Source organism: Enterovibrio qingdaonensis (genome assembly GCF_028683135.1).
Taxonomy (GTDB): domain Bacteria; phylum Pseudomonadota; class Gammaproteobacteria; order Enterobacterales; family Vibrionaceae; genus Enterovibrio; species Enterovibrio qingdaonensis.
In genome coordinates this window covers 57,672-115,342 of record NZ_JAJUBB010000010.1, presented here as the reverse complement: position 1 = coordinate 115,342, position 57,671 = coordinate 57,672, and the positions used below count along the sequence as shown (strand labels likewise).

Annotated in this window: 52 protein-coding genes and 1 tRNA gene (2 of these 53 cut by a window edge); 37 read left to right on the top strand and 16 right to left on the bottom strand. The window is 46.8% G+C overall.

The window, feature by feature from the left end:
- The 13 genes from LRP49_RS14850 to LRP49_RS14790 all read left to right on the top strand — a co-directional run.
- Window positions 1-927, top strand: partial view of an O-antigen ligase family protein gene (locus LRP49_RS14850; RefSeq protein WP_274143085.1) — the 3' portion only. The gene continues 342 nt to the left of window position 1, outside the view; 927 of the gene's 1,269 nt are visible here — the last part of the coding sequence; its start codon lies off the left edge, out of view; its stop codon occupies window positions 925-927.
- Window positions 906-2,093 (top strand): glycosyltransferase family 4 protein, encoded by a 1,188-nt coding sequence (locus tag LRP49_RS14845; protein ID WP_274143084.1) that lies wholly within the window; start codon window positions 906-908, stop codon window positions 2,091-2,093. Before LRP49_RS14850 ends, LRP49_RS14845 begins: the two co-directional genes overlap by 22 nt.
- 4 nt (window positions 2,094-2,097) lie before the next feature.
- On the top strand, window positions 2,098-3,525 hold the full coding sequence (locus tag LRP49_RS14840) for a mannose-1-phosphate guanylyltransferase/mannose-6-phosphate isomerase (RefSeq protein ID WP_274143083.1): 1,428 nt from the start codon (window positions 2,098-2,100) through the stop codon (window positions 3,523-3,525).
- 10 nt (window positions 3,526-3,535) lie between these two features.
- Window positions 3,536-4,966 carry a phosphomannomutase gene (locus LRP49_RS14835; RefSeq protein WP_420791587.1) on the top strand — a complete coding sequence of 477 codons (1,431 nt, stop codon included), beginning with the start codon at window positions 3,536-3,538 and terminating at the stop codon, window positions 4,964-4,966.
- A gap of 14 nt (window positions 4,967-4,980) precedes the next feature.
- The gene (locus LRP49_RS14830) at window positions 4,981-6,147 is read left to right on the top strand and encodes a nucleotide sugar dehydrogenase (RefSeq protein ID WP_274143082.1); all 1,167 of its coding nucleotides are present in this window, start codon (window positions 4,981-4,983) and stop codon (window positions 6,145-6,147) included.
- Window positions 6,148-6,174: 27 nt separating this feature from the next.
- Window positions 6,175-6,999, top strand: coding sequence for a UTP--glucose-1-phosphate uridylyltransferase GalU (gene galU / locus LRP49_RS14825; RefSeq protein WP_274143081.1), 825 nt, complete (start codon window positions 6,175-6,177; stop codon window positions 6,997-6,999).
- Window positions 7,000-7,080: 81 nt separating this feature from the next.
- Window positions 7,081-8,163, top strand: a complete 1,083-nt coding sequence (wecA, locus tag LRP49_RS14820) for a UDP-N-acetylglucosamine--undecaprenyl-phosphate N-acetylglucosaminephosphotransferase (protein WP_274143080.1) — start codon at window positions 7,081-7,083, stop codon at window positions 8,161-8,163.
- A 121-nt stretch (window positions 8,164-8,284) separates the two neighbouring features.
- Window positions 8,285-8,671 (top strand): hypothetical protein, encoded by a 387-nt coding sequence (locus LRP49_RS14815; protein ID WP_274143079.1) that lies wholly within the window; start codon window positions 8,285-8,287, stop codon window positions 8,669-8,671.
- A gap of 442 nt (window positions 8,672-9,113) precedes the next feature.
- Window positions 9,114-10,208 (top strand): hypothetical protein, encoded by a 1,095-nt coding sequence (locus LRP49_RS14810; protein ID WP_274143078.1) that lies wholly within the window; start codon window positions 9,114-9,116, stop codon window positions 10,206-10,208.
- A gap of 32 nt (window positions 10,209-10,240) precedes the next feature.
- Window positions 10,241-11,320 (top strand): hypothetical protein, encoded by a 1,080-nt coding sequence (locus LRP49_RS14805; RefSeq protein ID WP_274143077.1) that lies wholly within the window; start codon window positions 10,241-10,243, stop codon window positions 11,318-11,320.
- 42 nt (window positions 11,321-11,362) lie between these two features.
- On the top strand, window positions 11,363-11,875 hold the full coding sequence (locus LRP49_RS14800) for a DUF1353 domain-containing protein (protein ID WP_274143076.1): 513 nt from the start codon (window positions 11,363-11,365) through the stop codon (window positions 11,873-11,875).
- A 283-nt stretch (window positions 11,876-12,158) separates the two neighbouring features.
- Window positions 12,159-13,241, top strand: a complete 1,083-nt coding sequence (gene wecA, locus LRP49_RS14795) for a UDP-N-acetylglucosamine--undecaprenyl-phosphate N-acetylglucosaminephosphotransferase (RefSeq protein ID WP_274143075.1) — start codon at window positions 12,159-12,161, stop codon at window positions 13,239-13,241.
- A 703-nt stretch (window positions 13,242-13,944) separates the two neighbouring features.
- The gene (locus LRP49_RS14790; protein ID WP_274143074.1) at window positions 13,945-15,111 is read left to right on the top strand and encodes a nucleotide sugar dehydrogenase; all 1,167 of its coding nucleotides are present in this window, start codon (window positions 13,945-13,947) and stop codon (window positions 15,109-15,111) included.
- A gap of 76 nt (window positions 15,112-15,187) precedes the next feature.
- Here LRP49_RS14790 and folD read toward each other — a convergent pair whose 3' ends face one another.
- From folD to LRP49_RS14770, 4 genes are all read right to left on the bottom strand, one after another.
- Entirely contained in the window at window positions 15,188-16,042 is an 855-nt protein-coding gene (folD, locus tag LRP49_RS14785; protein WP_274143073.1) for a bifunctional methylenetetrahydrofolate dehydrogenase/methenyltetrahydrofolate cyclohydrolase FolD, read from the bottom strand.
- Window positions 16,043-16,208: 166 nt separating this feature from the next.
- On the bottom strand, window positions 16,209-16,946 hold the full coding sequence (locus LRP49_RS14780) for a S1 family peptidase (RefSeq protein ID WP_274143072.1): 738 nt from the start codon (window positions 16,944-16,946) through the stop codon (window positions 16,209-16,211).
- Between the two features lie 556 nt (window positions 16,947-17,502).
- Window positions 17,503-18,690 carry an MFS transporter gene (locus tag LRP49_RS14775; RefSeq protein ID WP_274143071.1) on the bottom strand — a complete coding sequence of 396 codons (1,188 nt, stop codon included), beginning with the start codon at window positions 18,688-18,690 and terminating at the stop codon, window positions 17,503-17,505.
- Window positions 18,691-18,873: 183 nt separating this feature from the next.
- Window positions 18,874-19,371 (bottom strand): MgtC/SapB family protein, encoded by a 498-nt coding sequence (locus LRP49_RS14770; protein WP_274143070.1) that lies wholly within the window; start codon window positions 19,369-19,371, stop codon window positions 18,874-18,876.
- A gap of 373 nt (window positions 19,372-19,744) precedes the next feature.
- On the opposite strand from LRP49_RS14770, the gene LRP49_RS14765 reads away from it, so the two are divergent.
- The 10 genes from LRP49_RS14765 to LRP49_RS14720 all read left to right on the top strand — a co-directional run bounded on the left by LRP49_RS14765 (window position 19,745) and on the right by LRP49_RS14720 (window position 31,372).
- A tRNA-Arg gene (locus LRP49_RS14765) sits at window positions 19,745-19,821 on the top strand.
- Between the two features lie 407 nt (window positions 19,822-20,228).
- Window positions 20,229-21,530, top strand: a complete 1,302-nt coding sequence (gene tig, locus LRP49_RS14760; protein WP_274143069.1) for a trigger factor — start codon at window positions 20,229-20,231, stop codon at window positions 21,528-21,530.
- Between the two features lie 107 nt (window positions 21,531-21,637).
- Complete coding sequence (clpP, locus tag LRP49_RS14755; protein ID WP_274143068.1) at window positions 21,638-22,261, top strand: ATP-dependent Clp endopeptidase proteolytic subunit ClpP; 624 nt, start codon at window positions 21,638-21,640, stop codon at window positions 22,259-22,261.
- A gap of 137 nt (window positions 22,262-22,398) precedes the next feature.
- Entirely contained in the window at window positions 22,399-23,679 is a 1,281-nt protein-coding gene (gene clpX, locus LRP49_RS14750) for an ATP-dependent protease ATP-binding subunit ClpX (RefSeq protein ID WP_274143067.1), read from the top strand.
- A gap of 169 nt (window positions 23,680-23,848) precedes the next feature.
- Window positions 23,849-26,221, top strand: coding sequence for an endopeptidase La (gene lon / locus LRP49_RS14745; RefSeq protein WP_274143066.1), 2,373 nt, complete (start codon window positions 23,849-23,851; stop codon window positions 26,219-26,221).
- Window positions 26,222-26,417: 196 nt separating this feature from the next.
- Entirely contained in the window at window positions 26,418-26,690 is a 273-nt protein-coding gene (hupB, locus tag LRP49_RS14740) for a nucleoid-associated protein HU-beta (protein ID WP_067416220.1), read from the top strand.
- A 169-nt stretch (window positions 26,691-26,859) separates the two neighbouring features.
- Complete coding sequence (gene ppiD, locus LRP49_RS14735; RefSeq protein ID WP_274143065.1) at window positions 26,860-28,749, top strand: peptidylprolyl isomerase; 1,890 nt, start codon at window positions 26,860-26,862, stop codon at window positions 28,747-28,749.
- A gap of 188 nt (window positions 28,750-28,937) precedes the next feature.
- Window positions 28,938-29,216: a ComEA family DNA-binding protein gene (locus LRP49_RS14730; RefSeq protein WP_274143064.1), complete on the top strand. Its 279-nt coding sequence runs from the start codon at window positions 28,938-28,940 to the stop codon at window positions 29,214-29,216.
- Window positions 29,217-29,427: 211 nt separating this feature from the next.
- On the top strand, window positions 29,428-30,024 hold the full coding sequence (yfbR, locus tag LRP49_RS14725; protein ID WP_274143063.1) for a 5'-deoxynucleotidase: 597 nt from the start codon (window positions 29,428-29,430) through the stop codon (window positions 30,022-30,024).
- Window positions 30,005-31,372 (top strand): anti-phage deoxyguanosine triphosphatase, encoded by a 1,368-nt coding sequence (locus tag LRP49_RS14720; RefSeq protein WP_274143062.1) that lies wholly within the window; start codon window positions 30,005-30,007, stop codon window positions 31,370-31,372. Before yfbR ends, LRP49_RS14720 begins: the two co-directional genes overlap by 20 nt.
- Window positions 31,373-31,381: 9 nt before the next feature.
- Here the strand turns inward: LRP49_RS14720 and LRP49_RS14715 are convergent, their stop codons facing one another.
- A complete protein-coding gene (locus tag LRP49_RS14715; RefSeq protein WP_274143061.1) occupies window positions 31,382-32,005 on the bottom strand; it encodes a tRNA-uridine aminocarboxypropyltransferase in 624 nt (207 codons plus the stop codon).
- Window positions 32,006-32,054: 49 nt separating this feature from the next.
- Between LRP49_RS14715 and rrtA the strand changes: the two genes are divergently transcribed.
- On the top strand, window positions 32,055-32,630 hold the full coding sequence (rrtA, locus tag LRP49_RS14710; RefSeq protein ID WP_274143060.1) for a rhombosortase: 576 nt from the start codon (window positions 32,055-32,057) through the stop codon (window positions 32,628-32,630).
- A gap of 34 nt (window positions 32,631-32,664) precedes the next feature.
- On the opposite strand, the gene LRP49_RS14705 is transcribed toward rrtA, so the two are convergent.
- Entirely contained in the window at window positions 32,665-33,879 is a 1,215-nt protein-coding gene (locus tag LRP49_RS14705) for a pyridoxal phosphate-dependent aminotransferase (RefSeq protein ID WP_274143146.1), read from the bottom strand.
- A gap of 388 nt (window positions 33,880-34,267) precedes the next feature.
- Between LRP49_RS14705 and LRP49_RS14700 the strand changes: the two genes are divergently transcribed.
- Genes LRP49_RS14700 through menE form a run of 6 tightly spaced genes read left to right on the top strand, consistent with a single transcriptional unit; the run spans window position 34,268 to window position 41,316 of the window.
- The gene (locus LRP49_RS14700; RefSeq protein ID WP_274143059.1) at window positions 34,268-35,584 is read left to right on the top strand and encodes an isochorismate synthase; all 1,317 of its coding nucleotides are present in this window, start codon (window positions 34,268-34,270) and stop codon (window positions 35,582-35,584) included.
- Window positions 35,581-37,311: a 2-succinyl-5-enolpyruvyl-6-hydroxy-3-cyclohexene-1-carboxylic-acid synthase gene (gene menD, locus LRP49_RS14695; RefSeq protein ID WP_274143145.1), complete on the top strand. Its 1,731-nt coding sequence runs from the start codon at window positions 35,581-35,583 to the stop codon at window positions 37,309-37,311. Before LRP49_RS14700 ends, menD begins: the two co-directional genes overlap by 4 nt.
- On the top strand, window positions 37,295-38,095 hold the full coding sequence (gene menH / locus LRP49_RS14690) for a 2-succinyl-6-hydroxy-2,4-cyclohexadiene-1-carboxylate synthase (RefSeq protein WP_274143058.1): 801 nt from the start codon (window positions 37,295-37,297) through the stop codon (window positions 38,093-38,095). Before menD ends, menH begins: the two co-directional genes overlap by 17 nt.
- A 22-nt stretch (window positions 38,096-38,117) precedes the next feature.
- A complete protein-coding gene (gene menB / locus LRP49_RS14685) occupies window positions 38,118-38,984 on the top strand; it encodes a 1,4-dihydroxy-2-naphthoyl-CoA synthase (RefSeq protein ID WP_274143057.1) in 867 nt (288 codons plus the stop codon).
- Window positions 38,985-38,995: 11 nt separating this feature from the next.
- Window positions 38,996-39,976 carry an o-succinylbenzoate synthase gene (gene menC, locus LRP49_RS14680; protein ID WP_274143056.1) on the top strand — a complete coding sequence of 327 codons (981 nt, stop codon included), beginning with the start codon at window positions 38,996-38,998 and terminating at the stop codon, window positions 39,974-39,976.
- Entirely contained in the window at window positions 39,970-41,316 is a 1,347-nt protein-coding gene (menE, locus tag LRP49_RS14675) for an o-succinylbenzoate--CoA ligase (protein ID WP_274143055.1), read from the top strand. Before menC ends, menE begins: the two co-directional genes overlap by 7 nt.
- Here menE and LRP49_RS14670 read toward each other — a convergent pair.
- The 3 genes from LRP49_RS14670 to LRP49_RS14660 form a co-directional block, all read right to left on the bottom strand.
- Window positions 41,296-43,161, bottom strand: a complete 1,866-nt coding sequence (locus LRP49_RS14670; protein ID WP_274143054.1) for an MFS transporter — start codon at window positions 43,159-43,161, stop codon at window positions 41,296-41,298. The two genes, menE and LRP49_RS14670, sit on opposite strands and share 21 nt — an antisense overlap.
- A 343-nt stretch (window positions 43,162-43,504) precedes the next feature.
- Window positions 43,505-44,122, bottom strand: coding sequence for a TetR/AcrR family transcriptional regulator (locus LRP49_RS14665; RefSeq protein ID WP_274143053.1), 618 nt, complete (start codon window positions 44,120-44,122; stop codon window positions 43,505-43,507).
- A gap of 144 nt (window positions 44,123-44,266) precedes the next feature.
- On the bottom strand, window positions 44,267-44,662 hold the full coding sequence (locus LRP49_RS14660) for an NINE protein (RefSeq protein WP_274143052.1): 396 nt from the start codon (window positions 44,660-44,662) through the stop codon (window positions 44,267-44,269).
- 264 nt (window positions 44,663-44,926) lie between these two features.
- On the opposite strand from LRP49_RS14660, the gene LRP49_RS14655 reads away from it, so the two are divergent.
- From LRP49_RS14655 to LRP49_RS14645, 3 genes are all read left to right on the top strand, one after another.
- Window positions 44,927-45,823 carry a Tim44 domain-containing protein gene (locus LRP49_RS14655; protein ID WP_274143051.1) on the top strand — a complete coding sequence of 299 codons (897 nt, stop codon included), beginning with the start codon at window positions 44,927-44,929 and terminating at the stop codon, window positions 45,821-45,823.
- 204 nt (window positions 45,824-46,027) lie between these two features.
- The gene (locus tag LRP49_RS14650; protein WP_337992952.1) at window positions 46,028-47,176 is read left to right on the top strand and encodes an MFS transporter; all 1,149 of its coding nucleotides are present in this window, start codon (window positions 46,028-46,030) and stop codon (window positions 47,174-47,176) included.
- 126 nt (window positions 47,177-47,302) lie between these two features.
- Complete coding sequence (locus LRP49_RS14645; protein ID WP_274143050.1) at window positions 47,303-47,542, top strand: TIGR02647 family protein; 240 nt, start codon at window positions 47,303-47,305, stop codon at window positions 47,540-47,542.
- Window positions 47,543-47,606: 64 nt separating this feature from the next.
- Here LRP49_RS14645 and LRP49_RS14640 read toward each other — a convergent pair whose 3' ends face one another.
- The 6 genes from LRP49_RS14640 to dinG form a co-directional block, all read right to left on the bottom strand.
- The gene (locus LRP49_RS14640; protein WP_274143049.1) at window positions 47,607-49,025 is read right to left on the bottom strand and encodes an alanine/glycine:cation symporter family protein; all 1,419 of its coding nucleotides are present in this window, start codon (window positions 49,023-49,025) and stop codon (window positions 47,607-47,609) included.
- 411 nt (window positions 49,026-49,436) lie between these two features.
- A complete protein-coding gene (rsmS, locus tag LRP49_RS14635) occupies window positions 49,437-49,619 on the bottom strand; it encodes a pleiotropic regulatory protein RsmS (protein WP_274143048.1) in 183 nt (60 codons plus the stop codon).
- Window positions 49,612-50,538, bottom strand: a complete 927-nt coding sequence (locus LRP49_RS14630) for a histone deacetylase family protein (RefSeq protein WP_274143047.1) — start codon at window positions 50,536-50,538, stop codon at window positions 49,612-49,614. Before LRP49_RS14630 ends, rsmS begins: the two co-directional genes overlap by 8 nt.
- On the bottom strand, window positions 50,538-51,086 hold the full coding sequence (priC, locus tag LRP49_RS14625; RefSeq protein WP_274143046.1) for a primosomal replication protein: 549 nt from the start codon (window positions 51,084-51,086) through the stop codon (window positions 50,538-50,540). Before priC ends, LRP49_RS14630 begins: the two co-directional genes overlap by 1 nt.
- Window positions 51,087-51,104: 18 nt before the next feature.
- On the bottom strand, window positions 51,105-51,878 hold the full coding sequence (locus LRP49_RS14620) for a TSUP family transporter (protein WP_274143045.1): 774 nt from the start codon (window positions 51,876-51,878) through the stop codon (window positions 51,105-51,107).
- Between the two features lie 10 nt (window positions 51,879-51,888).
- Window positions 51,889-53,967 (bottom strand): ATP-dependent DNA helicase DinG, encoded by a 2,079-nt coding sequence (dinG, locus tag LRP49_RS14615; RefSeq protein ID WP_274143044.1) that lies wholly within the window; start codon window positions 53,965-53,967, stop codon window positions 51,889-51,891.
- Between the two features lie 517 nt (window positions 53,968-54,484).
- On the opposite strand from dinG, the gene LRP49_RS14610 reads away from it, so the two are divergent.
- The 3 genes from LRP49_RS14610 (at window position 54,485) to LRP49_RS14600 (ending at window position 56,629) form a co-directional block, all read left to right on the top strand.
- On the top strand, window positions 54,485-55,489 hold the full coding sequence (locus tag LRP49_RS14610; RefSeq protein WP_274143043.1) for a porin: 1,005 nt from the start codon (window positions 54,485-54,487) through the stop codon (window positions 55,487-55,489).
- Between the two features lie 67 nt (window positions 55,490-55,556).
- Window positions 55,557-56,192 carry a YccT family protein gene (locus LRP49_RS14605; protein ID WP_274143042.1) on the top strand — a complete coding sequence of 212 codons (636 nt, stop codon included), beginning with the start codon at window positions 55,557-55,559 and terminating at the stop codon, window positions 56,190-56,192.
- 32 nt (window positions 56,193-56,224) lie between these two features.
- Complete coding sequence (locus LRP49_RS14600; protein WP_274143041.1) at window positions 56,225-56,629, top strand: hypothetical protein; 405 nt, start codon at window positions 56,225-56,227, stop codon at window positions 56,627-56,629.
- 3 nt (window positions 56,630-56,632) lie between these two features.
- On the opposite strand, the gene LRP49_RS14595 is transcribed toward LRP49_RS14600, so the two are convergent.
- Complete coding sequence (locus tag LRP49_RS14595) at window positions 56,633-56,980, bottom strand: TraR/DksA family transcriptional regulator (RefSeq protein ID WP_274143040.1); 348 nt, start codon at window positions 56,978-56,980, stop codon at window positions 56,633-56,635.
- Between the two features lie 311 nt (window positions 56,981-57,291).
- Here LRP49_RS14595 and LRP49_RS14590 point away from each other — a divergent pair, with 311 nt between their 5' ends.
- Window positions 57,292-57,671, top strand: the 5' portion of a protein-coding gene (locus tag LRP49_RS14590; RefSeq protein ID WP_274143039.1) for a YbaN family protein. 19 nt of this gene lie beyond the right edge of the window; only the first 380 of its 399 coding nucleotides appear in the window; the start codon lies at window positions 57,292-57,294; its stop codon lies off the right edge, out of view.

Below are 57,671 nucleotides of genomic sequence, written 5' to 3'. Positions count from 1 at the left end.
CTATTTTCAATAGTGGCTATAGTTGAGTTCTTTTTATCAAAGACTTCTATGCTTCACCCTTTGAAAATTGCTATTACTAGCTTTATTACAGGTTCAGATAAAGCAGGCTTTGTATTAACAACTAACGAACCTTCTTGGGCCGTTCAATTACTATTATTTATTAGTGTTTTTATTTTTTTAAACTATTTGGAAAACAAAAATAGATTTGATGTTTTTTTGCTATTCACTAACGCAACTATATTCATGCTTGTTTTTTCAATGACTGGATTTATTGTTTTGGTGGTATCGCTAAGTTTTTATTTTATAGTTTTTAGTAAAGTTTCACTTGGAAGTTTATTTAAGTATTCAATATGTATTTTAATGTCTTTTTTTGCAGTTTCTATTGTTTATTCTTTTTTTAATCAAGGAGGGTACACATTCTCAAGAATTAGCAACTTAGCAATGATTAACACAGATAACATATACGATATGTACTATATGATAATAGCAATTGATAATTCTCTTCTCATTAGGATAGGTTATCCAGTTGTTGGTTTGAACATGATTGTTGACTATCCTTATGGTTATGGAATATCTGGTTTTTCATATAACTTGCACAATTATACAGACCTTGTCCACTCTCCTATAATGTACGAATCTGAATTAACTAGGCATTTAAGGGATTTAAACGCGGATCCAAGGAACTTTATTATCAGAATCGGTGTGGATTTCGGTATTGCTGGTCTGTTTCTTTTTTTGTTCGTTTTTTCTCACCAAATAAGGCTAGCTAAAAGTTTATTTGAAACATCACTACTTCCCGCCTTACTGCTATCTTTATCTTTTGGCGTCATGATGCAGTTTTCTACCTTCTATTTTTTCTTATATCCATTTACTTATGCTTTTTTGCTCTTTTTGCGAGATTTAAAATGTCAAGAAAGAAAATACTAGTTATTACTCCTAGATTCCCTTATCCAGTTATTGGTGGTGACAGGCTAAGGATATTTGAAATATGCAGAGAGCTATCTAAAACATATGAATTAACTCTAGCTTCACTTTGTGAAAGTCAATCCGAAATAGATTATCTCGTTCCTGACGATAGCGTTTTTAGTTCTGTTCATAGAGTTTATCTACCTAAGTGGAAGTCTTATTTAAACTGTTTAAGAGCATTGCCTACTCAAACTCCGTTGCAAGTGGCATATTACTCTTCATCAAAATTCGCTAAGCTAGTAAAAAACCTGTCTAAAGATAATAATTTAGTATTGCCGCACTTAATCCGAACCGCAGATTACGCAAAAGATCTCGAAACACGAAAAGTTCTCGAAATGACAGATGCAATTTCTATGAATTATTTTAGGGTCTCTGAAACAAAGAACCACACTGGTATAAAAGGTTTAATTTATAATGTTGAAAAAAATCGATTAAACCATTATGAAAAGCTTATTGCAAAATCTTTCGATTGTAATGTCCTCGTTTCCAAATTCGACCGAGAGTTCTTATTCAAGTGTGACAAAGTACTATTTGATAAATCATTGGTTTGCTCAAATGGCGTAGACGTTGAAAAGTTGACTTTCGATTTTTCACCCAGCGGAAACTTTGTTGTGTTTATTGGCAATATGTATTCTGCCCAAAACATGGATGCAGCACTATGGTTCGCCAGTGAGGCAATGCCATTGCTAAGAGAGAATGGTGATTTTACCTTCAAAGTAATTGGGCGAATAAAGCCAGAAAATGAAAGAAAACTCAAAAGCTACGAAGGTGTTATCGTTACTGGAGCTGTTGATGATATTGTAGAGCATGCCAGAGGCGCAATTGCGGGTGTTTGCCCCGTCAGACTTGCTGCAGGTGTGCAGAATAAAATCCTCGAATATATGGCTTTGGGTCTTCCTACAATAACAACAACTACTGGTTTAGAAGGATTAGAAGCTAAGCCAGACTTAGATATATTGGTCGCTGACACGCCGCCCGAAATTGTCGGGGGTATACTCCGCTTAAAAAGTGATAATCAACTAGCAGAAAGAATCGCAAATAGTGCTAACCAGTACGTCAAGGAACACCATTCTTGGGCAGGTAAATTGCGCCCATTGAACGAAAGAATTAGTGAGTTATTAAGTTAGAATTATGTCCTCAATACTCCCTGTTATTATGGCCGGCGGATCTGGTTCGCGTTTGTGGCCAATGTCTCGAAACCATTATCCAAAGCCGTTCCTATCATTGAATAGCAAAAATTCAATGCTTCTAGAGACGCTTTACCGACTTAACGATATTGAACACCTTCCTGCGTCTATTATTTGTAATGAAGAGCATAGGTTTCTGGTAGCAGAACAACTTAGAAGCGGAAATCTTCCATTTAGCAATATCATTTTAGAACCTTTCGGACGAAATACGGCCCCAGCCATTGCATTGTCCGCATTAAGTGCATTAAAGGAAAATTCCGACCCAATACTTTTAGTATTGGCTGCAGATCATCTGATAAAGGATGTTGATACTTTTTCTGCTTCTGTTCAGTCCGCGAAGTCACTTGCTGAACTGGGCCAACTTGTGACGTTCGGCATTGTTCCAACTGCTCCAGAAACTGGCTACGGATACATACATAGAGGTAGCCCCGTAGAAGGCTTTCGCGATGAACTTGAAGCTTACGTAGTAGACTCTTTTGTTGAAAAGCCTAATCTCGAAACTGCTCAAAGCTATTTAGCAACGGGTAACTACTACTGGAATAGTGGGATGTTCATGTTCAAAGCATCTCGTTATTTGGAAGAGCTCAAGAAATACCGTCCTGACATTCTTTCGTCCGTCGAAAAGGCGTTATCAACTGCGTCTAATGACTTGTACTTTACACGAATCGGCGAAAAGGCTTTCCATGATTGCCCCGATGATTCGGTTGACTATGCGGTTATGGAGAAGACAGATTCTGCGGTAGTTGTCCCAATGAGTGCTGGTTGGAGCGATATTGGTGCTTGGTCATCGCTCTGGGAAGTTTCAGACAAAGACGCTGATCAGAATGTTGTTCGTGGCGATGTTATTGCAGAAAAGAGCAAACGTTGTTACATCAATGCGCCAGAACGACTTGTGGCGGCGGTTGGGCTAGAAGACTTAATCATTGTTGATACTAAAGACTCTATTCTCGTTGCTCATAGAGATTCTGTCCAAGATGTTAAAAGCGTCGTTAATAAACTTAAAGCAGATGACCGCTCAGAGTTTTTACACCATCGCGTCGTTTATCGCCCTTGGGGTAATCACGATCATATTGCAGAGGGTTCTCGGTACCATGTAAAGAAAGTGACTGTTCGCCCCGGAGAAAAAACAGCGACTCAAGTTCATTACCATCGTGCAGAGCATTGGATAGTTGTTTCTGGTACCGCAAAAGTTACCAACGGCAAAGATGTTTATTTAATTTCAGAGAACGAATCAACATATATCCCGATAGGTAATCCTCATTCATTTGAAAATCCAGGTGTCGTTGATTTGGAAATTATCGAGGTCCGCACGGGGACTTATCTCGGGGAGGATGACATCGAGCGAATTGGTTGTGAAGGTGAAGGTTACTAAGGGGTAGAAAATGTTGTTGGCTAGTTCAAATATTATAAAAAAATCTGGCATACAATTTGGTACAAGTGGTGCCAGAGGTTTGGTAGAGCAATTCACTCAGGAAGCGTGTGCCGCTTTTGCTCATGCATTTATTTCTTCCATCCGAAGTGAGTTTGAGTTTGATTCGGTTGCCATCGCGATAGATAATCGACCTAGTAGCCCTCAAATGGCCAAAGCCATTATCAGTGCCGTAAAAGAAATGGGCCTAACCCCAATTTACTATGGCGTTGTCCCAACACCTGCTTTGGCATATGTCGCGATGCAAGATGGAATGCCTTCTATTATGGTAACGGGCAGCCATATCCCGTTTGACCGTAACGGCCTAAAGTTCTATCGCCCAGACGGCGAAATTACGAAAAGCGATGAGCAAGCCATTCTGAATGCGAGTATTGAGTTTACCCTCTCAGCCGAAGAACCCGAATTAGTCGTATCTCCCAAAGCGGCTGTTGCTTACGTTGAACGTAACGTTTCTCTCTTCAATAGCAATTTTCTCTGCGGTCGCCGCATTGGTATTTATGAACACTCAAGTGCAGGACGCGATCTGTATTCAAAGATGTTTGAGAGCTTGGGAGCAGACGTTGTTTCGTTAGAACGAAGTGACCAGTTTGTCCCAATCGATACCGAAGCTGTATCAGATTCAGACAAAGAAAAAGCCCGCAAATGGTCACAAGAGCACGAACTGGATTTTATCTTTTCGACGGATGGCGACGGAGACAGGCCATTGGTATCAGACGAAAATGGTAACTGGCTAAGAGGTGATATTCTCGGATTGTTGTGTGCAAAAGAGTTGGGTATTGAAGCGTTGGCGTTACCTGTCAGCTGCAATACAGGAGTAGAGCTCTCCGGCGAATTTCCACATGCTTCTCGCACTAAGATTGGCTCACCGTATGTGATTGCTGAGTTTGATAATCTAGCGAAGAGCTATCGGAATATTGCTGGCTTTGAAGCGAATGGGGGCTTTTTGCTCGGTTCAGATGTGGTGTATAACGGAACGACGATTAAAGCCCTGCCAACACGAGATGCGGTACTCCCAGCCCTAATGTTGCTCTCAGCTTCAAAGCGTATCTCCATTTCGAAGCTGGTAGAGCAACTACCTCAACGCTTCACGCACAGTGATCGCATTCAAAACTTTGCGACTGAAAAAAGCGTTACGATTTTGGAAGTAGCCAAAGCACAACCGGAATATTTTCTCGCGACTTTGGGCTTTGACAGTGTGCGAGTTGAAAATACGGACCTAACTGATGGGTTGCGTATTATTCTCGTCAATGGCGATGTGATTCACTTTAGGCCATCAGGTAATGCGCCTGAGCTTCGTTGTTACGCCGAGTCGAATACTGAAGAGCAAGCGCAAAGATTGGTCTGTCAGGCACTTACCAATATTCAAACCTCCAACTTATTTTAACTGCTGAGATAAAAATGAAAATTGCTATTGCTGGGACAGGCTATGTTGGCTTGTCTAATGCTATGCTTTTGGCGCAAAACCACGAGGTTGTTGCCGTCGATATCATTGAAGAAAAAGTCCAATTATTAAATGATCGTATATCTCCTATTGTTGATGCGGAAATTACAGATTTTCTAATAAATAAAAATCTAAATTTTATTGCTACTCTAGATAAAGAAGAAGCATATAAAGACGCATCTTTTGTTATTATCGCAACCCCTACTGACTATGATGCAAAAACCAACTACTTTAATACATCTTCTGTAGAAGCAGTGATTAAAGATGTAATGGCGATTAACCCTCTCGCGGTCATGGTTATCAAGTCAACGGTGCCGGTTGGTTATACCAAACGCATTAAAGAAGAGTTCGGCTGTGAGAATATTATTTTCTCACCTGAATTTCTTCGAGAAGGCAAAGCTTTGTATGACAATCTTAATCCTTCTCGTATCATTGTTGGTGAGCGAAGTGAACGCGCAGAAACATTCGCTAACTTGTTAGTCGAAGGTGCAGAGAAAAAAGATATCGAAGTGCTGTTCACGAATTCAACGGAAGCGGAAGCGGTAAAACTATTTTCAAACACCTATCTTGCTATGCGCGTAGCGTACTTTAATGAACTTGATTCATACGCAGAAGCGCATGGTTTAGATGCGCGTCAGATTATCGAAGGTGTCGGTTTAGATCCACGCATTGGCAATCATTACAACAATCCATCTTTTGGCTACGGTGGCTACTGTTTGCCTAAAGATACAAAGCAACTACGCGCTAATTATGCGGATGTACCGAATAACATCATCCAAGCGATTGTGGATGCGAATACCACCCGTAAGGACTTTGTTGCGGAATCGATTCTGCGCAAGAATCCGAAAGTAGTGGGTATCTATCGTTTGATTATGAAGTCGGGCTCTGACAATTTCCGTGCTTCTTCAATTCAAGGCATTATGAAACGTATTAAGGCCAAAGGCATCGAAGTGGTGGTTTACGAGCCGGTTCTTAACGAAAAAGAGTTCTTCCATTCAGAAGTGATGACAGATTTTGAAGCGTTTATAACGAAGTCAGATGTCATTGTCTCTAACCGAATGGCGGAAGAGCTCGCTGATGTTGCAGACAAGGTATACACACGCGATCTGTTTGGTAGCGACTAATAATCCGTAAAATTTAGAAAAAATATTATGATTAAAAAATGCCTTTTCCCTGCAGCTGGCTACGGGACCCGCTTTTTACCTGCTACCAAATCTATGCCTAAAGAAATGATGCCTATCGTGAATAAACCGCTCATTGAGTACGGTGTTGACGAAGCCATTCAGGCGGGCATGAAAAGCATGTGCATTGTGACTGGTCGCGGTAAACACTCTTTGATGGATCACTTCGATAAAAACTACGAACTGGAACATCAAATCTCTGGCACCAGCAAAGAAGCTTTGCTGACGGATATTCGGGAAGTGATTGACTCCGCCAACTTCACTTATATCCGCCAACGCGAAATGAAAGGGCTCGGCCATGCCATTTTGACCGGGCGAGAATTGGTGGGCGATGAACCTTTCGCGGTTGTGTTAGCAGATGACCTTTGCATTAACCTTGAAGAAGGTGTGCTGGCGCAAATGGTCGCGCTGTATAAGCAGTTCCGTTGCTCCATTGTTGCCGTTGAAGAAGTGCCTGCGGAAGACACCCATAAATACGGTGTCATTGCCGGTGAAGCTCTAACGGATAACTTGATTCGTGTCACGGACATGGTTGAAAAGCCAGTTCCTGGCACAGAGCCAAGTAACCTTGCCATTATCGGCCGCTATATCCTGACACCTGATATTTTCGACATTCTTGAAAATACCGAACCAGGTAAAGGCGGGGAAATTCAAATTACCGACGCGCTGTTGCAACAAGCCCAAAGTGGTTGTGTGCTGGCGTATAAGTTCAAAGGTAAACGCTTTGATTGCGGCAGTGTGGAGGGCTTCATTGAGGCGACCAATTACTGCTTTGAACATGTCTATAAAGGCTAGAACTAACAGGGAGTGACCATTCACTCCCTTTCTTTCGCTTCGCGCCGACCACCATTCAACATAACGTATAATTATTCCATCATGTCATTGGCTTTATTAACAACTTTCCTGTTGTCGTTCGTTTTACTTTTTTGCTTTCGAAAAGTGGCAAAGAGAATCAACCTCGTCGACAAACCTAACGCGCGTAAACTGCACACTGGTGCCATTCCTCTTGTCGGTGGCGTGTCCATTTACTGCGCGATTGCGCTGACTTCTGTGCTCTACGTGGATATGACCAATGATGATTGGCTCTATCTGGCTTGTGGTGCAGTACTGATTGGTATTGGTGTGCTGGACGACAAGTTCGACATCAGTTTCAAGGTGCGTCTGTTTGTGCAGGCGGGCATTTCGCTTGCGATGATTTTCGCAGCAGACCTGAACCTCGCTAGCTTGGGCAGCATTGCCGGCAATGTGCCTTTGTTTTTGCCAGATTGGGTGAGCTACTTTGTCACCATTATTGCGGTCATTGGCGCGATCAATGCGTTCAATATGGTAGACGGCATTGATGGGCTGCTCGGCGGGTTGGCCTCTGTCTCTTTCGGTGCGCTCGCCATCATGTTCTGGTTAAGTGGCGATACCGCACTCGCCATAAGCTGTTTGATGTTTATTGCCGCGCTCATTCCTTATATTTTGTTGAACCTTGGTATTCCGCTAGGTCCACGTTTTAAAGTCTTTATGGGTGATGCTGGCAGCATGCTGATTGGCTTTACCGTGGTGTGGTTTCTTATCCGTGGTTCACAGAACATCCATACCGATGCGATTCGCCCCGTTGCGGCGTTATGGTTTATTGCGTTGCCGTTGATGGACATGGCAACCATCATGACGCGCCGTATCCGAAAAGGGCATTCGCCATTTAAACCGGATCGTGAGCATTTGCACCATATTTGCCAGCGTATCGGATTGTCTTCACGCATGACCTTGGCGGTGATTTGTGCCTTGGCGGCGAAGTTTGCAGGTATCGGTATTATCGGTGAAATATTGCTGATCAGCGAAACCATCATGTTTATTGCATTTTTGCTGTTGTTCTCGGTGTACTTCTACGTGATCAGCCATATTTTCCGCATCACCGCGAAAATCAGGCAGTGGATGGGTAAATCACCATTGGCGGAAGAAGCCTCGCTGTGATGTGACGAGTTTAAAACTTGAGCGAAGCGGATTGATATTGCTAGGATTAATAAAGCCAGAAGTGAAAGCTTCTGGCTTTTTGTTTTAGTTTTTCTATTCGGACTTGGAATACGCATCGTATATGGCTAATACATTATCAAAACAGGGCATGCTGCATGTCATGTCAGCCTTGTTGGTGCTGGTTGCATTCATCTCTCTGTTTAGTCCACTTGGCTTGTCGGAGCTAAATGTCGACCGGAAGGCATTTTTCTTTGGTCATGGCGATCTCCTTTTGCACTTTGCGTTATTTCATTTTGCTGCTTGGTTGGTAGTGCCGCTTGGCCGTAAGGTGCAGCCTTATGTCTATATCGGCTTACTTGCGCTGGGTGTCTTTTCAGAATGGGCTCAGGATGCTTTTATTGCCAACAGAGACGGCAGTGTGAATGATGCCATGGCCAATGTGGTGGCGGTGTTGCTTGTTGTGATTTTCCAACAGAGCTATCTGTTTTGGAAAGCGAGGCGAGCATAAAGGTAAGTGCGCTTTGGCTGAGGGCGTTATTTACGGTAAAAACTAATCAATAGTGTCTGGTGATAGATGTGCGTAAATGTTATTCGCTAATTTACCCATGAATCGCTTTTATATTTTCTTCTCTTCTCTTCTCTTCTCTTCTCTTCTCTTTTTTCTCCTTTCTCTTTCTTAACTTGCTTCCTTCTCTGTTATCTCTTTCGTAGTTTTGCTTTTCACTCCTTCGTTTTGCTGTTGGCTTTCGTTACGTTCCCTTTTCTTTTGTTGAATTAGAGCAGCGGCATAAGCTCTGTCGCCTAAGAGCAGTCGCATAAGAGCAATCACATAAGAGATTGAGGTAATCACGTCTGTAAGCGTGTATTACCAAAATCAATACACCGCGTATGACGCAATTATACAAATATTAAAAGCCTGTCTTGTTGTCTGGCATTTGGCCGAGGTAAGTATGGGAAAATCTATTCTTGTCGTAACCCATGGCATGGGTGAACACACTGCAGAAGCGACAAAAAAGAAGGTAATTAAAGCCGCAAACATAGCGTTGAGTCGCTATCCCTCCTCTAAAGATACAAAGTTTGAAGACCACGTTGAAATCGTCTCCATTGGCTATGACGATATCTTCGAGGCAGAAAGAAAGCGTATTAAAGCCGCGAATGAGCCTATCAGTGCCTATTTTAAAACGCACAGCAATCTTCCTGCCTCGTTTATTCAGCAAATTGTCTCCCTTGAATCACGCATTGATAAAGACACCTTTTTCACCACCCATATTTTGGATGTGCTCTTGTATGCTGGTCTCCATGGCCCTCGCGTAAGGTTGCGACTCGCAGAGAAATTTGCTGAGGCGATGTCAACGCGGACAAGCGACCAAGCGGTGCATGTGATGGCGCATTCGTTAGGAACCGCAGCAATGCACGACATGCTGGCGAAGCTTTATGACAAAGGCATAGAAGACGAGAACGGAAAGCGACATGCCTATACACCGGGTGAACTGAGAATTGACTCCCTTTGGATGATATCGAATGTCAGCCAGTTGCTGTATTCGGTGAACCGGAATGTATTAGGCACGAGCCTGAACCCGCTACTAAGTAAGGTGAAACCCGCGACGGATGACTCAGGGTGTGCGGAATACTTCTTTAATGTTTTTCATGAGTTTGACCCCTTTACGCTCTTCGGTCGTTTTGACCCGAAATTTGATGAAGAGTGGGTGAGTGCAAGGGTCTTTCAGCGTAACTACGTGCGTATTGAAACGGAAAGGTTTACCTATTCGGCTAATCCGCATGATTTGGTTGGCTACTTAACGAACCCCAACGTGGCGATTGAGTTTTTAGACAGGGTGATGCCGACAGGCACGTTTAACGTTAGCGATGCGGAAGTCGATGAAGCGCACCGTGACGTGCAAGATGTGCATAGCGGCGTGAAAGCGATTAAGGATTATGTCTCTGCGATTGACTCCTTCGATGATCTGAAAGGTTTGGTCTCGATGATAAAAGCATACGGCGAATTCATTGAGGGCCTGCTGGGCCAAGACCCTGATGATGACTAAGACCTTGATGAAAATAAAGAGAGGAGCGTGAGATGAAGCGGATATCAACCATTCTATGCGTCATTGTTGGTTTGAGTCATGGTGTTGCATGGGGCGCAGAGTGTAATGCAGACAGTGGGAATGCACATTGGGCATCATTAACAAAAACCTCAAACGCGTTTGGCAATATATTGCTTGAGGCGCAGGGTAGAGAGTTAACCGTGAGCGAGCAACTGCAAGCGGAGAAATGGCTGAAAGAGACACTAGCGTCGGCACAGCAGATTGATCAGGTTTTCGGGCTTTCAGGTGCTAACAGTGCATCAGCACTGGTTGAGTCATTCACCTTTCAAAACACAACGGCAGGTGCTTGGATTGCGGATTCTGAAAAACTGTTTGGATTTGGTTTTGACGAGGCTCGCCGCCGCAGTGGCCTGCCGGATGAATTGTACCTTGATGGCGGTTCAATACCGGTAGAGCTCGACACCCAAGCCTATAGCGAACAATGTGCTGCTGTAATGGCATGTGGTGCTGAAAAGGTGAATGCCTGTCGAGTGTACGTTGATGATTGGGTGTCTGCGGTGAATGCCTATAAAGATGCCGTGTTTAATGGCAAATCAAAGATTATCTACGGATTAGCGGTGGCCTACGGCAACGCATGGGACACTTATTTTGACGAAGCGCGTTCACAAACGTTTCTCGACAGAATGGTGACCGCCCGATTTAACCGTGATGCGCTGAAATCGAATGAATTCGTGCTACCACCGAAGTACCAATACTTTTTTCTGCATCCAAGTGTGCTGATGGAGTACGTCGATAAGGCGGCGGATGGGAATCAGTTCGAAGCGGCATTGGCGGTGGAATGGTTCGGTATTAACTCTTGGCAAAGCTGTTTTGGAAGCGATTTTGCATGTGGCGCATCTTTAGTAAGTACTTACTCTGACAGGGCGGGCGTGGATGATGTTGGCCACGGTCTGATGCTTCATATCGACAATAGCTATTCATTTGGTGCGACGACGCGAGATGGCGATGTGGGGTATTTCGTTACTGTGGATTTACTCAAATTGTTCGAAGACAAGAAAACCGAAGTGAAAGCCTGGCAAGACCGCGCGCAGGAAGTGCTGGGAAGCCAGTGAGTTGCAATGCACAAAACAAACAATGAAGAAGGGAGACGCACAATGAGTATGCCAATACTTGAGCCAATTCCGATCAAGACGAAAGGACACCCTTTTCACATTCAACTGTGGCGTTGGATCACGGCGATTCGTTCTTGGAAGGTAGTGGAGAACTGGCACTACAACTATAACGGCCACGAGTACGTGATCCCAAAAGGGTTTGTGTTTGACGGGGCATCGATCCCCAGGCCCTTGTGGTTCCTTTTATCACCGACTGGGTTGTTGTTTATTCCTGGTCTTATTCATGACTTTGGCTATCGATTCACCTACCTTTGGGAAGTCGATGACACCGCAGAATGCGGTTACAAAAAATCGCTCGTTTGCACTAAGCGAGGACCTTGGGATGTCATGTTTCACCAAGTGAGTAAAGAAGTGAATGGCACCAAAATCATCAGTGCGCTGGCGCATCTCGCGTTGATGATTGGAGGCTCAAAAGCTTGGAAAGACAACCGAGAAAGGGATGAACAGGATATCTGTCCCAACGAGGGGAAATGTGGGTGTAAGTCTGGTTCGTAATACTCATTTTTTAAATCCCAATTCGTGACGTTCATTTCGTATCACCAATAAAGACAAAGACTGCCTATAACAGGCAGTCTTTTTCTCTCTGCTGATTATGGTATTTTGTTGCGCTTTGAGAGTATTTATTTTGCCTACAACCCACAACAGAAAATAAGTTAGACATACAGTCTAAATATTTGAACTCCGCCTCAATACTCGCTGAATACGCACTTGTTTTTTATCCATTTGGAAGGAATGATCTTCTTGCGCTGATAATTTTAAAAAGCGAAACGAGTTATCTATGTCTTTAGCCGTACTTACAACGTTTCTTCTCTCTTTCGTATTGCTTTTTGCCTTTCGAAAGTTGGCAAAGAAAATCAATCTTGTCGATAAACCCAATGAAAGAAAACATCACAAAGGGGCAATCCCACTTATTGGCGGTGTATCAATTTATGTGTCGATTTTAATTTCCTCACTGCTGTACGTGGATACCTATCCTGATGATTGGCTTTACCTATTTTGTGGTGCCGTATTGATCATCATCGGCGTTCTTGATGACAAGTTTGATATCAGTTTTAAGGTGCGCCTGCTGGTACAAGCAGGAATTTCGCTCGCCATGATTTTTGCCGCGGGTTTGAGCCTAGACAGCTTGGGAAGTATTGCGGGGAATGTGCCCGTTTATCTGCCTGCATGGGTAAGCTATTTAGTTACAGTGCTGGCGGTCATTGGGGCAATTAATGCCTTTAATATGGTCGATGGCATTGATGGGCTTCTTGGTGGTTTGGCGTCGGTCTCTTTCGCTGCCTTAGGTGTGATGTTCTTAATCAATGGTGATATAGAACTGGCGACCAACTGCGCAATGATGATCGCTGCACTTGTACCTTATATTTTGCTCAATTTGGGTATTCCGCTGGGCCCTCGCTTTAAAATCTTTATGGGTGATGCGGGGAGTATGTTGATTGGTTTTTCGGTGGTGTGGTTTTTAATCCGAGCCTCCCAAGCTGAACACAGCGATGCGATTCGCCCTGTAGCGGCACTTTGGTTTATCGCATTACCTTTAATGGATATGGCGACTATCATGACGCGGCGCGTCCGTAAGGGACAATCGCCGTTTAAGCCTGATCGCGAGCATTTCCATCATATTTGTCAGCGCATCGGTCTTTCTTCAAGCATGACCTTAGTGGTGATTTGCATCTTGTCGTTTTGCTTAGCTGCTATTGGCATTCTAGGCGAGGTATATAAGGTTAATGAAACTGCGATGTTTATGCTCTTTCTCGTTTTGTTTGCGATTTATTTCTATGTGATCAGCCATATCTTCAGAATCACATCACGCATTCGAATCTGGCTAGGTAAACAGCCCTATGAAGAAGAAACAACTGGATAACAATCTAGACAAAAATGAAGGGAGCGATGGCTCCCTTTTTATTTTCACTAATAAACCTCTCACTCTGGGATTGTCCTGTTGTTTGCAGTAAATGCCTGATTTTTATGATCTTGCAACAAATCATGCTCACAACTTTCAAAGTTAGCCGGAATATATAACGAATAAAAATGGAATCGGTGTCACATAATGTGATCTATCTATCAGAATGCCAATTATCCAAAAATCTGGCTTGCGTGCTCTTTTTATCGGCATAAAATTGCAGCCATTATTTTTATGGATGTATGAGACATGCTGACGTTTAGCAATACGCCATGCCCAAATTGCAAAGAAACGGGTGGCTTTCTTCGTATGAGACGTAACCTTATGGAACGCTCTCTCACGAAAAGGCATTATCAAAAAGTTAAATGTCCTCAGTGTGAGGCGGTTTCATTCATTGGGGCAAAGATTAAGATCTAATTCCTGCCTCCGCTCTTTGCCCATGTTAAAGCCAGTGCCTTCCAGCACTGGCTTTTTGCGTTTTAGACTGTCATTGAACGAGTCATCTTACTGACATCGCATCATCATTTCCTTGCCTCTTTTTTATCGAAAAAGCGTCATGTTCTACATTTAAGGTATGTCTTGTTATTCCGCCTGAGTGTCTCTGATAAGGCACTACGCTGTAAGACTAAGCGACGCTAACTGCTGAAACCGAAAAGGACCGTGAATGAAGATTGCCGTGGCAGGAACGGGTTATGTAGGTTTGTCGAATGCAATGCTACTTGCGCAACACAATCATGTGGTCGCGGTTGATATTGTTAAAGAGAAAGTGACACAGCTTAATAATGGGCGTTCACCCATTGCGGATAAAGAGATTGAGGCGTTTTTATCTCGGGACGATATTCGATTTTACGCCACACTTGATAGCCGAGAAGCGTACTCGTGGGCAGATATGGTGATTGTTGCGACGCCGACGAATTACGATCCTGAAACGGATTTTTTTGACACATCTTCGGTGGAAAAGGTCATTGAAGAGGTTACACATGTTAATCCCGGAGCGTTAGTCGTCATTAAATCGACGGTGCCAGTGGGGTTTACGTCAGCTATGCAGCAAAAGCATTCGTCCGAAGACATTATTTTCTCCCCCGAGTTTTTAAGAGAAGGGCGCGCACTTTACGATAACCTTCACCCTTCTCGTATTATCATTGGGGCAAACACCCCTCGAGCATGCCAATTTGCGGGCTTATTGGTTGAAGGCGCGGCGAAAGAAGATATTCCCATTCTTTATACCCATGCCACCGAAGCTGAGGCGATCAAGCTTTTCTCTAATACTTACCTTGCTATGCGTATCGCGTTTTTTAACGAGCTTGATTCGTATGCGGAATCATTGGGGATGAGTACGAAAGAGATCATTCAAGGTGTGTGTTTGGACCCGCGTATTGGAAACCACTACAACAATCCATCTTTTGGCTATGGTGGGTATTGCTTACCGAAAGATACCAAGCAACTGCTTGCGAACTACCAGAAGGTGCCGAATAACATCATCGCGGCGATTGTTGATGCGAATAGAACCCGCAAAGATTTTATTGCCAACGCGATTTTAGAAAGAAACCCGAAGGTGGTTGGGATATATCGCCTGATCATGAAATCGGGCTCTGATAATTTCCGTGCTTCTTCGATATTGGGTGTGATGAAAAGGCTCAAGGCGAAAGGCATTGAAGTTGTGGTGTATGAGCCAGTCTATAAAGAGGCGACATTGTTTAATTCTGAAGTCATTACCGATTTGGCGGCATTTAAAGACCGCGTGGATGTGATTGTGTCTAACCGCATGGATGATGACTTAGAGGATGTTGCAGCGCGCGTTTACACGCGAGATTTGTTTGGTGTGGATTGATCATTGATGTTGTGACAGTCACTGGAAATGGCAAAAAAAACCGCCTTTGCCAGGCGGTTTTTTTTGTTGATGCTAATTAGGAATGAAACTGCTCACAGGCGAGCAAGGTATTCTCAATCAAGGTGGCGACTGTCATTGGGCCAACGCCACCCGGCACTGGCGTAATGTGGCTGGCTTTTTCTTTCGCCACGTTATATTCGATGTCGCCAACCAGTTTGCCGTTATCGAGGCGGTTGATACCGACATCAATCACTACGGCACCTTCTTTGATCCAATCGCCTGGAATGAAGTTGGGTTTACCCACGGCAACCACGAGTAGGTCTGCTTGGCGCACATGCGATTCAAGATCTTTAGTGAAACGGTGGCAGGTGGTTGTTGTACAACCAGAAAGCAACAGTTCCATGGTCATTGGGCGGCCAACGATGTTTGAGGCACCGACGATAACGGCATGCTTGCCTCGTAATGGGACGTTGTAGCGTTCCAGCAAGGTAACAATCCCTTTTGGTGTGCATGAGCGCAGCTTTGGAATGCGCTGGCACAAACGGCCTACGTTGTAGGGATGGAAGCCATCGACGTCTTTCTCAGGGTGGATGCGCTCAAGCACATTGGTGGTGTCCATTTGTGCAGGAAGAGGTAGCTGAACGAGGATGCCATCAATTTCGGCGTCTGCATTCAGTTCATCAATCAACGAAAGTAATTCTGTCTCGCTGGTGGTTGACGGCAAATCGAATGACTTTGAAATAAAACCGACTTCTTCACAAACGCGACGCTTGCTACCTACATACACTTGCGAGGCGGGATCATCCCCTACCAAAACGACGGCCAGCCCCGGCACTCTCAATCCAGCTGCTTTCCTTGCTTCAACACGTGCGGCGACTTCCTGTCTAACGGTTTGAGAGATAATTTTTCCATCAATGATTTGAGCGGCCATGGTTTTCCTTTGGAAATGAAAGGGATGGTGAACAGGCCTTATTTTGACAAAAAAAGTGTGACATGGCTATAGCGCAAACGTTTGCCTTTTGCGCTATCCCCAAACAACCTGAAGATGCAGGGATTAGCGAGCACCTTCATGTGGTTTGGGGTTATTGCTATGTGGTTTATTCAGACGTTGGAGAAGATTCAATGAATTGCGAGAAAAACTGCTCTGTGAATGCGGGTTCTTGCGCAACAAGTTCATCAATACGCTTGTCATAATGCGCTTCAATCGACGTTGCTAACCATGATTCTATGTTTTGCATAGAAACAAACACTGATGTGCGCTCGTTACCCAACTCTCGACCATCCAATAATCGGAAGCCGGAACCCGATATGCCGGAAATGATACCGACGAGCTCGCCGTTGGTTTTAAATACGCCACCACCGCTCATGCCAGACTGGACGGGAGCATCGGTAATACTGGCATCACAATTGGCGAACATGTCGCTATCTACAAACCGCACATCCAAATAGTAGATGCCGACGCCTTTCAATATCTCGCCGCCCAGTCCTTTGCCTACGGTGATAAGCGCATCTTTTTCATTAAGCTTGGCTAAGGGAGGGAAGGACACATTGGTGTTGTCTTGCTTGATTAATGCGACGTCACAATCAGGGTGAAAGGCAACAACGTCGCTAAAATCGATTTTTGCCACATGTTTGGCAGTAAGACTGAGTTCGTCAGTGATGGGGACACTGGTGCCATGTCCTCCGAGTAATAAAGGAATTCCAACAGGAAGATATTTTACAGCAGGAGCGTTGGTTTCTTCGACAACCTCTAATGGGCCATTTACCAGAATACAGCCTTGAAGCGCAAATAAAGAAAGTGTGGTAACAATGGTGCGGCAATCTATCCGAAACATCTGAGTACCTCCTCGGCGTTGTGACTTGAGTCGCATTCCCAGGTCGCTTAATTTGAGCGTAGGGTCTCAAAACTGAAACGTACAAATTACTAATGATATTTTTATCAGTTAATTAATAACTGCATGTAAACATTGAATTAAATTTTAGTCCCTATAAAGATTGTGGGTAGGTAAAGTTAGGCAGAGTGTCAAATTTTTACCGTTGACCATTCTTTTGTGCGCTTTTTATTGGTTAATGACGAGTGTCTAGTCAATTCGTGAAAGAAATGGGTGAGAGTAGGGAGTTAAGCGTCGGCTGTACGGTTACATTTATCGCGACGAAAATTAAGTAAATATGCGTGTTTTAAATTAGATATAAAACGATAGAAAACGCTTGGTTTGGGCGGGAGTCTGAAGTGCCAAAAATATACGGTTTAGCGTGTTGTAATGCTAAGGGAAAAGGGAAAAGGGAAAAGGGAAAGGAAAAAGGGAAAGGAAAAAGGGAATAAAACTGGCGAGCGTCAGGTTGACGCTCGCCAGTGAAATCAGGAGGGAGTAAAACGCCTAGTTCGGTGGCTTACATATCCACTGGCAATGCTGCATCGACACCGTTTGCACCGCGAGAGCGATTACGCTTGGTTGATACCAGCATATACATCAATGTGGCTGCAAAGCAGATAACCAGATAGAACATCAGGCCACCCTCTACGCTCATGGCTTCACCCGCAATCACAGGGCCGATAACAGAGCCGACACTGTAGCTCAGCAACATAAGTTCTGCTGCTGCAACGATTTTTGATGCACTAAGATCGCGACAGGCCAACGTGATAGCTACAGGGTAAAGCGCAAATGCCGCTGCACCCATAATAAACAGGCCTGCCATCATGCCCGCTGCCACGGTGGCAATTTCGTACATCGCGATAGAAAGCAATCCAACCAGGCAGAAGAGTGCCATCAGCAGCGATTTTTCTACGCGTGAATTCAGCCAGCTTACCAATGGCTGTACAGCCATACCGCCCAAAATCACGATTGCCATCAATGCGCCTACTTGGTCATGGCTGTATTTGGCTTCTAACTCCAATGGCAACAGTCCGTAAATCGCACCCAGAATCAGGCCTGATACGATACAACCAATGTAGGCTGCCGCTGGCAGGCTTTTCATTTCATTAAAATGAATGCTGGTGTGTGCAACAGATTGTGGTTGGCCTTTGCGGATCACCAGTGGTGGGAACATTGCCGCAGAGAACAGCGCAGCAACAACCATCAGTGGCAGTGCACCTTCGGTACCAAACATACCGATGCCAAGCTGTCCTAACGCCGAACCACCGTATAGTGACGCCATGTAGAGACCCAAACGTTTGGCGCGTGCTTTTTCGGTGTCAGCCATTAGCAGCCAAGATTCGATAACGACAAATACACCGGCAACCGCAACACCGGCGGTAAAACGCGCGGCTAGCCATACCGCAGGTGAGGCAATGGTTGCCATCAAACCGACAGTACCGACAATCGCAATAAGGAAAGCAACCAGAGATTTACGGTGACCTGCTTTACCTACAATGCGCGCGCTGATCAGCGAACCGCCCAAGAGGCCAGCGTAAAATACGCTTGCTAACCAAGATGCAAGATCGTGCGACATACCTCTTGCATCAAGTGCAAGTGGAATGAGGCTCATCAGGAATCCTGAGGCAACTGCAAAAAGGCTTAGGCTGATAACAGGCACAAGTGGGCTGTTGCGATCAGCCTGAATAACAGGGTTCTGTTGCAATGCTTTTCTCTTATCAAATTGAATTTAGGACGAAAAAACCCGCACAGGAGGTGCGGGGTATAACACATAGAATTATGTGATCTGGTGCGATTATTCTTTCGCCAAGGATAAACGTAAAGAGAGATAAATTTGTCGTGACGATTAAATTAATTGATTAAAAATCAACTGCATAATTATGTTTGGCTAGTCTGTGCAATTGATTGATTTATCGGTCTTTTTTCGCTTCTTTTCCCAGCTTTTATGCACGCCTTTTGTTAAAGATGAAAAGGTGGTTTCTACTTTATCTATACCGACCAAAACAAAAAGTACAAATCCACATAAAAGGAGAGCCTGACGACCATAGTCAAACGCGATGATCATGCCTAGGCCTGCCATTAACCAAACGACTGCTGCGGATGTAACGCCCTGAATTTGTCCATCACGCGACATCATCACGCCAGCACCTAAAAAGCCAACGCCGGTAACGATTTGCCCTAGCACCCGTGCATGGTCGAGAGAGTTTTCGGAAAGCGAAGTAGCCAGACGCATAAAGACGTAAGTGCCTAACACAATAAGAATGGCAGTACGAATGCCAACGGGTTTGCCACGAAGCTGACGTTCCAAACCTAGAATCCAACCGCAGGCCGCGCAGGTTAATACGCCTTCCCAACTGAATGGAGAAATATCCCAAAACTCGGCCACTGACGGTGTCTCCTCTATATAAACGGAAAAATAAGGCACGAAAAAAGTGTGGTGCACTATCCTCTTGAGGGTGAAAAAGCTCAAGGGCAAAGATGATGAAATGTTTTTGTGTTTACGTCAGAGTTTGTTCATCTACCTAAACAGCCGACAGCGAGGGATGCTGGTGGGCTTGACCTTGCAAAATGCCAGTCACGTAATCGCGGGAATCGTCATTATGATTTCGTTGTTTTGTGGTTGGAGGCGGTTTTAATGCAATAGTGAGTTGAATGTTTGTTTTCTAGACACTTAACAGGCTTTTATAAGGAAAACCGTTGACGACAGTGTATTGGGCTTTATAATCCGGCCTTGCACTCTCACTGAGTGTGAATGAAGTGCGCCCTTAGCTCAGCTGGATAGAGCAACGACCTTCTAAGTCGTGGGTCACAGGTTCGAATCCTGTAGGGCGCGCCACTTCTTCCTTCTGAAAGTCTCCCTTTATTTATCTTTTTGAATCAACACCGCTTTATGGTGGTTTTTCGCGTATTCAGTTTTTACTGCCTCAATTTGACGTTTTTCCGCGAATCTCTGCGTATTTTCTTCAGTTTTCCCCTTGAATTTGATTTTACCGCCCCAATCTCACAGAAACACGACGATGGATACAGCCCGTCTCGACTCATTCGGGCCATGCCGCTATAATGGCGCGTCTTAAAAATCACGCCTCGTGTTTTGAGGTTTATCGATGCTGGCGTATTGACGCTAAGTATCCCGATTCACAGGCGCTATGGCGATAGATTCGTTGTAGCACGAAAGGATGCTAACGGCAGGAGCCGTGCAACATCACTCAGCAAACCTGAGTAAGTTTTGAGGTTAAATATACAATGCAAGTTACCGTTGAAACCACAGAAGGCCTAGAGCGCCACCTGACTATCACTGTTCCAGCAGCAAACATCGAAGACGCAGTTACTGCTGAACTACGCAACATTGCTAAAAATCGTCGTTTCGATGGTTTCCGTAAAGGTAAAGTGCCTTTGAAGATGGTTTCACGTATGTACGGCCAAGCTGTACGTAACGACGTGATGGGTGAAGTGATGCAGCGTCATTTCATCGAAGCAATCATCAAAGAGAAAATCAACCCAGCGGGTGCACCAACTTTCACTCCAGTTGACACTGAAGCGGGCAAAGATCTGGTATTTAAAGCTTCTTTCGAAGTTTACCCAGAAATCGCGCTGAAAGATCTGGACAAAGTAGAAGTGGTTAAGCCACAAGCTGACGTTAAAGAAGAAGACGTTGCTGAAATGATCGAGACTCTGCGCAAGCAGCAGGCTTCTTGGTCTGAAGTTGACGCAGCTGCTGAAGAAAACAGCCGTGTAACTATGGACTTCACTGGTTCTATCGACGGCGAAGAATTCGAAGGCGGTAAAGCTGAAGGTTTCGCACTGGTTATGGGCCAAGGCCGCATGATCCCAGGTTTCGAAGACGGTATTTCTGGTAAGAAAGCGGGCGAAGAGTTCACTATCGACGTGACTTTCCCAGAAGACTACCACGCTGAGAACCTGAAAGGTAAAGCAGCGAAGTTCGACATCAAACTGAGCAAAGTTGAAGCGCAAGAACTGCCAGAACTGACTGAAGAGTTCGTTGCACGTTTCGGCGTTGAAGACGGTAGCGTTGAAGGCCTGAAAGCAGAAGTTCGTAAAAACATGGAACGCGAACTGAAGCAAGCGGTTAAGAACAAGATCAAAGAGCAAGTAATCGACGGTATGGTTGAGCAAAACAACATCGACGTACCAGCTGCTCTGATCGACCAAGAAATCAACGTTCTGCGTCAGCAAGCTGTTCAACGTTTCGGTGGCCAAATGGAGAACGCTCCTGAACTGCCACGTGAACTGTTCGAAGAACAAGCACGTCGTCGCGTAGTTGTTGGTCTGCTTCTGGGTGAAGTGATCAAGTCTGAAGAACTGAAAGCTGACGAAGAGCGCGTTAAAGCACTGATCGCAGATATGGCTTCAGCTTACGAAGATCCAACTGAAGTAGTAGCATACTACGAGAAAGACCAGCGTCTGATGGAAAACATGCGCAACATCGCACTGGAAGAGCAAGCAATCGACGCTCTGCTAGCTAAAGCACAAGTTTCTGAAAAAGAGCAAAGCTTTAACGAACTGATGAACCCAGTTCAAGCGTAAGTGCTAGAATTGTTGAGTGGACAATTGACTTAGAATTCACTCTTCTGATAACAATGGTCCGAATGAAGTAATTTCATCCGGGCCATTTATTTTAGGGAAATAAGACTATGAGCTTTCAAAATAATAACGGAATGCCTTCTATCATGGATGCGTTGGTACCGATGGTTGTTGAACAGACTTCCCGCGGCGAACGCTCTTATGACATTTATTCCCGCTTGCTGAAAGAGCGTGTGATCTTTCTGACCGGTCAGGTCGAAGATCATATGGCAAATCTGGTTGTGGCGCAGTTGCTGTTTCTCGAATCAGAAAATCCAGACAAAGACATTTACCTTTACATCAACTCACCAGGCGGTTCCGTAACTGCGGGTATGTCGATTTACGACACCATGCAGTACATTAAACCAGATGTGAGCACTGTGTGTATGGGCCAGGCGTGTTCAATGGGCGCGTTCTTGCTTGCTGGTGGTGCGAAAGGTAAACGCTTCTGTCTGCCAAACTCTCGTGTAATGATTCACCAACCACTGGGCGGCTTCCAAGGCCAAGCTTCAGACATTCAGATCCATGCGCAGGAAATCCTGACCATCAAACAAAAACTGAATACCCTGCTAGCTGAGCACACAGGCCAACCGTTAGAAGTGATCGAGCGCGATACTGACCGTGACAATTTCATGGCTGCGTCTGATGCAGCGGAATATGGTCTGGTAGATGCAGTTTTGGCAAAACGTGATTAATTTTTAATTCTGAGACAGTTAGGGTCTGTGACGCTAACTGATTCGGAATTGAGTCTCTCAGCATTCTGTTATTTCTGCTGAGATGTTATAGACTCAGATCATGGCAAACATGGGCGAGAGCCTAAAGAGGTTAGCGAATGACAGACAAGCGAAAAGACGGTGGCAGCGGCAAACTGCTGTACTGCTCTTTCTGCGGCAAAAGCCAGCATGAAGTACGCAAGTTAATTGCTGGACCTTCTGTTTATATCTGCGATGAGTGTGTTGACCTATGTAACGACATCATTCGTGAAGAAATAAAAGAGGTCATGCCGAAGCGCGACAGTAACGAACTTCCTACTCCACAGGAAATTCGTGCGCACCTTGACGACTATGTTATCGGTCAGGAAAGAGCGAAAAAAGTGCTTTCCGTAGCGGTATATAACCACTACAAACGACTGAAAAATGGCGACACCAATGCAGACGGCGTAGAGCTGGGCAAAAGTAACATTTTGCTGATCGGTCCTACGGGTAGCGGTAAAACGCTACTGGCAGAAACCCTAGCGCGTTTCTTGGATGTACCGTTCACAATGGCGGATGCAACCACGCTGACGGAAGCAGGTTATGTGGGTGAAGATGTAGAAAACATCATCCAAAAACTGCTGCAGAAGTGTGATTATGACGTCGCTAAAGCAGAACGTGGCATCGTTTATATCGATGAGATCGATAAAATCTCACGCAAATCTGATAACCCATCTATCACCCGTGACGTTTCCGGTGAAGGTGTTCAGCAAGCATTGTTGAAACTGGTTGAAGGTACAATTGCATCCGTTCCACCTCAAGGTGGCCGTAAACACCCTCAGCAGGAGTTCTTGCAGGTAGATACCTCTAAGATTCTGTTTGTGTGTGGTGGTGCATTTGCTGGCCTCGACAAAGTGGTCGATCAGCGCGTAGCAAAAGGTAGCGGTATTGGTTTTGGCGCGGAAGTGCGTTCTAAAGACCAAGAAGCAACGTTGAGCGATTTGTTCAGCCAAGTTGAACCAGAAGATTTGGTGAAATACGGTTTGATCCCAGAATTTATTGGTCGTCTACCAGTGACCGCGATTCTGAGTGAGCTGGACGAAGATGCGCTGGTGCAAATTCTGCGTGAGCCGAAAAACGCACTGACCAAACAGTACGCAGCATTGCTGGAAATTGACGGCGTAGAGCTTGAGTTCCGAGATGACGCGTTGACAGCGATTGCGAAGAAAGCAATGGACCGTAAAACCGGTGCACGTGGCCTTCGTTCTATCGTTGAAGCGGTACTTTTGGACACCATGTACGACCTGCCGTCAAACAAAGACGTCACCAAAGTGGTTATCGATGAATCGGTCATCAAAGGCGAGTCTGATCCACTGCTAATTTACGAAGCGGCGGAAAATCAGGCAGCGGGTGCTGAGTAATACGTCTATTTGTGCGGTTATTCTGCTGCAAAATTAATCATTTGTGCTAGCAGAGTACAGAAAAAAGGGGGCTTGAGCCCCCTTTTTTACTTTCTGCTGGCTACGCCGTTGAATCCTGACAAACTATCCCCATATACTCTTTAATATCAAAAACGGAAGAGAGAAAAATATGAACTTGGAGCGTTCCGAGCGCATTGAAATTCCGGTCCTGCCTTTGCGTGACGTGGTCGTTTATCCTCATATGGTTATTCCGCTGTTTGTGGGAAGGGATAAATCGATTCGTTGCCTTGAAGCAGCGATGGACAATGATAAGCAGATTCTATTGGTTGCTCAGCGTGACGCAGCGACCGACGACCCATCCATCTCTGACCTCTATGAAGTAGGTACAGTCGCGTCAATTTTGCAGCTGCTGAAACTGCCTGATGGCACAGTGAAGGTTCTTGTAGAAGGCTTACAGCGCGCTGATATTAAAAAATTCCGCGAAGATGATTTCTTTACGGCTGAAGCTGAGTATCTCGTGACCCCAGAAATGGACGAGCGTGAGCAGGAAGTACTGGTACGTACGGCCATCAGTCAGTTTGAAGGTTTTATCAAGCTAAACAAAAAAATCCCGCCTGAAGTTCTGACATCACTTAACGGTATCGATGAAGCGGCGCGTTTGGCCGATACCATTGCTGCGCACATGCCGCTGAAGCTGCATGACAAGCAACAAGTGCTGGAAATCATCGACATTGCCGAGCGTCTTGAGTTTCTGATGACCATGATGGAATCAGAAATCGATCTGCTGCAGGTTGAGAAGCGTATTCGCAGCCGTGTTAAGAAGCAGATGGAAAAGAGCCAGCGCGAGTACTATCTGAATGAGCAGATGAAGGCTATCCAGAAAGAACTGGGTGAGCTGGATGACGCGCCAGACGAATTTGAAAGCCTGAAGATGAAGATTGAAGAATCTAAAATGCCTCAGGAAGCAAAAGAAAAGACAGAACAAGAGCTTCAGAAGCTTAAGATGATGTCGCCGATGTCTGCAGAAGCCACCGTTGTGCGCAGCTATATCGATTGGATGGTGAGTGTGCCATGGTCGAAGCGTTCAAAAGTGAAGAAAGATCTGGCCAAAGCGGAAGAAATTCTGAATGCAGACCATTTCGGTTTGGAGCGTGTGAAAGAACGCATCCTTGAGTATTTAGCCGTACAAAACCGTATTAATAAGCTGAAAGGTCCAATCCTGTGTTTGGTTGGTCCTCCAGGTGTAGGTAAAACCTCACTGGGTCAGTCTATTGCGAAAGCAACGGGTCGTAAGTACACCCGTATGGCTCTGGGTGGCGTACGTGATGAAGCGGAAATCCGTGGTCACCGTCGTACCTACATTGGTTCTTTGCCGGGCAAACTGGTTCAGAAGATGGCAAAAGTGGGCGTGAAAAACCCATTGTTCCTGCTTGATGAGATCGACAAGATGTCATCAGACATGCGTGGTGACCCATCTTCAGCACTGCTGGAAGTGCTGGATCCGGAACAAAACAATGCGTTCAACGATCACTATCTGGAAGTGGATTACGATCTGTCGGATGTGATGTTTGTGGCGACGTCGAACTCGATGAACATCCCAGGCCCATTGCTTGACCGTATGGAAGTGATTCGCCTGTCGGGTTACACCGAAGACGAAAAACTGAATATTGCGAAGCAACACTTGGTGGAAAAACAGGTTCAGCGTAATGGCTTGAAACCGCATGAAGTGACCATCGAAGATTCAGCGATCATCGGTATTATCCGTTACTACACACGTGAAGCGGGTGTACGTGGCCTTGAGCGTGAAATTTCTAAACTGTGTCGTAAAGCAGTGAAAGAGATTCTGCTGAACAAAGAGTTGAAGACCATCACGATCAGTCAGGAAAACCTGAAGAACTATCTGGGTGTTCAGCGTTTTGACTACGGCAAAGCTGACGAGAGTAACCGTGTTGGTCAGGTAACGGGTCTTGCATGGACATCGGTAGGCGGTGATTTGCTGACTATCGAAACCGAATCTATGCCGGGCAAAGGCAAACTGACACAAACCGGTTCGCTGGGTGACGTGATGCAGGAATCGATTCAGGCTGCGATGACCGTTGTCCGTACTCGTGCTGAAAAGCTGGGTATCAATAACGATTTCTACGAGAAGCGTGACATTCACGTTCACGTGCCTGAAGGTGCGACACCGAAAGATGGCCCAAGTGCGGGTATCGCAATGTGTACTGCGCTGGTATCGAGCTTAACAGGTAACCCTGTGCGTGCTGATGTGGCGATGACCGGTGAGATTACCCTGCGTGGTGAAGTATTGCCAATTGGTGGTTTGAAAGAAAAACTGCTGGCTGCTCACCGTGGCGGTATCAAAACCGTGATCATTCCAAAAGAGAACGAACGTGATCTGGAAGAGATTCCTGATAACGTGAAAGCCGATCTAGACATCCATGCCGTACGCTGGATTGATGATGTTTTGACGTTAGCACTTCAGAACAATCCGCTTGGAATCGAGCTTGTGACGCCCCAAAAGAGTGACGCGCAGCAAAATTAAGCAACGTAAAGCGCTGACAGTCGGTAAAAGGCTTGTCAGCGTTTTTTTTGAGGGCTAAGTTAATGGAAACGCTGCAAGCCCTTAATTATTAACAGCTACAGCGTTTGTAGGTCTTGTTTGATAACTTAGGTGGACAATTTGCTGTTCGCCGCCGCAAAAAATGGGATTTGTGGTTCGTTTGTAAAGGGGATAAATAGTGAACAAGTCGCAGTTAATCGATAAAATTGCACAAAATGCTGATCTTTCTAAAGCGTCTGCAGGTCGCGCGCTGGATGCTCTGATTGAAGCAGTTTCAGACAGCCTGAAAGACGGTGACCAAGTGGCACTTGTAGGTTTTGGTACTTTTTCTGTTCGTGAGCGTTCAGCACGTACTGGCCGTAACCCACAAACTGGCGCGGAAATCAAAATCCCAGCTGCTAAAGTCCCAGGCTTTAAAGCTGGTAAAGCTCTGAAAGACGCGGTTAACTAAATCTAACTTGCCGTTTTGCTCTTTGTCGCGAAGAGCCCATTTTTGAGGCTGTAATGTCTGCGACATAGGCGTATAATCAGGTCAAATCAGAGTGTAAAGGCGCATCTCGAGATGCGCTTTTTTAGTTTTAAGAAACGAACGTTAGAATTAGCAGGAGAGACGGCACGTTATGATGGAGCGACTACGCGAAGGCGTTAACAGCCTCGCCGTTAAGATCATCTTAAGCCTTATTATCTTTTCTTTTGTTTTTGCGGGTGTAGGCGGCTATTTAGCCACCGGCTCTGTAGAACCAGCAGCAAAAGTGGGTGATCAAGAAATTAGCCGCAATCAGTTTGAGCAGGCCTACCAGAACGAGCGTCAGCAGATGCAAGCTCAGGCAGGGGACTTCTTCTCAACACTTTTGAGCGACCCTACCTACCTGGCTCAATTCCGCCGCAATGTACTTGACCGTATGGTGAACCAAGCGTTGCTGGATCAACAGGCAACCAAGCTGGGCCTTCGCGTCAGTGATGAGCAGGTAAAACAAGAAATCCGTTCAATGCCTGCGTTTGCAAGCAACGGTATCTTTAACAACGATCAATACCTTGCTGCACTGCGTCGTACCGGTCTGACACCCGATCAATTCGCGGAGTATGTTCGTCAAGATTTGGTTCGTGAGCAGCTGATTTCAGCACTGACGAACAGTGAATTTGCACTGGAAAACGAACTGCAATCAATCTACAAGCTGGAAGGCCAAACGCGTATGGTTCGCACTGTTACGCTGCCGCTTTCAGAGTTTGCTGATAAAGCTGACGTCACTGATGAGCAGAAGAAAGCATACTACGAGCAGAATTCTTCTCAGTTTGTGCGTCCAGAGCAATTCAAGATTTCTTATGTTGAGCTAACGGGCAATAGCATTGCTGACGTTGCAGATGTCACCGAAGAAGAAGCAAAAGCTTACTACGAAGCAAATAAAGCCTCTTACGGTACGGCGGAAAAACGCAAAGTTAGCCATATCATGATCCAAGGTGACGATTCAGCAGCGAAAGAGAAAGCTGAAAGCGTACTGGCGCAACTGAATGCAGGTGCAGACTTCGCGGAATTGGCGAAAACTGAGTCTGACGATACGTTCAGTGCAGAGCAGGGCGGTCAACTGGATTGGTTCGACAAAGGCGTGATGGACCCAGCGTTTGAAGACGCGGCGTTCGCGCTGAAGACCAAAGGCGATGTGTCTGGTGTTGTTCAGTCTGACTTCGGTTTCCATATCATCAAGCTGGACGACGTTAAGCCGTCTGATGCGAAGCCATTTGCAGAAGTGAAAGACGAGATTCTGGTTACGCTGAAGCAACAGCACGCGGCAGAGAAGTTCTATTCTTTGTCAAACGAGCTGGCGGAAAAAGCATTTGAAATGCCAGATAACCTGGATGAAGCGGCTGAGTCTGTAAACGCGAAAGTTGAAAAAACTGACTTTGTGTCGCTGGCTGACTTGCAAGGCTCTCTGGCAACGCCAGTGGTGCAGCAAGCACTGCAGCAGCCTGAAGTCCGTGAAGATGGTTTGAACTCAGACATCATTGAAATTGCGCCAGAGCATGTGATTGTTGTCCGTGTCGATGACTCTCGTCCAGAAATGGTATTGCCTTACGAAGACGTTGAAGCGCAAGTGACGTCACTGCTGAAACGTCAAGAAGGCGAGAAAGCGGCTGAAGCACTGGCTAACACGCTGGTCACTGAGTTGGGTGAAGGCAACGATTCAGGTCTGAAAGCATCAGGCTATGAATTCGGCACTGACACTGAAATCAATCGCGCGTCCACTGAGCGTGAAGTGGCAGAATTGGCATTTACCATGGCGACACCTGCTGAAGGTAAGAGTGAGTTTGGTTTCACTCGTGCGCTAAATGGTGATGTGGTTGTGGTTGCGCTGGATAGCGTGAAAGACCCAGAAGTTGCTGAGATTAGCCTTGAGAGCCAACTGGCTGACCGCGTATCTCGCACCTTGGCGAATACCGATCTGGCGTCTTTGATTGAGCAACTGAAAGCTAACACTGAAGTGACCTACTCATTGGATCAAGCAGAGCAATAAGAGCTACTGTCAGTCCAAAACGCACTTAGTTGTAATTGATAAGTCACACCGACGGGGCGCATTTCGCGCCCCGTCGTTTTTTTATTCCCTCAAATGGTTTTCCTTACCTGACTCATTACCCTTGTTTTCCGTTGGAGCGCGTCTCTAACAACATATCGGATGCATAATTAAACAAGGAAAGTAAAACCATGAAATCATTTCTATCTGCGGCCTTTGTAGCCGTTGTCCTCGCCTTTGCACCTATTAACTTTGTTTCGGCAACGGAGCATGAGGTTGCGGTGAACATTAATACGGCGGATGCAGAAGAGCTGGATAAGTATCTGGATGGTATTGGTAAGAGCAAAGCGCAGGCTATCGTTGATTTCAGAGCGGAAAATGGCGCATTTGAGAGTGTTGACTCCCTGTCTGATGTCAAAGGTATTGGCTCTGCCATCGTAGAGAAGAATCGCGATCGCATAACGCTTTAAACCACGCCATGTGATTGTAACGATGAAGCCGTGTGCTGGGGAGCACGCTCTCCCCGTCTAGCTTTTAGGGTTCCTTTGTACGTCTATCTTTATCGCGTGACCCCTAAGTACGGAAAATTGTCCGGCAAAACTCGGCGTCTAGGCTTGAGAATTAGACGTATCGGCAACAGAATGGAAGTAGACAAACCGTTATCTGGGTGCCAAGGACGTTATGAGTAACAAAACCAGCCACTTTTTCGCTTACCTCGCCAGAATGAAACTTATCTATCGCTGGCCGTTAATGCGCAATGTCTCCAATGAAAATATCTCCGAGCATAGCCTTCAAGTCGCTTTCGTCGCACACGCGCTGGCCTTAATTGAAAACAAGAAGTTTGGTGGCACGTATTCGCCTGAACGCGTTGCACTGCTTGCGATGTTTCATGACTGTAGCGAAGTGCTAACGGGCGACCTGCCTACGCCGATTAAGTACTTCAACCCGGCGATTGCCGATGAGTATAAGAAGATAGAGCAGATTGCAGAAGACAAATTGGTCTCAATGCTGCCTGAAGAGTTTCGCGATGATTATCGCCCGCTAATAGACAGTGACGTGATTGACCCAGACGACTACAGGCTGGTTAAGCAGGCGGATGCGATTTGCGCTTACCTTAAGTGTTTGGAGGAGCTCTCCGCGGGCAATCACGAATTCGAACAAGCCAAACGCCGCTTGGAACAAACCATGGAAGACCGAGGCAGCGAAGCCACGGCCTACTTTATGGAAACCTTTGCGAAGAGTTTTAGCCTGACGTTGGATGAAATCAGCGATGAGTGATTTTTCTGTCGATATGGCGTGGGAAGCGCGCCTTGCGGATGAACACAAGCAGCGTAGAAATGATAAACGTTCTGTGTTCCAACGAGACCGCGCGCGGATCCTTCATTCTGCTGCGTTTCGTCGCCTGCAGGCTAAAACCCAAGTCTTGGGTGCGGAACACAGCGAGTTTTATCGCACGAGACTGACGCACTCTCTGGAAGTGTCCCAAATTGGTACCGGTATTCTGGCGCAGTTAAAAGAGAAGCAGCCGGAGTTTCGCCCTTTGTTACCGTCCACCAGTTTGATGGAAAGCTTGTGCCTTGCTCATGACATTGGTCACCCGCCTTATGGACATGGCGGTGAAATCGCATTGAATTACATGATGCGAAACGACGGTGGTTTTGAGGGCAATGCACAGACATTTCGTATACTGACGCTTCTTGAGCCTTACACGCAGCATGATGGGATGAATTTGGCGCGTCGAACCTTGCTGGGGCTGCTCAAGTATCCGGCGAGGATTGCTGATACACATAAACGCCTTGCAGGGAGTGCTGTCTGTGATTTTCGTCATTTGAAGGCTTCACAGTGGCACCCTGCTAAAGGTATCTATGACGATGACCTGACACGGTTTGATTGGGTATTGGAGCCCTTGTCAGATAACGATAACGCGCTATTTATATCGTTAAAGTCTGAGCCGACAGATCATTTTCACGGTAGAACGGCATGCAAATCCTTGGATTGCTCCATCATGGAGCTGGCTGATGATATTGCGTATGGTGTGCATGATTTAGAAGATGCCATTGTGATGGGGATTGTGAACCGTGACCAATGGCAGGAAGCCGTGGCAAGTCAGATTGCAGAATGTGGCGACCCTTGGCTTGAAGCGAATATAGGCCATTTGAGTGAGCAAATGTTTGGGCCGCATTACGAGCGCAAAGATGCCATTGGTGCCTTGGTGAACACCTTACTGACTGCCATTCAGATAGAACCTTCGGTACAAGACGGGGTGAATCGATTTGATGACCCATTACTGCAATGGAATGCCATGCTGTCCGATACCATGCATCGCGTATTGGATATATTAAAACGCTTCGTCAGTGAGTACGTAGTGCAAAAGCCAGAGCTTCAGGTGATTGAGTACAAAGGTCAGCAATTGGTGATGGAGCTGTTTGATGCCTTTGATGCTGACCCGACACGTTTATTGCCTGTGGCAACCCGAGACGTTTGGCACAAAGACATTGCAGAGGGAAAAAGTGGCCGCCGCGTGATTGCGGATTATATCTCAGCAATGACTGACGGCTATGCACAACGCCTTCATGCCACCATGTTCACAGGCACCAGCCAAGGGCCTTGGTACCCGATTCGTTAACCTGAAGTCTCAGTCTTCTTTGCCATAATGCCGCTCGAATACCCCGGGCGGCATGTGTTTTATCTGAAACTCAATCATGCCATTAAAGGCGTCAAGCAGCGGGGTGAAGCGTTCCGCATCACCTGATAATGCTGCAAGGGCATGGAATCCGGCTTCGACGGTTGAGAGACCGCCTTCTTTCGGTGATTTACGGATGCGATAATTGCCAATTGCGCCTTCATCGAGCATGACACACGGCAAGCGTTGAAGGTTTTTAGAAAGCTGGTACATCTTGAAGGCTTTGCGCCACGTGCCATCGAGCAGAATGACCCCGCGACGTTTTTGGACACCTGACTGCCAATCGCTAATTGGGTGCGCGGTATCTGCTGGATAGAGCAGGGCATAGTCAACGTCACCGCAGCTTAGCAGCGCATTGAGTTGCGTATTGTCAGAAAAATCCTCACCGACAATCAAGGTACAGTTAGGCAGTGATAACGACAAAATGCGGGCGGTGCCAATGGGCTGATTCACTTCAGAAGGGTGCTGTAGAACCACAACGCGGAGGTCGCTATCAATGCGCGTGATGAGACCGCAAATGCAGGCTTTTTTTGCTTTTCCGCATTGTTCGCAATATCGACTGGCTTTCTTATTCATTCCCACGGTACGCTATAACTAAATGAAAATACGATGTTTGGAGACACGCTTGTCCGCTATTCGCATTCTCTGTTTGATTGTGATTGCCACCCTGATTGCTCAAATCCCTGAGATCCAACAACGTCTGGTTTGGGAGCGTGCAGATATCTTATCGGGGCAGTGGTGGCGCATCGTAACAGGAAATCTCATCCATACCAATCTTGCCCATATCGCGATGAACCTTGCAGCACTCGCGGCACTGACGTTTCTTCACCGTCAATATTATCAAATGCGCTCCATGGTGATCATGGTGTGGTGCATGATGGTAGTGATTGGATTGGTTATGTTTCTCAGTCCGTTTGACTGGTATGCCGGTCTTTCCGGTGTACTGCATGGCTTGTTTGTGTGGGGCGTGGTGCGCGACATTCAATACAAAGTCCCGTTAGGCTGGCCGTTACTGGTGGGGGGATTTGCCAAAATGAGCTACGAAGCTTATAGCGGGGGCGATTCTGTTACAGCACAGATGATAGAAGCAGGGGTTGCTTATCAGGCGCACTGGGCGGGGGCGATAGTGGGACTGCTGTTTGCGTTGCTGTGGAAACCGTCAGGTGATGCGCTTGAGGTAAAACAAAAAAAGCTTGGCTGAGCCAAGCTTTTCTCTTTTTCGATGACCGAAACGGTTACTGACGGTAGGTCGTCAGGAAGCGTTCGAAGCGACCAATGGCGGTTTCTAGGTCGTCCACACGCGGCAGTGTCACGATGCGGAAGTGGTCTGGTTTATGCCAGTTAAAGCCAGTACCGTGAACCATCAACACTTTTTCTTGCATCAAGAAATCGAACATCATCTTCTCATCGTCATGAATGCTGTATTTTTTGATATCAATTTTCGGGAATAAATACAGTGCGCCTTTTGGCTTCACACAGCTTACGCCCGGAATTTGGTTCAACAGTTCCCACGCTTTGTCACGCTGCTCAAGCAGACGACCACCCGGCAAGATCAGTTCATTGATACTTTGGTATCCGCCCAGTGCTGTCTGGATAGCATGCTGCATAGGTACGTTTGCGCACAAACGCATAGAGGCCAACATCTCCAAACCTGCAATGTAGCCTTTCGCGATTTGCTTCGGACCAGACAGGATCATCCAGCCTGAGCGGAAACCACATACGCGGTATGACTTAGACAAGCCGCTGAAGGTAACACAGAAGACATCAGGTGCCAGTGAGGCAATAGAGTGATGCTGTGCGCCGTCATACAGAATTTTGTCGTAAATCTCGTCGGCAAAAATGATCAGGTTGTGTTGGCGTGCAATCTCAACGATCTCCAGCAGGAAATCACGGCTATAAACCGCACCAGTTGGGTTGTTCGGGTTGATCAGAACAATACCCTTGGTCTTCGAGGTGATCTTCGCCTTGATGTCGTTCAGATCTGGGTACCAATCTGACTCTTCATCACACATGTAGTGAACGGGATTACCGCCTGACAGCGATACTGCCGCTGTCCACAGTGGGTAGTCTGGAGAAGGCACTAGCAGTTCGTCACCGCTGTTAAGCAGTGCTTGCATCGACATCACGATCAGTTCAGATACGCCGTTACCCAGATAAACGTCTTCCACGTCCAGATCTAGCATGCCGCGTTTTTGGTAGTGCTGAACGACCGCTTTACGCGCTGAGTAAATACCCTTGGAATCGCAATACCCTTGAGAGGTAGGCAGGTTGCGGATCACATCTACCAGAATCTCATCTGGCGCATCGAAGCCAAATGGGGCTGGGTTGCCGATGTTCAGTTTTAGAATTTTATGGCCTTCTTCTTCAAGGCGCTTTGCCTGCTTCATTACCGGACCACGAATGTCGTAACAGACGTTATCCAGCTTTGTCGACATCCCGATTTCTTGCATCATGATTCCCGAGCGTGAATTTTTCGTATTTGCAGTAAATTACACTAACGAAACGGCATTTATAAGTATCTAATAGTAAAATAGAGCCAAAAAGCAGAAAGTTAGTGATTTAATCCTGTTTCACTGGAACATTATGCTAGAACATTCGATTTTCATCAGAATCAATAAGGTTGTAGAATGCCTTTCCAACAGGAAATATTATCGAGTTTGTCGCGAATTAATGTCTGCTGATGCAAATTTCATCAAATCGGTTGCGTTTTGGTCACTTTAGTCAGTCATTAATCTTAGCGTGGGACTTCAGTTGCTGTCGCAGGGCTTAGCGAAGCAGGCATATCTCCAAGGAGTCGGAAGTTTTGCTAACTGGTTGTTAGTTTTAAGCGAGGTTATTTTGACCGATTTAAGCCAAGCGATAGCTCGGTTCATTGAGACCCTATCAACAGCGGCACCAATCAAGAATCGTCTGTCTTTGCCATTTACGTGGCCTGCTGAACTCGATCCTATTGCTTGGTTGGACGCACAACCTATCTTTCCCAAGTTTTACTGGCAGACGCGTGACGGTAACGAAGAAGTTATCGCACTCGGTCAGGTCAAAACCTTTTCAGATCCCGATACCGCCGAACGCTATTTGGCACCTGACCAACGTGTGTGGGGTGGTCGTTCGTTTGACGGTAGAACCGAACGTAATCAACGTTGCTTGCAATCGTTTTTCTTCCTGCCATGCATTGAATTATCCCGACAAGGCGAGAATTGGTCTGTTGCGATCAATTTAAATGAAGAGCCTTTGAGGGCGCAGGCTGCGCTGTCAAAAGTCACGCATAAACCTCAGCACCTTGCTGGCCCTGAGTGCAATATTCTTTCATCGGAGCACTCACCGGCTTTCCCTGAATGGTCGAACATGATCGATCGTGCGCTAACTGCTATCGATGCCACTGAATTGCAAAAAGTGGTGTTGGCACGAAAAACCTCCCTGACGCTTGACCGCTCGTTATCTGCTGCGCAGCTAATGAAAGCCAGTCGCGATCAGAATGTGTCGAATTTTCACTTCTTACTGGCTCTGGACGAAAAGCATTGCTTTGTAGGTTCCACGCCGGAGCGTCTGTTTGAACGACATGAGTGTGAAATGCAAACCGAGGCACTTGCGGGCACGATTGGGCGAGGCAATGATGAACAACATGACGAAGAGCTTGCTCACTGGCTGTTAAACGATCAAAAAAACGTGTACGAAAACCGTTTGGTGGTTGATGACATTACTTCGCGCTTGAAAGGTTGTACTGAAAGCCTTGAGGTGGAGCAGACACCGCACCTTGTTCAATTGCGCAAAGTGCAGCATTTAAAGCGCGACATTTCTGCGGCACTGCATGAAGGTGTACCTAGCGCGGCTTTGCTGGATATGCTGCAACCGACAGCGGCGGTAGCAGGGCTACCAAGGCACCTTGCGGTCGATTTTATCGTTGATAACGAACCGTTTGCTCGTGGTTGGTACAGCGGCTCAGTGGGTTACCTTAGTGCGAAGAAAAGTGAGTTTTGCGTCGCGATACGCAGTGCACTGGTGATGGACAATGTGCTGCATTTGTTTGCCGGTGCAGGCATTGTGCCGGGCTCACAGCCTGAGAGTGAATGGAAAGAGCTAGACCGCAAAGTATCGACGTTAATGAGTTTGCTAAAACCCGTTCCAGAGAAGACGGCGGAGAAAAAATTCGGATGAGCCGATTCATCTTAAAACAATCCACCTTGAATCGTATATGGGCGCGGCTAACGCTGATCTGTTTATATCGGTCAGGTGTTCGTCATATCTGTATCGCGCCGGGATCGCGTTCAACGCCTCTGACGTTAGAAGCTGAAGCTCTCAGCCAAACGCATTCTGATATCACTTTGCACACGCATTTTGATGAGCGAGGGCTGGGTTTTCTCGCGCTGGGCCTCGCGAAAGCCAGTGATGAGGCTGTTGCTGTTATCGTGACATCTGGCACTGCTGTAGCAAACCTTCTTCCTGCCGTCGCTGAAAGCGGATTAACCCGCGAAAAGCTGGTATTGCTGACCGCGGATAGACCGCCTGAATTGATTCAAAACGGCGCAAATCAAGCGATTCAGCAACACCATATTTTTGGTGAGCACGTTTCAGCTGCCCTGCATTTACCGTCGCCAACTGCTTCTATTTCTCCCTCTTGGCTGCTAAGTAGCGTCGATGAAAAATGCCATCATCAGGCTCAAATCGGCGGTAGCTTGCACATTAACTGCCCTTATCCTGAGCCTTTGTATGGTGAGATGGAAGATGCATCCGCTTACCTTTCTCCAGTATCAACATGGTTGGAAAGTGATGCGCGTTACTTAACGTTCACGCAGACTCTACCGAATCTTGAACCTGCGCTTTTAGCGTGGTCAGCATTAAAGCACCAAAAAGGCGTGTTGATTGTTGGTCGAACAGATAGAAAAACGCGCGTTGCTGTGGGGGCGTTAGCGGAGAAGCTAGGCTGGCCATTACTCTGTGACCCTCAAGCGGGGCAAGGGTCCGACTACGCGGGCTTTGATGTATGGCTGCAAAACCCAGCTTGTGCCGAGGTATTAAGCCAGGCAGACGTTATTCTGCAGTTTGGAGCGCGTTTGGTATCCAAGCGTTTGGGGCAATTTCTTGGACAGTTCAGCGGCACCTATTGGTTGATAGATGAACATCCAGGCCGTTTAGACCCCAGCAACATACAATCATTACGTCTTAGTGCTCGCGGTGAGCAAGTTGCTCACACTCTGCTCTCGCACACGCAGGACTCTGACAGTGCGGATTGGGCGGTATCGCTTTATATTGCGAGAAGCACGTATTTTTCGATTATTCAAAAGCAATGCCGTGCACCTGCTGCCTTGACGGAAAAAACGCTGGCAACCGATTTTGTAAACTGGTTGGGGCCTGACTCCGATCTGTTTATCGGCAACAGCATGGCCATTCGTCTCTTGGATATGTGTTGTTCATTGCCTGATGTGGCTGTTTTTGCCAATCGTGGTGCGTCGGGAATTGATGGACTGATTGCAACAGCAAGTGGTGTGCAGCGCGCGCGCCGTCGCCGAATGGTGTGCCTCGTTGGCGATACTTCTGCTTTGTATGATTTAAACAGCTTGGCATTGCTAGCACGCAGCACGTTGCCGCTGGTGCTGATTGTTATTAATAACGATGGTGGCGGCATTTTCGACATGTTGCCTGTGCCAGATGCGAACAAAGACAACTACTACCGCATGCCGCACGGCTTTTCTTTTGAGCATGCCGCACAAATGTTTGCCCTGAACTACATTGCCCCGACTGATTTGTTGGAAGCAAGAGCCGCCTGTTTAGAGGCGCAAGAGCACTGTGGCACCACGCTAATGGAAATCCGTGTGCCAGCGGGTGAGTGCGGGAAGGATTTGAAGGCGTTGTTTGCAGAGATCACGCATGCCAGCCTGTTCTGACATGCTCGCCGCTACGCTGCAAAAACATGAGGACGCCAGCGCACCGACGCTGGTTTTTCTTCATGGATTGCTGGGCTCGCAAAAAGATTGGCAGCCTGTGGTTGATCAACTCTCTTGTCACTATTCGTGTTTAACCCTCGATCTTCCCGGCCATGGCGAGAGCACAGACGTTGACGGCGTTGACTTTGATACTACCTGCCAATTGATTCTCCAGAGTATAAATCTGCATATAAATGGACCGATTTGGTTGATTGGTTACAGCCTCGGGGCGCGTCTTGCGATGTACCTTTCGTCATTTCATGCGCGCTTGTTGCCGACCGCCGCATTCAAGGTGGAGGCCTTGGTGGTGGAAAGTGGTCATACGGGCTTGTCACCACAAGATCGGCCAGCGAGATGGCAACATGATGATAAATGGGCGAAAAGATTCGAGCAGGAACCCATGGGTGACGTGCTTCAAGTTTGGTACGAACAACCGGTATTTTCCTCACTAAATCATGAGCAAAAACAAAGTTTGGTTGCAGTTCGTGGTGGTAACCTCGGAAGCAAAGTAGCCAGCATGCTGCGTGCCACATCGTTATCAAAACAGCCGTTGCTTGGCGAGCCGCTGTGTGAAAGCGGTATTCCTGTTCACTTTATCTGTGGTGAAAGTGACAGCAAATTTTCTGCGTTGGCGTCGCATTCGGGATTTGATTTTCAAATTGTCCCAAACGCCGGACACAATATTCACGCTGAACAGCCCAAGCTGTTTAGCCAGTTGGTGAAACAACTGATAGAAGCAATTTAACTGACGATTTAATGGAATCACTATGGCCAGAACAACAGGTTTAACCGAACAAGAGCTCTATGCACCTGTAGAGTGGAATGATTGCTCAAGCGGTTACGAAGACATTATCTATCAAAAGTCTGTAGACGGTATTGCGCGTATCACCATTAACCGCCCTGAAGTGCGTAATGCATTCCGCCCTCAGACGGTCAAAGAGATGATCAACGCACTGGCTGACGCGCGTTACGATGAAAGCGTGGGTGTAATCGTGCTGACAGGACAAGGTGAACACGCATTCTGTTCTGGCGGCGACCAAAAGATTCGCGGCGACTACGGCGGCTACCGTGATGACGAAGGTACTCACCACTTGAACGTGTTGGACTTCCAACGCCAAATTCGTACTTGTCCGAAACCTGTTATCGCTTCGGTTGCGGGTTATGCCGTGGGTGGTGGTCATGTTCTTCATATGATGTGTGACCTGACAATTGCCGCTGACAATGCGCAGTTTGGCCAGACAGGCCCGAAAGTTGGCTCGTTTGATGGTGGTTGGGGCGCGTCGTACATGGCACGCATCGTGGGTCAGAAGAAAGCACGTGAGATTTGGTTCCTGTGTCGCTTCTATGATGCGCAAGAAGCGTTGGATATGGGCTTGGTTAACCATGTAGTGCCTTACGCCGAGCTTGAGCGCGAAACCGTTCGCTGGTGTCGTGAAGTGCTGCAACACAGCCCAATGGCACTTCGCTGTTTGAAAGCGGCGTTGAACGCGGACTGTGATGGTCAAGCTGGCTTGCAAGAACTGGCGGGTAACGCAACCATGCTGTTCTACATGACAGAAGAAGGTCAGGAAGGTCGTAACGCGTTTAACGAGCGTCGTCGTCCAGACTTCAACAAATTCCTTCGTAACCCTTAAAGACACCAGATATGAAACAGGCTGTTTTATATCGCTATTGTTTGCCGATGGACAGTGGTGTGATTTTACGTCACACCCGTTTGGTGAACAGAGAGGGATTTATCGTTGAGCTGCGTGACGGCGATAAGATTGGACGTGGTGAGATTGCGCCGCTGCCAGAGTTTAGTCGCGAGAACGCGGAGCAAGCGGGTGAGCAGGCAGAACACGCTCTCACTCTCTGGCTACGTGGCGATGCTATCGACGTAGATTCGCTGTATCCGTCCGTTGCGTTTGGTCTTTCAATGGCAATGGCTGAACTGGATGGCGAGGTGCCATCAGAGGGTAACTATCAGGCCGCGCCGCTTTGTAATGGCGACCCCGATGATTTGGTGCAAAAACTGGCAGACATGCCGGGGCAGAAAGTCGCCAAGATTAAAGTGGGCATGTACGAAGCCATTCGCGATGGCATGGTCGTGAACATGTTCCTTGAAGTTATCCCAGACTTGATGCTTCGATTGGATGCGAATCGTCAATGGACGGCCGCAAAAGCCGCGCAGTTTGCGAAGTATGTGCATCCCGCGTATCGCTCGCGTATCGCTTTTCTTGAAGAGCCTTGCCAATCACCTGTCGACAGTCTTGCCTTTGCGCAGGAATCGGGCATTGCATTGGCGTGGGATGAAACGGTGCGTGATGATGGCTTTTCGCTAGAGATGCAAGACGGCTTGAAGGCAATTGTCATCAAACCTACGCTGGTGGGATCGCTGGACAAGGTGAAAGCACTGACAGCGCAAGCGCATCAAATGGGATTAGAGGTGGTGATTAGCTCAAGTCTGGAATCAAGTTTCGGCTTGATGCAGTTGGCGCGAATTGCTCACTGGCTGACGCCAGATTCCATTCCAGGATTGGACACGGTGGACATGTTTGGTGTGCAACTTGAGAACGCGTGGCCGGGCTGCGAACTGTCAGTGATGCCGCTGACCGAATGCGATAAAGCTTGGGAAGCGTCGTGCTAAGTCCGCACAAACTAAATCCGTTCAAAGAATGGCCGTGGCTGCACTGGAATCTAAAGTGTTCGCAGCAAACGGCCATCCTAATCGACAATCATGCCAAAAGCTGGGCAGAGCTTTGTGCCGATATAGACGAGGCTCGCTCAAAACTCCCAACGCCTTTCCCGACATACCTTGCTGTCGAAAGTCAAAATACCTACCAGACGCTAGTAACAATGCTGGCGGCATGGCAAGCGGGTATTCAAACGCTGATGCTAAACCCTGCATTGGGCGAATTCTTGCGCGACGAGTTACTTGCGAATATTGGCATCGAAGCCTATTTATCTCCCGACAATTTGCCCGAGCAACAAGGTGACGTGCTGCCAAGTGCTGAGTTTGATACCTCACGCGTCGTGTCATTGACACTCACATCAGGGTCTACGGGATTACCCAAGGCAGTTGCCCACACTGTGAAAAACCACTTAGCCAGTGCGCAGGGGTTGTTCGAGCTGATGCCGTTTGAGCGGGAAGATTGCTGGTTGCTTTCCTTACCGCTGTTTCATGTATCTGGTCTTGCCATCGTATGGCGTTGGTTATCCAAAGGCGCGGTGCTGAAGATTGCCAATACTCAGGGAGATGCACTGTCTCAAGCACTGGAAGGGGCAACGCATGCGTCTTTAGTGCCGACGCAATTACAGCGGTTGCTCGACAGTGAACGTTCATCGACGTTGCATTCGGTGCTCTTGGGGGGCGCGGTGATCCCGCAGGGTCTGGTGGACAGGGCCGAACAAGCGGGCATTCAGTGCTGGTGTGGCTATGGTATGACAGAAATGGCATCAACCATTACAGCCAAGCGCGCTAATGGCGCATTTTCGGTGGGTAAGCCGATGCAGTATCGTGAGTTGATGCTTTCTGATTGCGCCGAGGTGCTGGTTCGCGGTGAAACACTTTCACCGGGTTATGTGAAGAACGGACAATTGGATCCTATTACCCATGACTGGTTTGCAACGAAAGACAAGGGTGATTGGGAAAATGGCGAACTGAAGATTCTGGGCCGTTTGGATAACATGTTTATTTGCGGTGGCGAGAATGTGCAGCCGGAAATGGTTGAACGTGTATTGGGAAAATACGACGGTATTCACCAGATCTTTATCTTGCCTGTGTCTGATGCAAAATGGGGGCAGGTGCCGGTTGCGATTGTTGATGGCGACGTTGATGCAAAGGCGCTCCTTGCTTGGGCAAAAGAGACCGTTTCTCCTCACCAATGCCCAACGCGTATTTTCTCCTTTCCCCACGACGTGTTAAATGGCGGAATCAAAGTGTCCCGCCGTGCCCTTCAACACTGGCTAGCAAACATCACCTCTTAGCTGTTTCACTTCCTTGAACAAACGCTCAGAGGTAGCGTCTCCCGGCAATATAGGCGAGCCTGCGGATATGACAATGCGCGACCAGAATCTGCATGGTAACTTCAACAATGCTCTGCCACCTTTTCGGCTGAAATAGCTTCCCCACAATCCCTGTAACGCCATTGGAATCACAGGTACTGGCGTTTGTTTAATGATTAAGTCGATGCCGCGCTTAAAGGGGATCATTTCGCCGTCTGAGGTCAGTTGCCCTTCAGGGAAAATGCACACGACTTCACCTGCTTCCAATTGGGATTTGACGTTTGTCAGCGCATGACGAATTGAGCCGCTGCTCAGCGTAATGGGGATGGCGCGACTGGCGCGGAAAAAGTAATTCAGCAGAGGCAGGTTAAAGTAATCCTCATCCATCACAAACCTTATAGGGCGAGGGCACGCGCCTGCGAGTAGCAGCGCATCAACGTAACTGACATGGTTACAGACCAATAATGCCCCGCCGCTTTCAGGAATGTTCTGCAAGTTCTTATGTTTAACGCGATAGAAGGTATGGCTTAGCATCCAAATCATAAAGCGGATGACAAACACGGGAACTTGTTTACCCACATACAGGGCAACCAACAGGTTTAGCAGTGCCAGAACAAAGAAAAAGACTGGAATGCTGATGCCCACCACGCTCAGCAGAACAATGGCGAGCACGGCACTGACCACCATAAACAACGCGTTGTAGATATTATTGGCTGCGATCACCTGTGAACGTTCACTGTCTTTCGCTCTCGCCTGCATGACGGCGTAGAGGGGGACGATAAAAATACCGCCAAAAACGCCGATAAAAAACAAATCAGCAAACACCCACCAAAGCGATGACTGACTAAGGAATGCTATAAAACTATCGGATACAGGGGCCGTGTCCGGCGTGGAGAAAAGTAGCCGTGCGCCGAAAATGGTTAACCCTAGTGCGCCAATGGGCACAATACCGGGTTCGATGCGGTGGCCGGACAATTTGTCGCAAAGAAGCGAGCCAGTCGCGATGCCAAAGGAAAAGAGGGTCAGCAAAAAAGAAACAGAGGCTTCATTGCCGCCAAGGTAGAGTTTGGCGTAGTTAGGAAACTGGGTGAGATAGCTTGCCCCTAAAAACCAAAACCAACTGATCCCCATGATGGCTTGAAGCACAACCTTGTCGTGATGTGCGATACCCAGTGTGGTTTTCATTTGTCGGATTGGCGAGAAGCGAATCGTCAGTGTAGGGTTTCCGGCAGTGGCTGGCGGAATTTTCCTTGCACTCAGGTAGCCAAGCACCGCAAAGAAAACAACAGCGAAAGCGGCAAGCTCTTTGGCATCTTGTTGGTTTGCAATGAGGCCTGCGACCATGGTGCCGATCAAAATGGCTAAGAATGTTCCCGTTTCCACTAAGGCATTGCCGGGGACGAGCTCTTTTGATGTGAGAATTTGTGGCAGTAGGGCGTATTTTACAGGCCCAAAGAATGCCGATTGCGTTCCCATCAAGAACAGCAGAAATAGCAGCACCATGTAGCTTTCATAGATAAATGCGATGGCAGCAAGGCTCATAATGGCAATTTCAATGAGTTTGACGGCGCGAATAAACTGCGACTTTTCGTATTTGTCGGCCAACTCTCCGGCGAACGCGGAGAAAAGGAAAAAAGGGAGAATGAAAAGCCCAGCGGCAAGGTTGATAAATAAGTTAGTGCTTACTCCAAGTGCGCCAGGTGCCGCGAAGGCGACGAGAATGAGCAATACGTTTTTATAAACGTTGTCGTTAAACGCGCCGAGTGCCTGAGTGACAAAATAAGGGAGAAAGCGACGCTGCGTCAAAAGGCCAGATTGTGTTGCCATGAGATCGTCCTATGAATTGCTCATCGTCTGTAAACTGCTGCGTGATGATAGGAGATAAAAATGACGATGTTGGGTTCCATCGTCATATTTGTATTAATACCCAAACAACCTGAAGATGCAGGATTCAGCGAGTTTGACGGGTGTTGTGATCGCGGCGTCCCTTTGCAGTTGTAGCCATCTCCTTCAAAAAGGGACAACAAAGAGCACGACGCCCGCCAACTCGCCCAAAGGGAGGGCTTCAATGCACCCACTTCTTCGTTAAATTCCTCGGAAATAGAATGACTATTCCACGCAAAATTTGCCTCGAATTGAGCGCATTGATGACCTCTGAATTCGAGCATCTTCAGGTTGTTTGGGTATACGTGCTACCCACCCAACTCGAAAGATACGCCGATATCAGGTTGTCGATAAGCTCGCCACCATTAACGGGCGCATCTGTGAACAGTTTGTCATCGACGCTGAGCAGGGTGATACCGTGAACCCCCGCCCAAAGTACGCGGCTTGCCTGAACCACCTCTTCATCGGATTTATTTGGCGAAAGCCTTCTAAGAAGGGCTTCCAGCAACCCTGTCATGCTATGGATACGATCGTTTTGCCAGTCTGGGAGTTTGTCCCCGTCCATGCTGTGCTCAAAAATCAGCTGCCAGCGGTAACGATTCTCCGCAGCAAAGTCGAGATAGAGATGAGCAAGGGCTGACAGTGAGGCTTTTGGATCTGAGGTGGTTGCCAGATTGCGCTCTGCTTGACTGCGCAATTCATCAAGGGCTCTCGCGACAATGTGCAATAGCAAGATGTTATAGCTGCCAAACACATTGACCAAGGTACTCGGGACATAGCCTATCATCGCTGCGATTTTTCGAAGACTGAGAGAGTGGTAGGGTTGAGTCTTGAGGTAATCCTCAACGCAAGTTAGCGTCAATTCTACCAATTCTTCGCGACTATGGTCGTTCCTGCGGGCCATTGAAAAGTACAACCTAGAATAGTGAACATTGTTCGATATTCTAGAAGTGGGTACATAAAAGGGCAAGCAATGCGGGTCTCATAACGAGCAACGCGCCTCTTCTCACCGTGAATATCGGAAAAAGAGGCGCAGCGGTAGGGACAATTAAGAGAAACGCTGGGCGTTCTTAATAGAAACCTGTTCATTCAGCGTCCAGAAGTCATAAATGACGCCGATGAAGAAAAAGCCGAAGGTGAACAGGTAAAGAATACCTGAGAGCCATTTACCCATGTACATCCGATGTACACCAAATACACCTAAAAAGGTGAGTAGAATCCAAGCGACAGAATAATCACATTGTCCACTGTGGAAGCGAAGATCTGCTTCTCTGTCCATGGATGGGATGAGGAAGAGGTCGATGAGCCAGCCAATACCTAGAAGTCCAAAGGTAAATAACCAAATGGTTCCCGTTACAGGCTTACCATAGTAGAAACGGTGGGCTCCGAGGAAACCAAAAATCCACAAGATATAGCCGATTACTTTACTGTGTGTATCATTCATGCGCAGACCCTAAAACAGATGAAACAGCTAGAGTGTAAAGCAAATCATTTGCTAAATTCGCCCCTAGAAGAAGATTTCCTTACGTTTTTTACTAAGTTGTCGCTAAAAAAAGAAAGAGGATAGGGCAAAACAAAATGATTCGTAACATTTTCCCGTCAAACATGGTTTGACATTCAAGTGCGTCAGTCTAGCATGATACTACCTTGTACTCAGTATTCGTCTTGAGCTAGAGTGCAGTAATGGAATGACTTTAAAAGGTTCAGAATGAAACGCTTTTTCTCTCTATTCGCGCTGATGTTTGTGATGGTCGTATCGGCTCCTCACGCAGAAGCGAAGAAATTTGGCGGTGGTAAGTCTTTTGGTAAGAGCTTTAAGACCGCACCTGCGCCGAAATCTCAACCTACAAATACAAACACGATTAACAAACAAAACGATCCTGCGTCTGCGGCAAAGTCTTCTTCTAAGAAGGGACTGATGGGCGGTCTGTTGGGTGGCTTGCTGGCTGGTGGCTTGATTGCAGCTATGTTCGGCGGCGCGTTTGACGGCTTCCAGATGATGGATTTCCTCATCATCGCGGTGATTGCTTTCGTTCTGTTTAAGATTTTTAAAAGCCTTATGGCAGCCAAAAATGGTGCGATAAGCCAGCATAACAAACAAGCGTATGCAGGTGGTCAGCAGCAACAGCCTGAGCAGAAAGGCTACTACCACGAGCAGCCACAGTTCCGTGAATCCGCGACTGCAACGTCTTCAGCGGGTGGTTTTGGTGCCGTAAACAATGATGTGCCGTTTAACTTCCCACCAAACTTTGACATGTCAGCGTTTGTAAACGGTGCACGTGAACACTACCGAATCCTTCAAGGTGCGTGGAACCATAACCAACTTGAAACGATCCAAGAGTACGTGACACCCGAGCTATACAATGATTTGGCGGAAGAGCGTCGTAAGTTGGACGGCGAGCAGCATACAGAAGTGATGTATGTGGATGCGGAGATTGTTCGTGCTGACTACGATGGTAAGCGTGCGCAACTGAGCCTTCAGTTCAGTGGTCGCTACTGTGACCGTCAAGAAGGTGTTGAAGAAGATATTACTGATATCTGGCACCTTGAGCGTGATATGACACGTCCAAACGCACCGTGGCTGATTGCGGGTATTCAAGCGTAATCGACGAGGCTAACTCAACATTCAAAAGCGGCTGATTATTATCAGCCGCTTTTTTTGTTCAATCACACTGAACATACCGTTTCTTTCTGTTGATTAGTTTCGTCTGCTGTTTACAGGTACAGTATTAAATGCCTTGCTAGGGAAGGCTATTAATGGAGATCTGCTGTGTCAACACTTCGCACACCCACTACATTTCTTATCGCTATGGCGTTTATCATGGCGATGACATTTTCTGTTTGGAATGTACTGCTGAATAATTTTGTCGTTGAGCGTGCGGCATTTACAGGACGCGAGATTGGTATTCTACAAAGCCTTCGGGAAGTGCCGGGCTTTCTTGCCTTTACCGCTATTTATTTGCTTCTGTTTATCAAAGAGCAACGCTTCGCGATCCTTTCTTTGTTCATTATGTGTTTTGGTGTTGCCATTACTGGTTGGTTTCCTACCGAGTACGGCCTTTATCTCACAACGATCTTAATGTCCGTTGGTTTTCACTACTTTGAAACGGTCAATCAATCACTGACGCTGCAATGGGTAGATAAAGACAAGAGCGCGCACTTTATGGGACAAGTGCTTGCTTGGAAAGGGGCTGCGAGCCTCGTGGCTTACGGGACCGTTTGGGTAATGATGGAGTTTCTCGATACCCGCTACAATGCCGTGTACATGTTATTCGGTTTGGTTGGGCTGGTGGCTGTCGTGGTTCTTTGGAGCAGCTTTCCCTCTTTTATTTCTCCTCATACTCAAGCCAAGACCCTGATCTTGCGTAAACGCTACTGGTTGTACTACGGGCTTACGTTTTTAAGCGGTGCCCGCAGGCAGATTTTCATTGTGTTCGCGGGTTTTATGATGGTGGAAAAGTTCGGCTATTCAGTAGGAGAAGTGAGCCTGCTGTTCATCATCAATTATTTCTTCAACATGCTGTTTGCCTCCCGAATTGGTGCATGGATTGGCCGCGTTGGAGAAAAACGGGCGTTAACGGTCGAATACATAGGTTTGGCAGCCGTGTTTACGGGCTACGCGTTTGTGGAGAATGCGACAATGGCGGGCGTATTGTATGTTGTCGATCACCTGTTTTTCGCGATGGCGATTGCCATTAAAACCTATTTCCAAAAAATTGCCGATCCCGAGGATATCGCCTCGACCGCTGGTGTAAGCTTCACCATCAATCATATCGCTGCTGTTGTCATACCCGCGGTGATGGGTTTGGTTTGGCTACACTCACCAAGTGCAGTCTTCCTTTTCGGGACTGCGCTTGCTCTGAGCTCGTTAACACTGGCGAGAATGGTCCCGCTTACGCCAGAGGCGGGCAATGAAGTAGAACGCTGGGGATCTAAGCCGACTGAGGATGTGGGCTAAATCAAATTTCCAGTCATAACTTGCTGTTTTTCTAGCACGTATTAACCTGTTCTTGATCTCGGCACAGATTACCGTACGCCTGAAGGGCTATATTCTTATCAAACAGAAAGAAACAGCGGAGGCAATATGCCATTTACTTCTGAATTGATTGATGAAATGAACGTGTTGGTAAAGTTTTCTTTGTCATCGGAATTGACGGGCATTAAGGTTCATAGCGATGCAGATCCACTACTTGTTGCTGCTACTGAACGCTTGTATGACAAAAAGCTTGTGACGGCGAAAGACGGCGGGTATTTGACTGCGATTGGTCGTGATGCCGTGGAGCATGCCAAGGAAGCATTGAGGATTCTGAAATCCACACATTGATTATTACGGACAAAGAAAAGGGAGCCTAAGGCTCCCTTTTTTGATGTTGTGTTTTTATTTTTGATTACCAGACATCTTTGTCGATATCGCGGTCGAGTTTAGGGAACTTCTTACGGTCGAATGTTGGTTCTTTACCCGCTTTAACTTGCGACTCGTAGTCTTTGAGTAGCGCAATAACGATACCTGACAGGGCGAGTACCGCGATAAGGTTGATGATGGCCATCATACCCATCGACAGGTCTGCAAATGCCCAAACTGTTGGTAGGTCAACAACCGCACCGATAACGACCATTGCCAGTACAGCGGCACGGTAGATGTTGATAGCGACTTTGCTCTTGAAGATGTATTCGATGTTCGACTCACCGTACGAGTAATTAGCAATCAGCGAGGTGAATGCGAACAACAAGATAGCAATGGCGATAAAGCCTGCACCCCAAGGGCCTACTTCCTGAACCAGTGCTGCCTGCGTCAGTGCAATACCGGTTAATTCGCTGTTTGGATCCAGCATACCTGACAGCAGGATAATCGCAGCTGTAGCAGTACAGATTACGATGGTGTCAATGAACACACCCAGCATCTGAACGTAACCTTGAGCCACTGGGTGGTTAGGGCTAGTTGTTGCAGTTGCTGCTGCGTTAGGCGCAGAACCCATACCTGCTTCATTCGAGAACAGACCGCGCTTGATACCTTGCATCATTGCCGCACCCAGTGCACCACCCGCCGCTTGTTCGAAGCCTAGCGCGCTGCCAATAATGGTCGCGAAGACATCTGGTAACAAAGTGATGTTGATAGCGATAACGTAAAGCGCAACCAGCAAGTAACCAATCGCCATAAATGGCACGATTAGTTCTGCCGCACGCGCAACAGAACGCATGCCGCCAAAGATAATTGGAGCCGTTGCAAGAGCAAGGATGATACCTACCCAGGTGTTATCTGTGCCAAAGGCTGTGTTCATTGCTGCTGCAATAGAGTTTGATTGAACACCGTTGAAGGCCAGACCAAACGCGACGATCAAACAGATTGCAAACGCGATACCTAACCAACGTTGACCCAAGCCTTTTTCGATGTAGTAAGCCGGACCACCACGGAAGGTGTTGTCTTTGTGATTGATTTTGTACGCCTGTGCGAGCGTTGACTCTGCAAAGCTGGTGGACATACCAACAAGGGCGGTTACCCACATCCAGAATACGGCACCTGGGCCACCTAGATAGATTGCCACTGCCACACCGGCCATGTTACCGGTACCTACGCGTGCTGCTAGGCTGGTACTAAATGCTTGGAAAGAAGAGATACCACCATCGGCACCTTCACGGCTACCTTTGATGAGTTGAAACATGTGCCCAAACGAGCGGAATTGCAGGAAACCGGTACGAAAAGTGAAATACAGACCCGCGCCGATCAAAAGATAAACAAGTACGCTTCCCCACAATAAGCCATTCCCGGCATCGACAAAGGAAACAAATAGTTCTTTTAGTTCCGTCATAACAAACTCTACTGTCGTCAAAATAAAAGAAGCAGTTGAGCGAGTAAGGAGGCGACAAACGATCTGAAACTTCCTTATTCAGCTCTCTGCCTTGGGTGAAAACCACCCTGGCGACGCTTCCGTGCAGAGATCAATGGCCAGTATGCGTGCAAGGATTTCTCCTCGCTGTCTCCAATTCCATTTGAGTTTTCTCCTACGGCCAGTTTCTTAATTGGCGAAGAGCCAGACTAAGAAAAACGGCAGGATAATACTTCAAAAATGTGGAATGGGCATCTTATAATTTGTCTGATTGGCTATTTATTAGACGAATGAAATATAAAAAGCAATTCAAGGCAACAGAAAATGCCAGTCAAATTAACATGAACGAAATGATTTTAAAGAGGAAAACGATTGCGGCGCGCTTTTGTTAGCTTATTCTGACGAGGAGTCGGAATTTGGGCTATCTTCACGGATTTTTCGCTCGAGATCCTGTTTCACCATGTTCAAGGCACTCAGTGCAGTGCGTGGATCAATCTCATTGCTCTCCAGCAAATAGATTAAATCCACTGCGAGTTTTACATCCTCTGGGGCGTTTTCAAGTCCGTTGTTACTCATTGTCTATTTTCCAGGTTGTAGGGTAGTAAGTGTTGATCGCCGCGCGAATGAGTTCCGCATGTAACGGAACCAACTGGGCATGGTCGGAGCGGTAGCCTCCGCCGATCACGGCAGCAACAGGGATCTGATGGTCCAAACAGGCCTCAAAAACGGCAGTATCTCGTTTGGCAATGCCTTCGTGACAAACCGCCAGATAGCCCAACTCATCATCACGGTGGATGTCGACACCGGCATCATAGATCACCATGTCAGGTTGATGCTGTGCGAGTGCAAGGCGCAAGCACGGTAAAAAGGCATCTAAATAGTCGTCGGAACCTGTGTCTATCTGAAGCGGCAGATCGATATCTGAGTCTGGTTTACGAGAGGGAAAGTTTTTCTCGCAGTGGACCGACAGCGTAATGATGTCAGAACGGTTTGCCGTCAGACTGGCGGTGCCATCACCGTGGTGAACATCACAATCTACGATAAGCACTTTATCAATGCCTTCACTCTTTAAGGCATGGTTGGCTGCCAACACGAGATCATTAAACAAGCAAAACCCGCTACCAAAATCATAGTGAGCGTGATGGTAACCACCAGTAAGGTGAATTGCGACGCCTTGTTCTAGGGCGAGATCCACCGTTAATGTGGTGCCTCCGAGAGATGTCAGGCTTCGTGTAAGCAGTGCATCACTCCAAGGAAATCCGATACGCCGCATTTTGACTAACGGGATGGCTCCTGTAAGGAGTGCATCGACGTACTCTGGTGCATGGATCTCTTTGAGCTCAACGCTATTAAGCATTGAAGGGACATGCGTGGTTACAGGCCAAAGATTGTCAGTAATGTAGTCCTTCAACAACCGGTACTTTGAAAGGGGGTAGCGGTGGCCATCAGGAATTGGGAAATCTGAGTAAATCGGGTGATAAACGACAGGTAGCATCAGCCTTTCTTTTCCCTAAACGCGATGCGAGATTCAATGTTTTTCTTTGCTTCTCGGCAGCGAGAAAGGCGTTTTTCTGTGGTCAGCAAATGTTTTTGAGCAGCCTGCTGTTCAGCAAGTGTTTCACAGCGACCGAGTTTCGATTCCGCATCCCGAACCATATCAGATAAACGTCGTTCCCAATCCTGATGCTGTGCCAAATCTTGATAAAGCTGACTGATTGACGAACGTGTTTTGGGGACAAACGTTTTTTCCTTGGCGCGGACTGACACGGTTGCCACTTCTCGTTGAAGCGCACTCAATTGATTGATCAATTTGTCACAAAGGTGCGCAGCACGTAGATTGGAGAGCCTTCCGCTCTCCTTTTCACGCTCGAGCGTGTCTACTACGCCTTTTGCCTCAGCCACACATGGACTTAATAAGCGCGACAAGCAAGAGAAAAGACGCTCGTCAAACAAAGGCTTTGCGCCTTCGCCACGTCGTCTGTCAATGTCTGCTGCCTTGGTTGCCAGTGACTGCAACTCGGCCTTTAATTGGGTTAAATCCATGAGGTCTCGGAAATGGTGTTAAAACCACGCACTATAAGCGAGTTTGACCGCGAGTACGACTACGACGGTAACAAAGACGGGACGAATAAACTTCGCTCCAAACTTAATCGCCGAGTTTGCGCCTAAATATGCACCAAACATTAAGCATACACCCATGGTCAATCCTATGGCCCAGTTAACATGGCCAAGAACGATAAAGGTGACGAGTGAGGTAATGTTACTGGTGAAGTTCATGGCTTTGGCGAGGCCGGATGACAGCAGAATGTTCATTTTATACAGCGACATCGATGAGACGGTCCAAAATGCGCCAGTACCCGGTCCGATGACACCGTCATAGAAGCCGAGTGTTAGGCCCTGTCCCCATTGCTTTTTGTTTAGGTTTGGGTCGTCTTTCGGCAAAAAATGATTATCAGCTTTAGGTTGCGGATGCCAAATTGTGTAGACCGCCGTGGCGAGAATAACCAGAGGAAGGGCTTTTTCGAGCCAATCGGTGCTGATGTAATCAACCAGTAGTGTGCCGAAAATCGCACCAATTAAGGTGGCAATAAAGGCGTGTTTCCAAAACTCAGGAGAGAAAAGTTTTTTTCGGTAATACGTAATCGCAGCCGTTGAAGATGCAAACGTAGCGGATAGCTTATTCGTTCCCAATGCAACGTGAGGAGGAAGGCCAATAGAAAGCAATGCAGGGACGGTGAGCATGCCACCTCCACCCGCCACCGCGTCGATAAAACCAGCAGAAAAAGCCACCACAGCCAAAATGGCGATGGCGGTAGGGTCCAGTAGCTCAAGCATTAATATATTCTTATGTATATTCGATAATACGTTGAAACGGAGGTAAGGAATCCAGCAGGGCTTTTCCATAGCGTCGGCTTATGATGCGCCGGTCAAGCAGCACGACTCTTCCCGAATCATGTTCTTTTCGTAGTAATCTACCCGCTGATTGTACTAGCTTTTTACTGGCTTCCGGTACTGCAATTTGCAGAAATGGGTTGCCACCTTTGCTTTCTATGTATTCTGCGTGTGCCTCTTCGACCGGAGACGTAGGTACCGCGAACGGGATCTTGGTAATAATGAGGTTTGTAAGCTGATCGCCGGGTAAATCGAGACCCTCCGAGAAACTGCCTGTACCAAAAAGCACACTGACTTTTCCTTTGTCGCAACACTTACGATGAGCATCCAAAATCACGGAGCGTGAAGACTCGCCCTGCACGTGCAGTTCCCAACCATTCTTTTTCATTTGCGCGCGCATTTTGTCCGCGACTTGGTTCATTTGCCAGTACGAAGAAAATAACACCAAGCTAGATGTTTGACCTTCAAGGTACTCGAACAGTACGTCTGGCAAGATTTCGGTAAATTTCTCTTCTTGTGGCTCGCAGGGAATGGAAGGAACGACCAATCGCGCATTTTCTTGATAGTTAAACGGCGATGGCAAGGCAAGAAAACGTGTACCGTCATTCTCATCGAGACCCACTTGACGACAAAAGTAACTAAAGCTGTTTAAGGCACGCAAGGTCGCAGACAACAACGCGACGCCAGCAGCTTTTGACCAAAGAAGTTGATCAAGTCGCCAGCCGATTTCTAAGGGTGACACATGAACGATGAGGTCACTTTCTCTCTCAGGGCATTGCTCAATCCAGCGGGCAAGCGGTGCGCCTTTGTCTGAATTCGGTTGTGCCATCAGTGTCCAAACCTTTTCGAGATTTTCGAGACGCTGAAGAAAGAACGCGGATTCGGCCATGATAGGGTCTGCGAGACTACTTCGGATTTCCCCGTCTTTTACACGTTCGGCAATCAGATCGTGCAACTTACCTAAAGACTGCGTCGCTTTTTTGGCCGCTTTTTGCAGTTCTTTAGCTTCGGTCACAAGCGCATCAGGTAGTTCGCCATTTTCAAATCGATACGTGCCATCTTTGCTTAGCGGCAACTGACGCAGCATATCTCTGACAGAGCGTAACGAAGGAATGAGCACTTGAATGCCTGACTGCAGGCTGTCTAAAAACCGATTACTTCTTTTTATATCGCCAGCGTTGGCGATTTTAGATGCTGACTGGTTGAGCTTTTCTAACCACGCGGATGCACCGAGCAAGCTAGCTGCGGCGGAGGAAAAATCACGCGCGACGATAGGCAGGTGATGCGCTTCGTCAATCATATATAGCGATTGCTCTGGCTCGGGAAGAATGACTCCACCGCCTAGTTCGAGATCCGCCATCAATAAGCTGTGATTAGCGACAACAACATCGGCCTTATCAAGGTGCTCTCGCGCTTTTGCAAATGGGCACTGTCTGTGCGCGCTGAGTCCGGAATGACACGTGTGCTTATCTGACACAATCGTTTGCCAGATATGGTTAGGAATGGGTTTTGGCCAAGCGTCTCTATCGCCATCCCACTTTCCTCGAGACAGCGCACTGAGCATGGTATTGATAAGCTCAATCTCGGATTTTTTAGGTTTTTGCTCAAAAAGTGTCTGCTGACCGGCACCTTCAGCACCTGCGGCAGAGGCAAGTTTCTCGGCACAGCAATAGCGTTGACGCCCCTTCGCCAAAACAAAACTGAACTCTCTTGGCACCACACGCCGAAACAGGGGGAGATCTTTCTCAAATAGCTGTTCTTGAAGGGCGACAGTCGCAGTAGATACCACAACTTTCTTGTTGTTATTTAACGCAAATGGAATAGCCCCCATCAAGTAAGCCATTGATTTACCAATGCCAGTACCAGCCTCCGCGACAATAATTCGACGCTTGGGGTTGTATTCACCCGCAAGCGTTTTGGCAATTTCCGCTACCAAATAGTTTTGCGCCTTCCTTGGTATAAAATTCTGCAATTGCGCTTTCAAATTCTCGTAGCTGCAACGAATGTCTTTCTTTACTGATTGGCTAAGCATGTTTGGCACAAGGTAGTGTTGGGAACCGCAGTATATCACGCTTGCAGAATGTGAAAGAGTTCAAGTATTCGAGTATTTATTTTATTTTTTGAGATCGGGGTCACGAATATTGTTTGAACTAATATTAGCTATCACTATGAAATCCAAGGGGAATGCCATTCACTGCTTATGTTGAGTATTTGTAGTTTTTTATGCTGTAAATGTGTATTTATGTGGCCATGATTGGTTAAATGTTCTGGGGTGGTTTTGCGTGTAAGTTTGCAGAAATTTGACAATGGGATTTCGTAACTGTGACCCAACTCGAGTGAATGCTTCTATGTTGCTGTGGTGTAACGCATTTTTGTTTTTTTGATGTTGTTTTTTGTTGATTTGACAGATTTTAGATTTCTCTGCACTCTAAGTTTCGAAGTTAAAGCGTACTTGTTGTGACGTCGTTTAGGCTTTGTAACGGGTGCAATTATAAAAGGGATCCTGGAACAGGAATTCCAATCTAATAAAGAAAAGGCAGTGGATTAACATGAAAAAGACAGTTCTAGCTATGGCAGTTCCAGCTCTGCTGACTGCTGGTGCAGCACAAGCAAGCGTTAACCTTTACGACGCAGACGGCGTAGTAGTGGACCTTAGCGGTGCAGCTGAAATTCAATACTTCAAAGGCTACAAGAAAACTGAAGATGCAAACCTGCGCATTGATGATGCAGATCTGATTGTAACTACCTCTATTGCTGTTTCTGATAGCCTAGATGCTGTTGCAGGTATGGGCTTCAAATACGAAGATCAGTTCAACGGTACGCTAGCAAACGACAATGGCACAGTGAAGAATGATGAGCTGTGGGTTGGTTTTGCAAGCGATGACTTCGGTACCATCACTTTTGGTCGTCAACTTTTGATTTCTGATGATGCCGGTAACCAAAAAGATTATGAACTGGGTACTGAGCAAATCAGCTTTGTTCAAACTGAAGGTAGCCAAGTAATCAAGTGGGTTTACGACAACGGTACTTTCTATGCAGGTGCTAACGTAGACTTGGATCAAGACAAATCAGAAACCACAGACGGTCGCCAAATCGTTGGTGGTCGTATCGGTGCGCGTTTTGAAGGCTTTGATGGCCGCGTTTACCTGTACGATGCAGAAGATATTTCTGGTGATGACGTAAGCGGCTTCAACGCTGAGCTTGATTACGCGATTGATGCGTTTGACGTATCGGTAAGCTACGGTCAGCTTGAGTACAAGAAACACGCAAATACTTCTGACAAGCAAGACGTAGATGTGTTTGGTATCTCTGCAGGCTATCAAGCTGATGAGAAGACTTACATCGCAGTAGGTTATGACATCATCGATACTGATCCTTCTGCTGGCGGTAGCTACAGCAAAGAAGAATCTACTAGCTTGTACGCAAACATCACTTACAAACTGCACAGCAACGCAAAAGTGTATGCTGAAGTCGGTGTAAATGATGACGAAGTAAATGGCGCAGATGTAGATACTGATACCGGTTACGTACTGGGTATGGAAGTTAAATTCTAAGCAATCGCGAATTTAACGTAGTGAAGCCGCCTGATAGGGCGGCTTTTTGTTTCAGGGAGAGTAGAAGATGAGAATGCTAATTGCCGCCGGATTGTTAGCCATGCAAGGAACCGCGGTGGCCGCAGAGTTATCCGCTGACAATGGTCTGGAATTTTTGGTTATCAACGGAAAAAACGTAAAAAACCTAAGCAGCGAAGGTGACAAACGTCTTGAGCTTGAGCCTGGTAATTACCAACTGGTCGCGCGTTTTGATGATGAAGTAAAGCGCGGTTCGAAAACGAGCATGTTCACCTCTAAGCCGTTCGTGTTCGACATTACTGTTGCGAATGATGATATTGCATTAACAATCCCTAAGTTGAAATTCGAGAGCCAAGCTGCAGCATTTTTTAGAAATCCAGAGTGGGAAGTAGAAAACCTTTCTTCGGGTAATACGAATAAAATAGACGGTGTTCAACTAACCGGCAGTGGCTTTGGGTCTTATAACAACATGGAAAAAGCCGTTGCGAAATACAACCAAGAGAACGGCATTATCTTTGAAGGTGGCTCACCACAAGATCTTGAAGAAGTGGTTGTTGCCATTGATGAGAAAGGCAATGTTGATATCAAAGGCGACACACTTACCCAACTTAAGCTGTGGTATACCAAAGCTACGACGGAAGAAAAAAAGGCGTTTAAACGCTGGATGATCGACCAAGACTTTTAAGCGTTGGTTTGTTGCCATGTTGGAGGGTGTGTATGAGAAGTGCTGCTGCAGTGCTGCTGTGTTTAGGAATCGTTGGTTGTCAAAGCTCACTGGTTGATAAATTGCCCGTCTCCAATTATCAAGGTCATGTCCCCGACAAGCTTAACCAAGAACTCTTAACGTTCAATGATGTGCCCATTCAGTCGCTACGAGGCGAGACTATTCACTATATCTATGAAGAAGATAAAGCACTTCTAACCATAGTGAGGAAGCTTCGTAGTGCCAGATGGAATTGGGACATGAATAAATCGGATATATCCGATGACGTTCGGGTGTTTACTTGCGAACAACTTGGCCCAGCAATCGATATGGGACTGGGCGTGAGAACTTGGTATGCAGGCAGTGGTGGTTTTGTGACGGATGTCATTCAAGCGGGTGATTGTGATGGCCTCTATTGAGGCCTATCTATCGTGGACGTAGAGACTGTGTTCTCGGCAGCTGACGCAGCGAGGCTCTGCGGCATCAATCTCTAAATCAGCTTCTGCAATTTCTTCTTCGCAATCTGCACAGAGACCAAAAAGGCCTGTGTGGACGGCGCAGATTGCAGCATCAATTTTTTCCAAACGAAGCCCATCTTCATGGAGCTTTTCATTTTCGTGGCGGCAAAGCTTAATCAAATGCGCAGTTGGAACGTAGGAAGCGTCCAAACCCGTTAAACGAATTAGCGCATCTTCAAGCCTGCTACGAACCTCTTCTTTCTCATTTTCAAGGTTTTGGTGTAGCTGTGCTACCTTTTTAATATCAAGCATGGTGAATGCCTTTGTGCGCTTATCAAGTGGGACAGTGTAGTGTTTCTGGTTTGTTGCACACTGATTTATATCAAGACTAACGGGATAAACCCTGAGTTTTGTCCGTATTTAGGCTCAGGCTAAACGGGTATAGTGAGTCGCTGAATTGCCAACGTAGAAGAAGGAAGTTAACGATGGATACGAATTACAAAGACCCATTCAACGTGATGTATTTCATTGGTATGGTTGCGGTGATACTCATACCGACACTGCCGGCCACTTTGACTTGGATTGCAATGCTAAGCCGATAAATATGGACAACGGGAGGAAGGGTGCACCTATCATTTAAAAGAATCGTTTTGTTAAGTGTTGGCTGGATATGCGTTGCACTTGGCGTTATTGGTATCTTTCTCCCGCTGTTGCCGACGACGCCATTCATGTTGTTGGCGAGTGCCTGCTTCATGCGAGGTTCACCTCGAATTGCAAAATGGCTTCATGAACACCCCAAATTTGGCCCCGCGCTTAACAATTGGCATCAACACCGTGCGATTGACCGTCGGATAAAGCGGCGTGCAAATGTGTGTATCGTTGCGAGCTTCTGTTTATCGATTGCGATTGTTCCCGCAATTTGGCAGAAAGTGATGCTATTGACGATGGCAACCATACTTTTAATCTGGTTTAACCGTTTGCGTGAAATAGAAGCGGTTGCCCA

Coding starts and splice junctions, on each gene's coding strand:
- LRP49_RS14845 (WP_274143084.1), top strand. CDS start 906: ATGTCAAGAAAGAAAATACTAGTTATTACTCCTAGATTCCCTTATCCA.
- LRP49_RS14840 (WP_274143083.1), top strand. CDS start 2,098: ATGTCCTCAATACTCCCTGTTATTATGGCCGGCGGATCTGGTTCGCGT.
- LRP49_RS14835 (WP_420791587.1), top strand. CDS start 3,536: ATGTTGTTGGCTAGTTCAAATATTATAAAAAAATCTGGCATACAATTT.
- LRP49_RS14830 (WP_274143082.1), top strand. CDS start 4,981: ATGAAAATTGCTATTGCTGGGACAGGCTATGTTGGCTTGTCTAATGCT.
- galU (WP_274143081.1), top strand. CDS start 6,175: ATGATTAAAAAATGCCTTTTCCCTGCAGCTGGCTACGGGACCCGCTTT.
- wecA (WP_274143080.1), top strand. CDS start 7,081: ATGTCATTGGCTTTATTAACAACTTTCCTGTTGTCGTTCGTTTTACTT.
- LRP49_RS14815 (WP_274143079.1), top strand. CDS start 8,285: ATGGCTAATACATTATCAAAACAGGGCATGCTGCATGTCATGTCAGCC.
- LRP49_RS14810 (WP_274143078.1), top strand. CDS start 9,114: ATGGGAAAATCTATTCTTGTCGTAACCCATGGCATGGGTGAACACACT.
- LRP49_RS14805 (WP_274143077.1), top strand. CDS start 10,241: ATGAAGCGGATATCAACCATTCTATGCGTCATTGTTGGTTTGAGTCAT.
- LRP49_RS14800 (WP_274143076.1), top strand. CDS start 11,363: ATGAGTATGCCAATACTTGAGCCAATTCCGATCAAGACGAAAGGACAC.
- wecA (WP_274143075.1), top strand. CDS start 12,159: ATGTCTTTAGCCGTACTTACAACGTTTCTTCTCTCTTTCGTATTGCTT.
- LRP49_RS14790 (WP_274143074.1), top strand. CDS start 13,945: ATGAAGATTGCCGTGGCAGGAACGGGTTATGTAGGTTTGTCGAATGCA.
- folD (WP_274143073.1), bottom strand. CDS start 16,042: ATGGCCGCTCAAATCATTGATGGAAAAATTATCTCTCAAACCGTTAGA.
- LRP49_RS14780 (WP_274143072.1), bottom strand. CDS start 16,946: ATGTTTCGGATAGATTGCCGCACCATTGTTACCACACTTTCTTTATTT.
- tig (WP_274143069.1), top strand. CDS start 20,229: ATGCAAGTTACCGTTGAAACCACAGAAGGCCTAGAGCGCCACCTGACT.
- clpP (WP_274143068.1), top strand. CDS start 21,638: ATGAGCTTTCAAAATAATAACGGAATGCCTTCTATCATGGATGCGTTG.
- clpX (WP_274143067.1), top strand. CDS start 22,399: ATGACAGACAAGCGAAAAGACGGTGGCAGCGGCAAACTGCTGTACTGC.
- lon (WP_274143066.1), top strand. CDS start 23,849: ATGAACTTGGAGCGTTCCGAGCGCATTGAAATTCCGGTCCTGCCTTTG.
- ppiD (WP_274143065.1), top strand. CDS start 26,860: ATGATGGAGCGACTACGCGAAGGCGTTAACAGCCTCGCCGTTAAGATC.
- LRP49_RS14730 (WP_274143064.1), top strand. CDS start 28,938: ATGAAATCATTTCTATCTGCGGCCTTTGTAGCCGTTGTCCTCGCCTTT.
- yfbR (WP_274143063.1), top strand. CDS start 29,428: ATGAGTAACAAAACCAGCCACTTTTTCGCTTACCTCGCCAGAATGAAA.
- LRP49_RS14720 (WP_274143062.1), top strand. CDS start 30,005: ATGAAATCAGCGATGAGTGATTTTTCTGTCGATATGGCGTGGGAAGCG.
- LRP49_RS14715 (WP_274143061.1), bottom strand. CDS start 32,005: ATGAATAAGAAAGCCAGTCGATATTGCGAACAATGCGGAAAAGCAAAA.
- LRP49_RS14705 (WP_274143146.1), bottom strand. CDS start 33,879: ATGCAAGAAATCGGGATGTCGACAAAGCTGGATAACGTCTGTTACGAC.
- menD (WP_274143145.1), top strand. CDS start 35,581: ATGAGCCGATTCATCTTAAAACAATCCACCTTGAATCGTATATGGGCG.
- menH (WP_274143058.1), top strand. CDS start 37,295: ATGCCAGCCTGTTCTGACATGCTCGCCGCTACGCTGCAAAAACATGAG.
- menB (WP_274143057.1), top strand. CDS start 38,118: ATGGCCAGAACAACAGGTTTAACCGAACAAGAGCTCTATGCACCTGTA.
- menC (WP_274143056.1), top strand. CDS start 38,996: ATGAAACAGGCTGTTTTATATCGCTATTGTTTGCCGATGGACAGTGGT.
- LRP49_RS14670 (WP_274143054.1), bottom strand. CDS start 43,161: ATGGCAACACAATCTGGCCTTTTGACGCAGCGTCGCTTTCTCCCTTAT.
- LRP49_RS14665 (WP_274143053.1), bottom strand. CDS start 44,122: ATGGCCCGCAGGAACGACCATAGTCGCGAAGAATTGGTAGAATTGACG.
- LRP49_RS14660 (WP_274143052.1), bottom strand. CDS start 44,662: ATGAATGATACACACAGTAAAGTAATCGGCTATATCTTGTGGATTTTT.
- LRP49_RS14655 (WP_274143051.1), top strand. CDS start 44,927: ATGAAACGCTTTTTCTCTCTATTCGCGCTGATGTTTGTGATGGTCGTA.
- LRP49_RS14650 (WP_337992952.1), top strand. CDS start 46,028: ATGGCGTTTATCATGGCGATGACATTTTCTGTTTGGAATGTACTGCTG.
- LRP49_RS14645 (WP_274143050.1), top strand. CDS start 47,303: ATGCCATTTACTTCTGAATTGATTGATGAAATGAACGTGTTGGTAAAG.
- LRP49_RS14640 (WP_274143049.1), bottom strand. CDS start 49,025: ATGACGGAACTAAAAGAACTATTTGTTTCCTTTGTCGATGCCGGGAAT.
- rsmS (WP_274143048.1), bottom strand. CDS start 49,619: ATGAGTAACAACGGACTTGAAAACGCCCCAGAGGATGTAAAACTCGCA.
- LRP49_RS14630 (WP_274143047.1), bottom strand. CDS start 50,538: ATGCTACCTGTCGTTTATCACCCGATTTACTCAGATTTCCCAATTCCT.
- priC (WP_274143046.1), bottom strand. CDS start 51,086: ATGGATTTAACCCAATTAAAGGCCGAGTTGCAGTCACTGGCAACCAAG.
- LRP49_RS14620 (WP_274143045.1), bottom strand. CDS start 51,878: ATGCTTGAGCTACTGGACCCTACCGCCATCGCCATTTTGGCTGTGGTG.
- dinG (WP_274143044.1), bottom strand. CDS start 53,967: ATGCTTAGCCAATCAGTAAAGAAAGACATTCGTTGCAGCTACGAGAAT.
- LRP49_RS14610 (WP_274143043.1), top strand. CDS start 54,485: ATGAAAAAGACAGTTCTAGCTATGGCAGTTCCAGCTCTGCTGACTGCT.
- LRP49_RS14605 (WP_274143042.1), top strand. CDS start 55,557: ATGAGAATGCTAATTGCCGCCGGATTGTTAGCCATGCAAGGAACCGCG.
- LRP49_RS14600 (WP_274143041.1), top strand. CDS start 56,225: ATGAGAAGTGCTGCTGCAGTGCTGCTGTGTTTAGGAATCGTTGGTTGT.
- LRP49_RS14595 (WP_274143040.1), bottom strand. CDS start 56,980: ATGCTTGATATTAAAAAGGTAGCACAGCTACACCAAAACCTTGAAAAT.